Source organism: Sphingomonas crusticola (assembly GCF_003391115.1).
GTDB classification, from domain to species: Bacteria; Pseudomonadota; Alphaproteobacteria; order Sphingomonadales; family Sphingomonadaceae; genus Sphingomonas_I; species Sphingomonas_I crusticola.
The window spans coordinates 228,470-283,468 of record NZ_QTJP01000001.1 but is presented as its reverse complement, the minus strand read 5'-3'; the positions used below and the strand labels follow the sequence as shown (position 1 = coordinate 283,468).

Here is a 54,999-nt window from a genome sequence, read left to right as displayed (position 1 = left end):
GCCTTCCTGACCTGGGTGGCAGAGCAGGTCGGCGACGAAGCGCGCTTCATGCATCAGGGCATGACCTCGTCGGACGTCCTCGACAACTGCCTGTCGGTGCAGCTGGCGCGCGCGTCGGACCTGTTGCTGGCCGATCTCGATAAGCTGCTGGAGGTGCTCAAGCGCCGCGCGTTCGAGCATAAATTGACGCCGACCATCGGGCGCAGCCACGGCATTCATGCCGAGCCGGTCACGTTCGGGCTCAAGCTGGCCGAGGCCTATGCTGAGTTCAGCCGCAACAAGGCGCGGCTGCTGGCGGCGCGAGCCGATATCGCGACCTGTGCCATCTCAGGCGCGGTTGGCACCTTTGCCAATATCGATCCGCGGGTCGAGGAACATGTCGCCGCCAAGATGGGGCTGAGCATCGAGCCGGTCTCGACCCAGATCATCCCGCGCGATCGCCATGCCATGTATTTCGCGACCTTGGGCGTGATCGGCTCCTCGATCGAGCGGTTGGCGGTGGAAATACGTCACCTGCAGCGGACCGAGGTGCTGGAGGCGGAGGAATATTTCTCGCCGGGGCAGAAGGGTTCGTCGGCGATGCCGCACAAACGCAACCCGGTGCTGACCGAGAATCTGACCGGCCTGGCCCGCATGATCCGCGGCTATGTGACGCCGGCGCTGGAAAACGTCGCGCTGTGGCATGAACGCGACATCAGCCATTCGTCGGTCGAGCGTTATATCGGCCCGGATTCCACCATCACGCTCGACTTCGCGCTGGCGCGCCTGACCGGCGTGATGGACAAATTGCTGGTCTACCCGGCGCGGATGCAGAAGAATCTGGATCGCATGGGCGGGCTGGTCCACTCGCAGCGGGTGCTGCTGGCACTGACGCAGGCGGGGGTCAGTCGCGAGGACAGCTATCGGCTGGTTCAGCGCAACGCGATGAAGGTCTGGGAATCGGACGGCGAGCTGTCGCTGCTCGAGCTGCTCAAGGCCGATCCCGAGGTGACGCTTTCGGACGCCGAGCTCGAGGACAAGTTCGATCTCGGCTATCATTTCCGGCAGGTCGATACGATTTTCGAGCGGGTGTTCGGCAAAGCGTGAGCCTCCCTACCCGCGGCGTTTCCGGTCGACTGGCGCAATAACCGTCATCGCGACGCGCGGAACGCGCGTGGCGATCCAGGCCCGGAGAGGAATGGATCATCACTCGCCATGGCGGTCCAAATTCAGGTTCGTGCTCAGCCTCCCGCGACCCCGGCCTCCGCCGGGGCGGCGCAGCTTAATGGCCGGCTTGCGGACCGCGCTCCAACCCCGACAAAGCGAGCTGCTCGTCGATCTGGCCGAGCAGGCGGTCGAGCCCGGCCTGATCGCGCGCCTCGGCGCGGGCGACGAGTACGTCCTGGGTGTTTGACGCGCGCAGCAGCCACCAGCCGTCGGGCGTGTTGACGCGCGCGCCGTCGGTGCGGTTGACCTCGGCACCGGACGTTTCGAGCCGGTCGAGGATCTCGTCGATGACCGCGAATTTGCGGCTCTCATCGACCTGGAAGCGCATTTCGGGCGTGTTGACGAAGGCCGGCATCGCGCTCTTGAGCTCGGTGAGCGAACCGCCGAGCACGCGCACCGCGCCGATCAGGCGGACCGCGGCATAGAGCGCGTCGTCGAAGCCATACCATTCGTGGCGGAAGAAGATGTGGCCCGACATTTCACCGGCGAGCGGGCTGTCGGTTTCCTTCATCTTCACCTTGATCAGCGAGTGACCCGTCTTCCACATCAATGGCTTACCGCCGAGTTCTGCGATCCGATCGTATAGCGCCTGGCTCGCTTTGACATCGGCGATGATGGTCGCGCCCGGCTCGGCCCGCAGTACCGGCTCGGCCAGGATCGAGAGAATCTGATCGCCCCACACGACCCGGCCTTGCCCGTCGATCGCGCCGATGCGGTCGGCGTCGCCGTCGAAGGCGATGCCGAAATCCAGATTCTTTTCGGCAACCAGCGCCTTGAGGTCGGCGAGGTTCTTTTCCTCGGTCGGATCGGGATGGTGGTTGGGGAAGCTACCGTCGATCTCGGTATAGAGCAGATGATGCTCGCCGGGCAGTTTGGCGACCAGCTTTTCGAGGATGCGCCCGCCCGCGCCATTGCCATTGTCCCAGCCGATGCGGAATGCGCCGCCGGCATAGCCCGCCAGCAGCCGATCGACGTAGAGATCCTCGATATCGTAATCGGTGACCTCGCCCGTTCCCTCGTCCCAGTCGCCCTCCGCCGCCATCTTGCCGATCGCCTGGATCTGGTCGCCGAAGAAGGGGCCGTGCTGCAGCACCATCTTGAAGCCGTTATATTCGGCGGGATTGTGGCTGCCCGTGATCTGGACCGCGCCATCGACCTCCAGCGTCGCCTCCGCAAAGTACAGCATCGGCGTCGGGCCGATACCGACGCGCACGACATCGACGCCGCTGTCAGTGAGGCCGCGCACCAGCTCGTCGCGCAGACTCGGAGAGGAAACCCGCCCGTCCCAGCCGACCGCGACGCGGGTGCCCCCGGCGCGGCGGACATGCGAAGCGAATCCGCGGCCGATAGCGTAGGCATCCTCGGTTCCCAGCGTTTTCCCGACGATCCCGCGGATATCATATTCGCGCAGTGAGGTCGGATCGAAACGGTGGGTCATGAATGTCTCCCAGAAGGCAAAGGTTCTAGCGTCATTGTGCGGAGCGGAGCGACGAAGCAATCCAGCCGGAGGGGCATGGATGCTTCGCCCCGTTCGCGATGACGATAGGGCCGCAGCGTTACGCTTCGACTAGACGCACGAGATCGTTACGGGTTCACCGGCGGTTGCGCAGCAAGGTGTCGCGCGCAGCATTGATCTGGCTCGTCAGGTCGGCCGAGCCGCCGACATCGGGATGGAGGCGCGCCACCAGGCGGCGGTGCGCGGCGCGGATTTCGTCGGCCGTGGCATCGGCAGGTACGTCGAGCAGGCGTCGGGCCTCATCGTCGCGCATGGCACGATCGCCGGCGCCACCGCCGCCGCGCCGGAACCATACCCACCAGCCCGCGCCGCCCAGCGCGATCATCGCCAAAGGGGCGTTGCTCCTGAACAATTTAAGCGCAATCAGCCCCGCCAGCACCGCCATGACGTCGCCGATCCGGATCGCTTGTGGATCCTTGGTCTTCCACGCCCAGTAAGCGACAGCCGCGACGCCGAGCAAAGCCAGCTCGATGATCATGCCGGCTCCGCCTCGCGCGAGGGTGCAGCAGCGGCCTCGGGCAATTGCAGCCCGGCGATCAATTCCCGCAATTCGCCCCGGGCGGCGATGTGGGCCACGCCCGCATCCTGACCGATCGCCGCAAGATCGAGCAAGGTCAGCCCCTTGGGAAACAGCTCGCGGTAGATGACGCGTTCCGACAATCCCGGGATCACGCGGAAGCCGACCCGCTTGGACAATTCGTTCAACGCGGCCGCGACCCGCCGCATATTGCGCGCTTCGAGGTGCTGGAGGCGGTTGCGCATCACCACCCAATCGACCGTCCCACCATCCTGCTTGGCGCGCGCCTTGCGGGCGTCCCACACCAGTTCGGCATAGAAGCTCGGCCGCTTGATCTTGTAATTGTCGGGATCGACCTGGCCGATCAGATCGAGATCGACGAAGCTGTCATTGATCGGGGTGACGAGCGTGTCGGCGCTGGCGATCGCGGCGCGGACATGATCGTCGTCGCGGCCGGGCGTATCGACGATCAGATAATCGGCATCGGCAGCGAGCTGATCCAGGCTCTCGCCGATTTCCACACGCTGCGCAGGATCGAACGTATGATAGGCCGGCATCGCCAGATCGAGCCCGTCGCGCTTCATCAATGCGGCGCGGTTATCGAGATAACGGCCCAACGTGCGCTGGCGTGTGTCGAGATCGAGCGCGGACACCTTGTGCCCCTTCACAGCGAGCGCGACCGCGGCGTGCACCGCGCTGGTCGACTTGCCCGACCCGCCCTTTTCGTTGGCGAAGATGATACGATGCGCGGCCATTGAGCTCCCCTGTGACGGTTGCGCTTATGTCGATCCGGGCGATTCCGCGCAACGGCGTTCGGGAGCGCGCACTGCGAGACCCGGAGCATTGATCGAGGTTGTTGGAGGGATCGTTTCAGTGCCGATATAAAAGGTGGATGAAAAATTATACGTTCAAATGTATCCGCGCTGGCGGCCCGGGCCCGGCAGTGCACATGGATATCTGCGCCAATGACGACGATGCACGGCGGCGCGCGCTGGCGCTGTTCGACATTTGGCCGCTCGCCGTGAAGGTGGACGTGTCGCAGGGCGACCGTCATTTCGACGTAATCCGCCCCGCCTGAGAGAGGCTCGCGAAAGCCGCTCGCCGCCGACGCGATTTTCCGACGAGCTGGGGACGTGCAGGCCGGTGGCCGTGCTGTCACTCTTTGTCGTAGACGTACCTGTCCTTGGTGACGGCGCCGGTGGGATCGGCGGCCGTGGACAAATAGCGGAAGGTCATTTCCTTGCCGTCGCCCGATACGACCACCTCCAGCTGCGCAACAATCTTACCCTTCGCCTGGGCGGTCCAGAGCGCGGTCCTGCTGTCGGTTTTGACGACCGACAAGGCATCGAAGCCGGGGCCAGGCTGCGGGGTGAACTTGCCGTAGACGTAAGGAAGATGGGTCACCTGCTTCTCGCCATTGCCCGCCTCCATTTCCAGCGTCTCGGTGATCATCACCCCCTCGCCATTGGGCGAAAACACGAACTGCTTGGTCTTGACGCCGGGGTCGTGCGCAATGACCGACTTGGCCTTGTCGAGCCGCCAACTGCCCAGAAACGGATCATCCGCCGCATTGGCCGCAACCGGCACGAGAAGCAGTAACGAAGCAAAGCCGGCCATCCAGCGCGTCGTCTTCGTCATGCCTGTCTCCGGCCGGTGGGTTTTATCACGGCTCTGTCGTCACGATTAGCAGAATGCCGAAGCGGAGCAATCGACTGCCCACCGTGGGCGGACCGCCGTCCAGCTCGTCCGCTCGGGGGGTGCCTACAGAATGAAGCCGCCGCCTCGCAGGTGCCGCGATCGATCCGCAAGAGCAGATCAGCCCTACCGTCGCCGTCGACATCGCCGCGAAACTCAGTCTCGGCGCCGACGGTCGCGTACGACAAGGCGCCCCCCGTTCCGCCGCTGTCACCGCTCTGAGCCAGGCGGAAGGCCCGATTGCGGCCGAAGTCGCGGTTGGCGTCGCTCCCCGACGGATCGGTGCGGTCGGCGTTACCCGGCCGGAAATCGGTCACGTTCGGGATGGAGAGCGAGTTCTTCTCGGGACGCATCCTTGCGATAGGGCGCCTCCTCCTCCAACGCCTCGATATTCTCGGCGATCATGCGGCGCTCCTGCTCGAGATAGTCGGCGACCGCGCGGCGGAAACCCGGATCGGGGATGTAGTGGGCAGAGAAGGTCGGGGTAGGCAGATAGCCGCGGGCGAGCTTGTGCTCCCCTTGGGCGCCGGCTTCGACCCGCAGTAGGCCGCGTTCGATCGCGACGTCGATGGCCTGATAATAACAGAGCTCGAAGTGGAGGAAGGGCACCTCCTCGCTCGACCCCCAATAACGGCCGTAAAGCGTGTCGCTGCCGAGCAGGTTAAGCGCGCCGGCGATCGGTGTGCCGTCGCGCAGCGCCAGCATCAGCACGACCTTCTCGCCCATGCGCTGCCCGAGCAAAGTGAAGAAGCTGCGCTTGAGGTAGGGCCGGCCCCATTTGCGCGCACCGGTATCCTGATAGAAATGCCAAAAGGCGTCCCAATGGGATTCCTGTATGTCGGCGCCCGTCAGGTGCAGGAATTCGAGGCCCTCGCGCGCCGCCGCCCGCTCCTTGCGGATCGCCTTCCGCTTACGCGACGACAAGGCCTCAAGAAAGCCATTGAAGTCGTTGTAATCGTTGTTGAACCAGTGGAACTGACGATCGGCACGGATCAGCCAGCCTGCGGCCTCGAACAGCGGCAATTGCGCGCCCTCCACGAACGTGGCGTGGGCGGAAGACAAATCATTCTGCTGAACGACGGCCTCGGCCGCCGCGATCAAAGCCAGGGCCAGTGCCGGATCGCGCAGCAGCAGGCGTGGGCCGGGCACGGGCGAGAAAGGCACGGCGATCTGGAGCTTGGGATAATAAGACCGCCCTGCCCGCTCCCAGGCGTCCGCCCAGCCATGGTCGAACACATATTCGCCCTGGCTGTGGCTCTTGGCGTAAGCGGGCAGGATCGCAGCGGGCGCGCCGTCGGCTCCGTCGATCGCGATCGGCACCGCCTGCCAGCCGGTATGGGCAATGGCGCTGCCCGAATCCTCGAGCGCGCTCAGGAAAGCATGGCTGACGAAGGGATTATCGTCGCCGGCACACGCATCCCATTGCTCTGCCGAAAAGGCGGCGATGCCGTCGGCCATGCGCGCGACGACTTCAGTCACCGGATTAGCTCCGGACTTGGACGATCGCGTCGACTTCGACCACCGCATTGAGGGGCAGGACCGGCACGCCGACCGCGCTGCGAGCATGCCGGCCGGCATCGCCGAACACCTGCTGCATCAGCTCGGACGCGCCATTGGCGACCTGTGGCTGGGCGGTGAAATGCGCGCTCGACGAGACGAACACGCCCAGCTTCACGACGCGTTCGACCCGGTCGAGCGAGCCCAGCGCCTTCTTGATCTGGGCGAGCAGCATCACCGCACACCGCTCGGCCGCCCGGCGCCCATAATCCTCGTCCTCGGTTTCGCCGCAGCGGCCGGTCATCACCTTGCCGTCGAGGAACGGCAATTGCCCGGAAATGTGGAGCAGGCCATTGGCCTCGACCGCCGGCACATAGGCGGCGACCGGAGCGGCAGGTTCGGGAAGGGCGATGCCGAGTTCGGCGAGGCGGGTTTCGATGCTCATGGCCGCGCCTTCGGACGGTCGGGGGCGAGCGTCAAGCGGTTGCGGCGCGGATAAGCGCGCGATAGCGGCAGATCATGGCCGCCGACCCCGATCTGATCGCATTGTGGATCAAGGGTTGGGCGATCACGCGCGACGTCGCGCCACCCGTCCCTTACAAGAGCGGGCATTATCTTGAAGTCGGCCTGGCCGATCAGCGGGCGCGCTATCTGTTCGCGACCTTGGACACAGCAGGGATTGCCGCGCTTGGCAGGACCATTAACGAGCCTTGGATCTATCTGAAGGTCTGCGCACCGGAGGCGGATGTTCGGGCCTTGCTGCCGGCGCAATGGCAGATCCGCACGCCGCCGACATATATGATGGCGGCCGAGCTGCGCCCGACCCGCTGCCCCCTGGCAGACGAATATCGGCTGTCGTTCGTGCAAGAGGACGGGGTGCTGACGGCGTCGATCCACCGCGCTGAGGACCTGGCGGCGCGGGGACGGCTGGTAACGGTCGAGGGTGCTGCGATCTTCGATCAGATACGAACGCAGGAGGCGCACCAACGCCGCGGACTGGGGCGCGCGCTCATGGCAGCGTTGGCTAACGAGGCTTTGGATCGCAGCGCGCAAACCGGCGTGCTGGCAGCAACCGAGATGGGGCGCGGCTTGTATGAGGCAATCGGATGGCGCGTGCATTCGCCTTATACGAGCGCGTTTATCCCGGGTAGATCAGACCAGCCTGATCCGCCGGTGTAAGCGGAGCCAAGCGATCTAGGACTGGCGGAAACTCGGCGACGGAAGAAATGGTGCGATCATGAGATCGGCTCGCCTCTGAACCGCGCCAACACCCATTCCACCGCGTCGTCCCAAGCATCGATGCGGGCGTGGGCGTGTGCGGCGGGCGGGATGGTCGGCGCGATCGACGGCTCCGCAATCATATGAAGCCGGAAGACGTCGGGTGCGTGGCGGGCGACCGAGGTGTGATGCGTCTCGAGATCGTCGACGAAGACGGTGACGCTCGATCCATGCTCGGCCGCGAGCTGGGCCACCGGCCGCCCCTTGCCACCCTGATTGCACACGACGCGGTAGCGGATGCCGAGCGCGTCGAGCTGTGCCACCCGCCCGGCGTGGCACCAATCCTGGAGGTTGGTAAGGATGACGATGTCGGCGACCTGGCCGATCCGTTCCAAGGCCTCGCCCGCGCCGGGCGCCAGCGTCTGGCGGTCCATTTCGGTGCGGAAGAAACCATCGAGCAGCGGCCAGACCTGCGGGGTCGGGACGAGCGTGCCGGATTCGCGATGGGTCAAGGCGGTCTCGAAGGCGCCGCCTTCGGGTCGAAAATCGATGCCGTGGGCCTCGTCGAGCCATTCGCCGAAGTGTCGCACCATGTGCAGAAGGACTTCGTCGCAGTCGGTGATGAGCAGGGGGCGGGTCACGCTTCCAGCGCCTCGCGCGCATCGACCAGCGCCTGCGGACGAACAGCCAGCGCCTCCGCACAGGCGATCAAATCGGGCTCAAAGGCTTCTAGGAAGCCGAGCAGCGCGGCCAGTACCGCCGGCTCCATCGCGCGATCGCGCAGGTCGTCGCTATCGAGCCCGGTGAGCGCCAGCATGCGGTCGGCGCGTGCCTGATCGCTCACCGTCCAGGCAAGCGCGCGCAGGGCGATCGCCACCGGGTCGTCGACACTGTGCTTGTTGCTGGCGATCATGATGGCCTGAAGCTGGATGGCAATCCGGAGCCGTCCCGGTGGCCAATAAGGGGCGCCTTGTCGAGCAATTATGTGCCGGAAGTTGGTGATTGCGATGCCACAATCCAGCGCCGCTAAGCGGTAACGATCCAGCCGTCGGTCACCGTCACCGACCAAGCCGGTAGCACCGATCCGGCGCACGGTCCGCCGACACAGCGCCCGCTCGCGATATCGAACAAGGCGCCATGCCACGAACAGGCGATCAGGCTGCCGTCGGGCGTTAGATAGCGGTCGAGTTCCTGCGCGAGCGGCAGGCCCGCATGCGGGCAGCGGTCGCGATAGCCGAATATTCGATCGCCCTTGCGGACGATGAAGCCGTGGAAGCGGCCGGCCTTCATCTGCAGCACGAAATTGCGGGCGGTTCCGTCGGGGATATCGGCGAAGGCAGCAAGGCGAACGCCGGGCGGAGCTTCGGTCAGCCGTTCAGCGTCGGTCACGCGGGATCGGCGTCGGGCTGGCGATCGGGATGCGCGGCGGCGAATGCCGGGTGCGCGCGCGCCGTAGCGGCTGCGGCGGTCAGCTGCGGATATGGGGCCAGATCGATGCCGACACGCTCGGCATTATAGACCTGCGGCACCACGAAACAGTCGGCCATGGTCGGAAAATCGCCAAAGGCGAAGCCGTTGCCATGGCGGGCGATCATCACTTCCAGCGCGGCGAATCCCTCGTCGATCCAATGCGCAACCCAGCCGTCAATCTGCTGTTGCGGCCTTTCAAATTCGTTCTTTAAATATTTGAGAATACGAAGGTTGTTGAGAGGGTGAATGTCGGCAGCGATCGTCCCTGCCATCGCGCGGACGATCGCGCGCTGCTCGATTGCGCCGGGGAGCAAGGCCGGGCTGGGCCAACGTTCCTCCAGCCATTCGAGGATGGCAAGGCTTTGGATGAACGTTTGGCCTTCATATTCCACCGCCGGCACCAGTCCGGCAGGGGCAATGGCGCGATACGCCGGGTTTTTCTGCTCGCCGCGTCTGAGATCATGCCCGACCTGGTCATAGGCGAGCCCCTTGAGGTTGAGCGCGATCCGCACGCGATAGGCGGCGCTGGAGCGCCAATAGCCATGGAGGATCAGCTTGCTCATGGCGCAGGCAATATCACCGCGCTGCACGCACCGAAACCGATCGGCACATAGCCGTCCGCCCGGGCCGTCGCCCGTAGGATGACCTCGTCTCCATCGGCGAGGAACGTGCGCGTTTCGCCCGTGGGTAAAGTCACCGGCGCCTTCCCGCCCTGGCTGATCTCCAGCAGGCTGCCGAAACCGCCCGCCTCGGCGGCCGAGATGGTACCGGTGCCGATCAGGTCGCCCGGCTGAAGGTTGCAACCGTTGGAGGCATGGTGGGTGACGATCTGCGCCATCGTCCAATACATGTTGGTGGCAGGGCCGCGGCTGAGCACGAACGGCGCCGTGTCCTCGCGGCGCATCTGCTCACTGGCGATGCGCACCTCCAGCTCCAGGGCGAACGCGCCGTGTTGCTGGTCGTGCGTGTCGAGCAGGTAAGCCAAAGGCTGCGGGTCGCCCTCCGGCCGTGGCGGCTGGGGCAGGCGGAACGGTGCCAGCGCCTCGGCCGTCACCACCCAGGGCGAGATGGTCGAATGAAAATTCTTGGCGAGGAACGGCCCAAGCGGCTGATATTCCCACGCCTGAATGTCGCGCGCCGACCAGTCGTTGAGCAGGCAATAGCCGGCAATATGTTGCGGTGCTTCCCTGATCGGGATCGGGCGGCCGAGCTCATTGCCTTTCCCGACCCAGATGCCGAGCTCGAGCTCGTAATCCAACCGGCGCGATGGCCCGAAGCTCGGCGCATCCTCGTCCGGGCCCTTGCGCTGACCGTTGGGACGCACGACCGGCACGCCGGTCGGGCGGACCGACGAGGCGCGACCGTGATAGCCGATCGGCACATATTTGTAATTGGGCAGCAGCGGATTGTCGGGCCGGAACTGCTTGCCGACATTCATGGCATGATGAATGCCGACATAGAAATCGGTGTAATCGCCGATCGCGGCCGGCAGATGCACCACGCACTCGGCAGCCCTGTGCAGCAACGGCGTGAGCGCGTCCCGATTGGCCGGATCGGACAATAATTGCGACAAACGCCGGCGCATCGCCAAGCGATCGGCTGACGGCAGAGCGAGCAGCGGGTTGAGCGTGGTGCCGGTCAGCAAATGGCCGACCGCCTCCGGCAGCAAGGCCCCTACCCCGCTCAGCTCGAGGATCCTGTCGCCGATCGCCACGCCTGGCCGCGCGTGATGGCCGGGCGGCGAGAAGATGCCGAGCGGCAAATTCTGGATCGGGAAATCGGGGTGGCCGTTGGCGGATTCGATCCAGGACGTGCGCGCCGGATCGTGGGTTTCGTCGATCGCGCTCATGGCAGCTTGGCCTTGTCGAAGCCGGACCAGCAATCGTCATAATCGAGCTGGCAGAGCGGCGTTTCGCTCGCCCAGCGGGTCGGGCGGATCACCCAGCGGCTTTCGAACATGAAGGCCATTGTCCCTTCGATCTTGTGGGGTTTGAGCTCGGCGGCAACGGCCTTCCCATAACTCGGCTGATCGGGGCCGTGGCCCGACATCTGGTTGTGCAAGGATGCCCCGCCGGGGGCAAAGCCGCCCTCCTTTGCATCATAGGCGCCTTCGATCAGGCCCATATATTCGCTCATCACATTACGATGGAACCAGGGCGGGCGGAATGTGCCCTCGGCCACCATCCAGCGCGGCGGGAAGATCACGAAATCGCAATTAGCCGTGCCGTGGATCTCGCTTGGCGAAGTCAGCACGGTGAAGATCGACGGGTCGGGATGGTCGAAGCTGACGGTGTTGATCGTGTTGAAGCGGGTCAGGTCATAGCGGCAGGGCGCGAGATTGCCGTGCCAGGCGACGACATCGAATGGACTGTGGTCGAGCGTGGTCGCCCACAATCTGCCCTGGAATTTCTGGATGACCTCGCACGGCGTGTCGACATCCTCAAACCAGGCTACCGGCGTTTCGAAGTCACGCGAATTGGCGAGGCCGTTAGAGCCGATCGGGCCGAGGTCCGGCAGCCGGAAGGGCGCGCCATAATTTTCGCAGACGTAACCGCGCGATGGTCCGGCAAGTTCGACGCGGAACCGTATTCCGCGCGGGATGAGGACGATCTGCAGTGGTGCCACGTCGATGCGGCCAAGTTCCGTGACGATAGTCAGCGCGCCTTGTTGCGGCACGATCAGCAATTCGCCATCGGCATTCTGGAAAGCGCGGCCCGCCATCGAGGCGTTGGCGGTATAGAGGTGGATACCGATCCCCGCCCCCGTCGCGACGTCGCCATTGCCGCCATAGGAGGTCAGGCCGTCGATAAAGTCGGTCGGCACCTCAGGCAGCGGCAAAGGGTCCCAGCGCAGGCGATTGGGGGTGGGTGGCAGCTCATCGAACGGTGCGGAGCGCAGCAATGGCGCGCCGTCATAAGGCTTGTACGGCGGATGGCTTGCGGTTGGTCGCAGCCGATAGAGCCAGGAGCGCTTATTCTCGGCCCGCGGCGCGGTGAACGCGGTGCCGGACAATTGCTCGGCGTAGAGGCCGAACGGCGCTTTCTGGGGCGAGTTGCGGCCGACCGGCAGCGCGCCGGGCACGGCTTCGCTCGCGAAATGACTGCCGAAGCCGGTGAGGTAATCGGTCATGGGACGTGCCTACACAGTCCCGCCCCTCCTGAGGAGAGGCTGAGCTTGTCGAAGCCTCGTCTCGGAGGATCCCTCGAGACGGCATTTCGACAAGCTCAATACCTCCTCAGGATGAGCGGCTTTTAAGATCTATTCGTCGACGGTGATCACGCCCCGACGGATCTGGTCGAGCTCGATCGATTCGTACAGCGCCTGGAAATTGCCGTTGCCGAAGCCTTCATTGCCCTTGCGCTGAATGATTTCGAAAAAGATCGGGCCGAACATATTCTCGGTGAAAATCTGCAGCAGAAGCCCCTCGTCGCCGATGTCGCCGTCAATGAGGATGCGGTTTTTGCGGAGGCGTTCGAGATCCTCGCCATGGCCGGGGACGCGCTTGTCGACCAGCTCGTAATAGGTCTCGATCGTGTCCTGCAGGCGAACGCCGCGTGCACGCAGCCGTTCGACGGTGTCGTAAATGTCGTCGGTGGTGAGCGCGAGATGCTGGATCCCCTCGCCCTGATAATCGCGGATGAATTCCTCGATCTGGCTATGCTCGTCCTGGCTTTCGTTGAGCGGGATGCGGATTGCCTTGTCGGGCGCGATCATCGCCTGGCTGAACAGGCCGGTCGCCTTGCCCTTGATGTCGAAATATTTCTGCTCTTCGAAGCCGAACAGGGTGCGGTAGAATTCGGACCAGACGCGCATCTGGCCGCGCTTCACATTGTGCGTGAGGTGATCGAGCAGATCGAGGCCGACATTGTTGGCGGCTTCCGCCGCGCGCCAGCCGTCAAATTCGGCCCAGTCGGCGTAGAGGTCGCTGCCGTCCTTGATGAAATAGAGATAGGAACCGCCAATCCCCTCGATGACGGTGTCGTCCTCTTCGGTCGCCTTTCCGCCATTGGCGAGCGCCCATTCCAGCGCCGCCTGCGGATCGGCGACGCGGAACGCCATTGCGCTGGCAGAGGCACCGTGGGCGTTGCGGAACTCCGCCACGCGGCCGGCGGCGTCGCGGTTGAGCATCAGGTTGATGCGGCCCTGCTTGTAGCGGGTAATGTTCTTGGTCGGATGGCGGTGGCTGGGAACGAAGCCCATCTGCTCGAACTGGCGGCCCATCGCCTCCGGATCGGGCGAGGTGAACTCGACAAACTCGAAGCCGTTGAGGCCCAACGGGTTTTGCGGGTCGACGGGATTGCTGGCCATGGCCGCCTCCAAACTGGTATCAGGTGAAACTATCTTTGCCGCTTTGCGAAGATCGTGTCAAAGGTTACCAACGCGCATGGTCGCCGATCCGCTGCGCCTCGACGCATTCATCCCTTTCCGGCTCTCGGTGACGTCGAACCTCGTGAGCGAAACGATCGCCAGCACCTATCAGGCCCTGTTCGGCCTCACGATTCCGGAATGGCGATTGATCGCAGTCATCGCGGAAGACGAGGGCACGACCCAGCAGCAAGTCGGCCGGCGGACGCGAATGGACAAGGTGACGGTCAGCCGCGCGACCATCGCCCTGGTCGAGCGTGGCCTGGTCGAACGGCGGCCGCACAGCAGCGACCGCCGCTCCCAGTCGCTGCATCTGACGAAGAGCGGGCGCGATCTCTATGCAGCGATCGCGCCCAAGGCCTTGGAACTGGAGCGCCGCATCTTCGCGGATTTCGCGCCCGAAGATGTCGTGGCGTTCAGCGCGATGCTGCTACGCGTGCAGCAGGCGACGCTGGCCGTCCGCGACGAAGCTTAGATCATGCCGAAATAGTGGAGCACCGCCACGACGGCGATCAACAGCGCGACCGCGGCGATGATCCCGGCGACGTTCACGCCGGTCTTCTCTACGACAACTTCCTTATGATCGTCCGACATTGAAATCCTCCTGTTCGTTGCTGACCCGTAACGCAGCATGACAGAAGAGCGTTCCCTGATCAGGCCTTGAGCAGCGCCGCCGTGCGAGCATCGATGCGACGGTCGAGGATCGTGAGCGGCATCGCGCCGTCACGCAGCACCTTGTGGAATTCGCGCAGCTCGAACCGCGCGCCGAGCGCTTTCTCCGCCCGCGCGCGGGCCGCGGTCCAGGTCATGTGACCGACCTTGTAGCTGCACGCCTGCCCCGCCATCGTGCAATAACGTTCGACTTCGCGCTGGGAGCGTGCGCGCGCGAAGCCGGTGGTGGCGACCAGATAATCGGTGGCCTGTTCACGCGTCCATTTGCGTGCGTGGAGACCCGTATCCACCACCAGCCGCGCGGCGCGGAACAGGAAGGACTGGAGATAGCCGGCGCGCTCCAGCGGCGTCTGATAGGCATGCAGCTCGTTCGCAAGCTGCTCGGCGTAGAGCGCCCAGCCTTCGGTATAAGCGGAAAAGAAGCCCGACGCCTTGCGCAGGATCGGGATGTCCTTGGATTCCTGCGCGACGCTGATCTGAAGATGGTGACCGGGAACGCCCTCATGATAGGTCAGGGACGGCAGCCCATATTTGGGCCAGTCGCCGACATCCTTCAGATTGATGAAGTAGATCGCAGGGCGCGATCCATCGAGCGCTCCGCGCTGATAATAGCCATTGGACGCGCCGTCTTGGATCTCGACCGGGACCGCGCGGATTTCGAGCGGGGTGCGCGGCATGTCCGCAAACGCGCGTGGCAGCCGCCCATACATGTCCTTGACGCCCGCATTGAGGCTGGCGATCAACGCCAGCCGCCCCTCGGCGCTGTCGGCGTAGAGCTGGCTGGGATCGTTGTTGAGCGCGGTCAGCCGCTCGCCAACCGAGCCTTTGCTATAGCCCTGGCTCTTGAGGATCGTGTCGAGGTCGGCGCTGATCGATGCCACCTGCTCGAGGCCGAGTTTCTGCACCTCGGCAGGCGTAAGCGTGGTGGTAGTCGCCTGTTCGAGCGCGGCGGCGTAGATTTCGTCGCCATTCGGCAGCCGCCAGATGCCGGCGATGTTGCTCGCGCCGGGACGCAGCTGCCTGAGCAAGGCGATCTGGCGGTCGAGCGCAGGATAGACCTGCCGATCGACGATCGAAGCGGCTCGCGCTTGCCAATCGCCTGCGATGTTCCTTGCCTGCGCGCGTGTGACGAGCGAGCGCACCATCGCACTTTGCGCGGCGGCAGGGCCGCGCAATTTGGCCATTTGCCCGAGCGTTAGGTCGAGACTGAAATCCGGCGCGAGCAAACCGCGCGCGGCCTGCGCACGTTGCACTTCGCTGTCCTGATCGAGCGCGCGTGCGAATTGCGCGAGGCGATCGAGATAGGCCTCGCAATCTTCGGCAGTCGCGATACTGTGCGATCCGTTGAGGAAGTCTGGCACCGAGTAATAAGCGCCCCCCTGCTGGTAAATGCGATAAGGCCGCTGGGCGCTGTCGATGCCAAACTGCTCGTAGGGCAGATTGCGGCTTTTCATCGAGTAAAGGATGACATCGCGATTGAGCGCGGCCGCGTCGGACAGACCGGAAGCATCAATGGCCTCAAGGCGCGCAATCCAGGCGCGTGTGCGCGCGGCATCGCGCGCGGACTCTGCTGCCGATCGATCGGACAGCTGGTGCTTGGCTGCGGCGTGCGCGCCTTTGTCGAGACCCAGCGAGGTCGCCAGTTCGGGCGATTGCTGCAGCAGATCGGCGAAGATCGCGTCGAACAGCGCATTGAGCTGCGCATCGCCGGCCTGCGCCAGGGCGCACTCAGGGATGCCAGCCGCCGCCAGGGCCGCTGCGCTCGAAGCAAGGAAAGCACGACGGTCCATGATGCGCTCCGTGAATCAGAATTTTCAGACGCTTAGCGGGCTTCGCCAGCTCCCGTCACCTCTGCTGGCTTCATAAAGAACCCGATAACCTGCTTCAGCCGAGCCTCTTCCCCTGCCGGCCCGCCATTTCGACCACATATTGCCATGCGACGCGCCCGGAGCGGCCACCACGTTGCGTGGCCCAGGTGATGGCGTCGTGGGGATCCAGGGTCAGGCCATATTGGCGGGCATAGCCTTCCAACATGGCCACGTAGGTCGGCTGATTGATGACATGGAAGCCCAGGCTCAGCCCGAAACGGTCGGCCAGTGCGAGCTTGTCGTCGGCGACGTCGCGCGGATTGATGGCGCTGTCCTGCTCCGCCATATCGCGCGCCAGGATGTGCCGGCGATTGGCGGTGACATGCAGCCGCGCGTTGGCCGGCCGCGCCTCCGCTCCGCCCTCGAGCACCGAACGCAGCAAGCGCGGTGCCTCGCTCGGCTCGGCGAAGCCGAGATCGTCAATGAACAGTACGAAGGCGCGGGGCACATCCGCGAGCGCTGCGAACAGGCCGGGAAGCTCGGCCAGTCCGTCGCCCGCCACCTCGACCAGGGCGATCGAGCCGCCCTCGGCTTGGATCTGGCCGATTGCCGCCTTGACCAGCGCCGACTTGCCGGTCCCGCGCGCGCCCCACAACAGCACGTCATGCGCGGGCAGGCCCTGGCCGAGGCGCCGCATATTGCCGAGCACGGCTTCCTTCTGGGCATCCATGCCCTCCAGCAATGTCAGCGGCAGCGGCGCAAAGGCGCGTGCGGCCTGCAGCGCGCCGTCGCGCCAGACATAAGCGGGGTGCGCCAGCGGATCGTCACCGACGGGCGCCGGTGGAGCAATCCGTTCGAGCGCGGCCGCGATCCGCGCGAGGATGTCGTTGGTCATTGGGCCATTTTCGCTAAAGCCGGGCCGTCCAGGCGCCAGGGCTGCCATCCGCTTTGAGCCCGGCCCCCGATCGCGCGATAGAAATCCATGGCGGACGTGTTCCAGTCGAGCACCGCCCAGTCGATCCGGGCACAGCCGCGCGCCTGCGCTTCGCGTGCCAGCGCCTGGAACAGGGCCTTGCCGGCGCCGGTTCCGCGCGCTTCGTCGGCGACGAACAGGTCCTCCAGATAAATTCCGGGGCGGCCGGTCCAGGTGGAATAATTGAGAAACCAGATCGCAATTCCGGCAATATCGCCTTCAATTTCAGCTACAAAGGCGTGAACTTGAGCATCGTCAGCGAACAATGTTTCGGTCAACGACTGCTCGGTCGCGGCGACCGCGTCCGGCTCGCGCTCATAGGTCGCGAGCGCGACGATCAGCCGCAGGATGGCGGGAACGTCGGCCGGGCTGGCACGGCGCACGATCATGCGGCCGCCTCGGTCGCAGGACCCGGCGTCGCCTTGCCACGCATCGCGATCGCGCAGCCGCCGATGATCATCGCGGCACCCAATAAGGTCAGGGGCAGCACTCTCTCTCCGAACACGATCGCTCCCAAGATAGCCGCCCACACAAAGGCGGTGAACTCCACCGGCAAAAGCCGCTGCGCCTCGGCCCGGGCATAGGCCCAGGCGATCAGCAGCGACGATATGATCGCCAGGCCGGCCGCCAGGCAAATCAGCGGCGCGTATTGCAGCGGGAGCGCTATCGCCGCAACCGGCGCCCCCAGTACGAACAGGCCCGAGAAGACCAGATTGGTGAAAAAGGTGATCTCGATCGCGCCTGCCAGCAAGGCTGAACGGCGTAGCAGCACCAGATTATAGGCATAGAACAGGCTGGCGATGACGATCGCTATCGCGCCATGCAGCGCCTGCGGGCCGCCGCCCTCCCCGCTCTTGCCGATGACGATCACGATCACACCGGCGAAAGCGAGTGCACAGGCGACGATCGCGCTACGACGGATTTTCTCCCCCAGCATCGGTGCCGCGAGCAGCAGGGCAATGATCGGCGACAGGAAAGTGAGCGCGACGCCTTCGGCCATCGGCACGCGCACCAGCCCCCAAAAGAACAGGAACACCGAAATGCCCGCAGCGCCGCTGCGCTTGATGTGGAGGAGGATGCGGCCGCGCGCCGGCCATGTCTCGCGCAGGATAAGGAACGGCACCGCGCTCATCGCCAGCCCGACCAGCGAGCGCCACAGCATCGCATTATAGGCGCCGATATCGATCGACACCCGCTTCATGACCGCGTCCATGCAGGAGAAAGTCGCGATGCCGAGGCATGCAACGAGGAAAGGAACGATCGGGCGGCTTGTTGATCGAGTCACGGCCCGGCCCTCTGCCATTTCCCGACGAGAGCCGGGGCGCGGGTCACCGGCCGGTACTGGGCCCCGGCTCTCGTCGGGGAATAATGCATCGATAGTGTCGCCTCGCGAGCGATATTCACTCCGCCGCCACGGCGAGGGCCGCGTTGGCCGCTTCAATCTCGGCGGCCTTGGCCTCGACCAGTCGAACGATATGCTCGATCATATCCTCGTCCTGGACGGTGTGATCGGTCACGCCGGACAAATATACCATATGCTTGCCGTTACCGCCGCCGGTAAGACCGATATCCGTCTCGCGCGCTTCGCCCGGGCCGTTGACGACACAGCCGAGGACAGACAGCGACATCGGCGTGCGAATGTGCGTCAGCCGCGACTCCAATGCTTCCACGGTGCGGATCACGTCGAAGCCCTGGCGCGCGCAGGACGGGCAGGAAATGACGCGCACGCCGCGCTGGCGCAATCCGAGCGCCTTCAGCATCTCGAAGCCGACGCGCACTTCTTCCTCGGGCTCGGCCGAGAGCGAGACGCGGATCGTGTCGCCGATGCCGAACCACAGCAGGCTGCCCATGCCGATCGAGGATTTGACGGTGCCCCCAATCAGTCCGCCCGCCTCGGTGATACCCAGGTGCAGCGGACAATCGACGACATCGGCGAGCTGCTGATAGGCGGCAACGGCGAGGAACAGGTCCGACGCCTTCACCGCGACCTTATATTCGTGGAAGTCGAGGTCCTGCAGATATTTGATATGGTCGAGGGCGCTCTCGACCAGCGCCTCCGGGCAAGGTTCGCCATATTTTTCGAGCAAATCGCGCTCAAGGCTGCCGGCATTGACGCCGATCCGCATCGAGCAGCCATTGGCCTTGGCCGCGCGCACGACCTCGGCAACGCGGGCGGCGGAACCGATATTGCCCGGATTGATGCGCAGGCAGGCAGCGCCCGCATCCGCCGCCTCGAGCGCGCGCTTATAGTGGAAATGGATATCCGCCACGATCGGTATGCGCGACGCGCGCACGATCTGGCGCAACGCTGCGGTCGAGGCCTCGTCCGGACAGGAGACGCGGATGATGTCCGCGCCCGCTTCCTCGCAGCGGCGGATCTGGTCGACCGTGGCACGCACGTCGTCCGTCGGCGTATTGGTCATCGTCTGCACGGTGATCGGCGCGCCGCCCCCGACCGGTACGTTGCCGACCATGATCTGGCGAGACTGGCGGCGCGTGATATCGCGCCAGGGGCGTATGGAGGACATGAACCCTCTATAGGCGTTCGCGCTTACGGTTCAAAGACGCTGTTCTACACCCGCCCGATAGCGGCGGCTGCCCTTCACGCTCCGGCCGTCGGCCAGTACCACTACGAAATCGCCCGACTGGTTGGTCTCGATCCGGCGGATGGCGTCGCGATTGACGAGCCGACTGCGGTGGATGCGGACGAAGCGCCCGCCCAGCTCCGTCTCCATCGTCGCGAGGGTCGCGCGATTGAGCAGGGTCCGGCCCGCGACTTCTATCTCGACATAATTGCCTGCCGCGACGAGCTGGACGATGTCGGCGATCGGCACCTGATGCGTCACGGCGCCGTCGCTGACCGCCAGATAGCGGTCCCGTGGCAGATCGGCCGCCACGGGCGCAGTGCCGACGCGTGCGAGCAGCCATTGGCACAGTGCGGCCAGCGCCACGAACTGGAGATAGGTCGGGATATCCTTGCGAAATTCGTACAGATACGGGTTCGCGATACCGCCCTGGAAATGATAGGTCGCGCCCTCAAGCGCGTAAGCAACGTTCCGCAACGCGATCATCAAGGCGATGTGGATGCCGGAGGCGATCGGCAGGCCGGCCAGGAAGAGAATTGCGGCCACGGGCCACGAAAAACGCGGCGGCCGGATGCGCGCGACCGCCCACCAGATCAGCGCCGCCACGCTTAACCAGGCGAATATGCTCGTCGCCTGCCAGATCCAGATATGCGCCACCGTCTCGTGCACGCCGGCGGCGTCGAAATCGCTGATCATGGATTCGGCGTTGCCGACCGTGATCAGCGCCAGCACGAGCAGGAAGATGGCCGCCATGAGCATTGCGAGCTTGCGACGCGTGCCGCTCGCCCCCGCACCCCCGCCGTTCGTCCCTGCCACGTTTTCGCTCATCCCCATGGTGCCGCCGGACATCCCCTGCCTGTAGCGATCGCCCGCCCCACCGATCTAGCCCCGCTCCACCAGCAACTGCCAGCGGAGATATGGCAATGGAAACGGGCAGGCCGGCGCACCGGCATTACGGCATGGATTGGCTGCGGATCGGCGCCTTCCAGCTTCTCATCCTCTACCATGTCGGCATGGCGTTCGTGCCGTGGGCATTTTCGGTCAAGATGACCCCGCCGATCGACTGGACGGTCGTGCCGATGTTTCTCACCAACCCGTGGCGCCTTTCGCTGCTGTTCGTGGTCTCGGGTTTCGCTAGCGCGGCTCTGTTCGCGCGCAGCCCCAGCGTCGGTGCGCTCATGCGCTCCCGGCTGGCGCGGCTTGGCATCCCTTTGCTGTTCGGGATGGCGGTGATCGTGACGCCGCAGCCGTGGGTCGAACTGGTGACACAGCATGGTTATTCCCATGGCTTCGGCTATTTCCTCCTGCACGATTATTACCGGCCGCAGGCGATCGATGGCGTGATCGTGCCGACCTATATGCATCTGTGGTTCGTGGTCTATCTGCTTGCCTACACACTGCTGTGGGGTGCGTTGCTGACCTTGCCAGGGGCATGGAAAGAGCGCGCGAAGCGCGTGGCGGAGCGGTCGTTGGCGGGACCGGCGTTGCTGCCGATCGGCATTACCGCCTTCTTCTGCATCCACAATTTCGTGTCGCCCGGCTGGTCCGACACGCATTTGTTCGTCAACGACTGGAGCGCACATCTCGACTATTTCAGCGCCTTCCTGTTCGGGATCCTGTTACGCCACTCGCATCCCGTTCGCGCTGCCGTCGCTCGCTGGTGGAAGATTGCAGGCATCGCCGCACTTCTGGGTTGGGCCTATCTTGCGTGGGCGGAACTCGCTTATCCGGGCGACGCGCGATTGAGCTACGCGCTCAGCCTGCTGTACCGGATCGCGCGCTCGACCGAGGCATGGGGCGCGATCGTGGCGCTGATCGGCCTCGCCGAAACGCACTGGAACCATGACAGCAAATGGCGGCCGATGCTCGCGGAAGCGGTATTCCCCTTTTACATCGTCCACCAGACGTTGATCTTGGTCGTGGGCTATTGGTTGCTGAGCACGCCGACGACTGGGCTGGAACGCTTCCTGATCCTGGTGGTGGCGACGTTCGCGGGATGCTGGCTGTTCTATCTGATCGGCCGAAACATCGCTCCGCTGCGGCCGCTGATCGGACTGAAGCGCCAGACCGCCACCAAGCCGGTTTCCGCCGGGCACGTGCTGGTCTAGACCGGCATCATGTCAACGCCCGCGCCAACCTGGACGATCGTCATCCACGGTGGTGCGGGCAGCATGACGCGCGACAATCTGGCACCTGCCGAAGATGCCGCGGCTCGCACCGCGCTCGGCGCAGCGCTCGACGCCGGGGCGTTCCTCCTGCGTGATGGCGGAACGGCGTTGGATGCGGTGCAGGCGGCCGTACGCGTGCTGGAGGACGATCCCCACTTCAACGCCGGGCGCGGATCGGTCTTTACCGCCGAGGGCCGCATCGAATGTGACGCCGCGATCATGGACGGCGCCGCTCTTAAGGCCGGTGCGGTGGCAGGCGTGCGCTCGACCAAGAATCCGATCCTGCTGGCGCGCGAAGTGATGGATCGTTCGACCCACGTATTCCTCGCGGGCGCCGGCGCGGACGCGTTCGGCCGTGCCCACGAAGTGGAGGCGGCCGACCCGGGCTGGTTCGAGACACCCGAGCGGCGGCGGCAGCTCGATGAAATTCTCGCTAATCCCGACCTGCCGTTCGACAGCGCCATGAAATATGGGACGGTCGGCGCGGTGGCCGTCGACGGCAGCGGCCATGTCGCGGCTGCGACCTCCACCGGCGGGCTCACGGGCAAGAAATGGGGCCGCGTCGGTGATTCGCCGCTGATTGGCGCCGGCACCTATGCCGACGATCGCGCAGCGGCGGTTTCGTGCACCGGCGCGGGTGAATATTTCATCCGGCTGGGCGTAGCGCATGAGATTTGCGCGCGCGTCCGTCTGGCCGGTTGGACCATCGAGGATGCGGCCGATACACTGATCGACGAATTGGGCGACATGGACGGCAAAGGCGGCGTGATCGTGGTCTCGCCCGACGGCTCCGGCGGCTGGGCCTTCAACACCAAGGCGATGTATCGCGCCATGGCGACGCATGATTCTTTGCCCGAGATCGCGATCTACGGCGACGAATGACCTTGCGCCGTCATGCGGCTGGTCTAACCGGCCTTGCATGATCCGGTCCCTCCAGGCGCTGCTGGCAGCGTTCGCCCTGTTGCTCCTCCCCTCCCCTGCTTTTGCCTGGTGGGAATATGGGCACGAGACCACCGCCGAAGTCGCGATGAAGCTGGTGCAGCCGCGGACGAGGCAATCCATCGAGTGGCTGCTCAAGCGGCAGAAAGTGCTGGAGACCCCGACCTGTCCGGCCCGGACGATCGAGGAGGCGTCGGTCTGGCCGGATTGCATCAAGACGCTCGGCGACCGGTTCAATTATGCCTATAATTGGCACTTCCAGGACGTCGACATCTGCAAACCGTTCGACCTTAAGGAATGGTGTGCCGACGGCAATTGCGTGTCCAAGCAGATCGCGCGGGCGCAGCGCATGGTCGCCGACCGGGAATTGCCCGCCCGTGACCGCCTGATGGCGCTGGCATTCCTGGTCCATTTCACCGGCGATCTGCATCAGCCGCTGCATGGCGCGGAACATGACGGCGATCAGGGCGGCAACAAGGTCAAGGTGAGCTACGGCTTCATACCGCGCACCAACCTCCATTCCGTGTGGGACGGTCTGCTCGCCGATCGGGCAATCTCATCGCCGCCCGGCGGCGCCGATGGCATCCTGTCGCAGGTGCCGCCAGCCGATCGTGCCGTGCTGGCCCAGGGGTCGCTCGAAGATTGGAGCCGCGAGAGCTGGCAGCTGGCGAAAACCATCGTTTATGGCAGCGTGATCGCGGATCCGTGCGCATCGCCGGCGCCGGCCAAGGTGACATTCGACCAGGCCAAGATCGTGGAATTGATGCCCGCGCTGCGCCTGCAAGTCGCCAAGGGCGGCATCCGGCTGGCGCGGCTGCTGGACGAGGCGCTCGACGGCAATCACCCCGAGGTGGCTCATCCGCCGAAGCCGCCGAAGAAGGGCTGATGCGCTATTTTCTGGATACGGAGTTTAACGGCTTCGGCGGCTGCCTGATCAGCCTGGGCCTCGCATCGGAGGAGGGCGATCAGGATTATTATGTGGTCGTGCCGATGGCTGAGGAGCCGTTGCCGTGGGTCGCACAGCACGTCATCCCTTATTTGAAGAGCGTGCCGACCATGCTCTACAACCAGCTCGACCCGATCGCTGCGGCGCACGACATCGCCGCCTATCTGCGCACCGATCCTGAGCCTGAAATCGTCGCAGACTGGCCGGAGGACATCGCATTGTTCTGCCGGCTGTTACAAACCGGGGACGGCGAGATCGTCGACGTGACCAACATCCGCTTCCACTTCCTGCGGACACCGGGCTTTTCGACCGCGCGCAACAGCAAAGTCCCGCACAACGCCTTGCATGATGCACGCGCCCTGCGGGACTTCGTCCTGTCCACCGAACGATAAAGCTAGCTCCTCCCGCGAAAGGGAGGAGCCTTGCGACTATTGCGGAACGACGGTGACCGCACGGCGGTTCTGCGCCCAGCTTTCCTCGTCGGAGCCAGCCGCGACCGGGCGTTCCTTGCCGTAGCTGATCACGCTGATGCGCGCCGCGCTTATGCCGGCATTGATCAGGAAATTCTTGGCCGAATTGGCGCGACGATCGCCGAGCGCGAGGTTATATTCGCGCGTGCCGCGTTCGTCGCAATGGCCTTCCACGGTGACGCGGACATTCGGATATTTGCGCAACCACGCCGCCTGCCGGGTCAGGATGGCGGTCGCTTCGCTGTCGATATCCGAACTGTCGGTGGCGAAATGGACCGTATCGGTCCCCGCCTGCGCCAGCATATCGGCGCGCGAACCCGGGGTGACGCCGTTCGTGGCATCCGTCGTCGTGCTGCCACTGTCCTGCCCGGTCGTGGTGGTGCCGCTTGGCGGCGGCGGCGGCAGCTTGGCCGGCGGCTTCTTGGTGCAGCCGGCAACGGCGATCAGGGCTGCCGTGGTCAGCAGCATGGTCGTCTTGTTCATCGTTGCACTCCTTCGGTTATAGTTGATCAGGGTAGTAACGGTCCCCAGGCGGGGTCCGATCCATCGAGCGGCGTCGGCACGCGGCGCTCGTTGACGCCGGTCAGATCGACCGACCACAAATCGGCGCGGCCCGAGCCCTGGGCGGTGCGGAAGAACATCAGCACGCGCCCATTAGGCGCCCAGGTTGGGCCTTCGTCCTGCCAACCATTGGTGAGGTTCTTCGCGCCCGAGCCGTCAACTCCCATCGTGCCGACCGAGAAGCCGCCACCGATATGCGTGTAGGCGATGAGGTCGCCGCGCGGGCTCCAGACCGGGGTTGCGTAGCGGCCACCGCCAAAGCTGATCCGCCGTTGGCCTGAACCATCGGCGCTCATCACATAGAGCTGCTGCGTGCCGGAGCGATCGCTTTCGAACACGATCTTGCTGCCGTCGGGCGAATAGCTGCCACCGGTATCGATCCCCGGCGAGGTCGTCAGCCGGGTCGCCGCGCCGCCGCTCGACGAGACACGATAGATGTCGCAATTGCCGTTGACGATCATCGAGAACAGGATCGAGCGGCCGTCGGGCGAAAAGCGCGGCGCGAAGGTCGTATAGGGCTGGTCGACCACCAGCCGCTTGCGGCCCGAACCCACGTCGTAGACGTAGACGCGCGGCTGGTCATTCTCGAACGACATGAACACAACCGTCTGGCGCGCGGGCGCGAAGCGCGGCGTCAGGACGAGGCTCTGGCCGTTGGTGATGAAGCGATGATTGGCGCCGTCCTGGTCCATGATCGCCAGTCGCTTGGTGCGGTTTTTCTTCGGCCCGGTTTCGGAGACATAGATCACCTGGCTATCGAAATAGGGGCCCTCGCCGGTGAGGCGGGCATAGACCGTGTCGGCGCATTTATGAGCCGCGCGGCGCCATTCGGACGGCTTTACGACGAAGCCCTGCCGCGCCATCTCGTTCTTGGCGAAGACGTCGTAAAGGTAGCAACCGACGGTGAGTGTGCCATCGCCATTGGCCTGGACGAAACCCTGCACCAGCGCCTGCGCGCCCGTCGGCAGCCATGCGCCGTAATCGGGCGCCGACGCCTGCGCGAAGCTCACCGGTTGGAGCTGCCCCTTGGGCAAGGGCGAGAACAAGCCGCTATTTTTGAGATCGTTGGTTATGATCTCGGACACCTGCCCGCCGAGCGCCTCGGTCGGTCCGGCCGCGGTCGTGACCGCATTGGGCGTGGGCATTACGGGGATAGCGATCGGCATCGGCTGCGAGATTCCGCCGCTGATGTCGACCGTGAGCCGCTGACCCGGCGCCGGTCCGGCTCCGGCCGCCGGCCCGGGGCCGGGCTGGACCTCCGGCGCCTGCGCGACGGCGGCACCTGGAAGGAGCAGCAAGCCCAGCGAAACCAGGAGACGTAGCCTCTTCATCCATCCTCCAACCATATTCGTGTCCGGCGTCATTGCATTTGTCCGGGTGTGAAGCGGAAATCGAGATCGTCCCATCCGCCTTCATACAATTCGGCCGGCAGATGGACCGGCGAGCAGCGTAGCACGGCGCGGCGTGCCACTTCCGCGATCTGCTGGGCATAGGCGCGGTTGCCCGCATTAACCCCCGTCTGATCGACGAGTTGGGGGTTTCCCGCGACCGATCCATCCTTGTTGTAGCGCAAGCGCAGCGTCGTGACGATCTGCATTGCCGGCGTGCCCCCGAGCCCGCCGAGTTCGTAGCAGGGCTGGACCTGACGCTTTATGGCTGCCGCCAGCCCGTTCATCGCGGCTCCGGACACGGCCGCCCGCGGCTTTTCGCCCTTGCCGGCCGAAGCGCCAATGACGCCTTTCAACAGGCTGCCGACCTTCGCGGCAGCGGCGCGATCGGCCTTGGCCTGGGCATTGCTGCCCGCCTGCTCGTTGCGCGCCTTCGACTGCACGTCCTTGAGAATGTCGGTGAGCGGACGCGACGGCGGGGACGGCTTTGCCGTAGGCGTCGGCTGGGGCTTGGCCGGAGCAGGCTTAGCCGGCGCGGGCGCGGGCGTCGGTGGCGCCGGCTTCGGTGGCGTCGGTGTCGGTGCGAGCGTTGGCGGGGTCGCGCTGGGTGCAGGCGGCGGCGCCTCAACCGGTGCCCCGGCATCGGGCGCCTGCATTTCGCGCGGCGCCTCGGTCGCCGGTTCGGGCGCGGCCGAACGCAAGCCGACCGCGTCGACCAGTTGGACATCCATCGTCTCGACCGGCGCGTGCACCGGCGGCACGCGATGCGCGATGCCGAGCGTCAGCGCCGCGAACACTATCAGGTGGCCGACAATCGCGACCGCGAGGCCCCGGCCGTCGGTACGATCCATCACGGCTTGTCCGGGCCGCCATTAGTGACAAGCGAGATCTTGGTCAGTCCCGCGCGGCTCAGCTCACCCATCACCTGCGCCACCCGGCCCCAATCCAGGCTGCGATCGGCGCGAAGATAGATTTGCGGGGCGTCGGTGCCCGCATGCGGGATCGCCGCCAGCCGATCGGGCAAGGCGGCCATCGGCACCTCGGCATCGTCGATGAAGACCTTGCCCGACCGGTCGAGGCTGAGCTGGACCGGCTTCTGCTGCTGCTCCAGCGGCTTGGCGCGGCTGTCGGGCAGGTTCACCGGCACGCCCGCGACCAACAGCGGCGCCGTGACCATGAAGATGATCAGCAGCACCAGCATCACGTCGACCAACGGGGTGACGTTGATCTCCGCCATCGGCGCGCGCCGACGGCCATGGCCGCGTCGCGGGACACCACCCATCGCCATCAGGCTTCGCCGTCCAGCTCGCGGCTCAAGGTCGCGTGAAAGCGGTCGGCGAAGCGATTGACGCGCGCCTCGATCCGGTCGAGGCGGTACACCATGCGGTTGTAAGCGATGGTCGCCGGGATCGCCGCGAACAGGCCCAACGCGGTCGCGAACAACGCCTCTGCAATGCCCGGTGCGACCGCGCCGAAGCTGGTATTCTGGGATGCCGCAATGTCCGCGAACGAGCGCATGATGCCCCACACGGTGCCGAACAGGCCGACGAACGGGCAGACGCTGCCGATCGTGGCGAGAATGTTAAGGCCGTTGGACAAGCTCTCGACCTCGGCCGCGCTCGCCGACGCCATGGCGACGCCAAGCCGGTCGCGCGCCGCCTGCCGATCGAGGCGGCGGCTGGCGGTGGATTGCCGCCACTCGTCAATACCGGCCGCGAATATACGCGCCGCGGGCGCATCCGCCTTGCCGCGCTCCTGATAGAAACGGTCGATGTCGGGCGCCTTGGCGAAATCGCTCTCGAAGTCCGCGCTCGCCCGATCCGCACGGCGCAGCACGCTGCCGCGGCCGAAAATGATCGTCCACGTCCACAAGCTTGCCAGCAGGAGGCCAATCATCACGATCTTCACGACAATATCGGCGTGGAGAAACAGAGCGATCGGAGAAATGGCCGCCTGCGCGGTGGTAACGGTTAGGCCGTTCATGTTTTTTGTTCTGCTCCGTTGAAACCCTGAAATGCCTCGATCCACGCCGTGGGCTGGCGCTTCGGTCGCCCGTCGGTGCCGACGAAGGCGACGGTCAGCTTGCCTTCGACCAGCATCTGATCGTCGCGCATGACTCTTTGCTGAATGGTGCATGCCGCCTGCCGCACCTCAACCAGGCGGCTGAGGATGATCAGCACCTCGCCAAGGCGGGCCGGCCGCAAATATCTGAGGTCGGCGGCGGCGACGACATAGCCGCCCTCTTTCGCGTTCAGCGTGGCCGCAATGTCGGCCCCGGCCAGCGCAAGCATATCCGTGCGCGCCCGCTCGAAGAAACGCAGGAAATTGGCATGATAGACCACACCCCCGGCGTCGGTATCTTCATAATACACGCGCACCGTGAAGCGATGCTCTCCGTCGAGGAAGCGGCCCGCATAGGGCCGGTCTGACTGTGCACACTCCATTGCAGTCAGCCTTAGGGAAAGCGATCCTCAAAAAAAACCCCGCTTCCCGCGCTACGCGCCACCGCCTCCCAACGGGCCTGGCGGCGGAGGCGGGCGGACAGATCGGCGGCGGAACGCCTTTTGGTCAGCAGTCTTGGTCGGCCGTCTGCCGGAGCGCGCGGGCGGCGTAGATCAGGCTCGGGAATAATCGTGCGTCGATTGGCATGAAATGTCGTCCAAAGCGCGTTTCTAAGCCCGAATTTGAAATATTGTTCGCGCCTGCGGGAGGCGCAAGAGGCTGAACTCCTAGGCGGGCTCTGTTGCGAAAATACGACAGAACCCTGAGAAGATGCACATCCTCCCCCAGAAAAGTTTACACGGTGGGAACGAATGCGCATCGTGCGAACAGGCTTTGCGGCAATTGCATTCGCGCATGCAGCAGAGACAACCAATTCGGCCTTAGGGGACACCGGGCCGACCTTTCGGGGGCTTAATCGCTATGATTTCCACCATCTCGGCCCGACGCCTGCTTGCCGGCTCGGCCCTTCCCACTCTCGCGTCGCTCGCCTTGGCCTCGCTTGCCGCTCCGGCATTTGCCCAGGTACCGGCCGCCACCACCACGCCGACCCCGCCCGCTCCGTCCGAGGCCACTGGCCCGAACAGCCCCGCCGCCGTTGATGCCGCCACCGGCGTCCAGCAGACGGGCACGCAGGGCGACGAAATCGTCGTGACCGGCTCGCTGCTGCGCCGCACCTCCACCGAGACTCCGTCGCCCGTCACCGTGCTGACCGCGGACAGCCTCGTGAAGAGCGGCATCACCAACATCAACGATGCGATCCGCTCGGTCTCGGCCGACGGCGCCGGCTCGATCTCGACCGGCTTCCAGGGCGGCTTCTCCGCCGGCGGCGCGGCGGTTTCGCTGCGCGGTCTCGGCGTCTCCTCGACGCTGGTCCTCATCGACGGCCTGCGTTCGACCAACTTCCCGCTCAACGACGACGGCCACAATGCCTACACCGATCTCAACTCGATCCCGTTCAGCGCGGTCGAGCGGGTCGAAGTGCTGAAGGATGGTGCATCCTCGACCTATGGTGCCGACGCGATCGGCGGCGTGGTCAACATCATCATGAAGAAGAACTTCCAGGGCGTCGCCGGCACTGTCGAAGGCGGCATCAGCCAGCATGGCGACGCTGCCCGCCAGCGCGCCAACCTGACGCTGGGCTATGGCGACTATGACGCCACCGGCTGGAACTTCTACGTCAACGGCGAATACCAGCATGATGGCCGCGTCGCGGTCAAGGATCGCGGCTTCCCGTTCAACACGACCGACCTCAGCTCGATCGGCGGCAACGACGGCAACACCGCCGACAGCTCGCTTTCGACGCCGACGATCAACGCGGTTGTCCGTCGCACGACGCAGAGCGATCTGAATGATCCCTTCACGGGCGGAACCGCCGCCGTCGGGACCTACACCTCGCTCAATCTCTCCGGTTGCGGCCGGACCTACACGGTGACGGGCGCCGCCGGCGGTGTCGGTTGCGCGCACGACAACACCTATGATTATTCGCAGATCCAGCCGAAGCAGGAGCGTTATTCCGCGACCGGCCGCCTGAGCATCCGCTTGAACGACAATATCGAGGGCTACATCACCGGCACCTTCTCGCACAACGAGGTGGACATCAAGGCGATCCCGGTCGGCATCCGCCAGCGCCAGCCTTACGGCGCCGCGCCGCAGACCGCCTCGAACAACCCCGGCGTCGTGCTGCCGGTCTATGTCTGCGGAGCGGGCGTGAATTGCGCCACCGCGGCGGACCGCCGTCTCAACCCGAACAATCCCTATGCGGCGGCCTTCGCCGGCGATCCGGCCAATGGCGCGGCGCGCATCTATTACCTGTTCGGCGATATTCCGACCGGCACCCATCGTATCAACGAAGTCATTCGTGGTGCGGCCGGCCTGAAGGGCAGCTTCGGCGATGATTGGAACTGGCGCGTCGACGCGGTCGGCGCCAAGGACAATCTGACGATCAATGCCTTCGGCGTGATCAACATTGCCGGGCTCAAGCAGGCGATCAACACCGGCGCGTATAATTTCATCAACCCGTACACGAACAGCGACGCGGTTCGTCAGCAGATCGCTCCGAACCTCAGCGTCGATTCGCACACGTCGATGGCCTCGCTTGACGCGTCGATCAGCAAGGACCTGTTCGAGCTCCCCGGCGGCATGGCGCAGCTGGTCGTCGGCGGGCAGATCCGCCGCGAAGTCGAGGAGAATAACAGCCTCAACCCCGTGCTGGCCAATTATGCCAACACGGCTGCCGCCTTCGGTAAGCACACCGTGTCGGCAGGCTATTTCGAATTGGGCGTGCCGGTTCTCCAGTCCCTCGGCGTCGACATTTCGGGCCGTTACGATCATTATTCGGAGGGCTTCAGCCACTTCTCGCCGAAGATCGGCGCAAAGTGGAACCCGATCAAGGAGATCGCGCTGCGCGGCACCTTCTCGAAGGGCTTCCGTGCACCGACGTTCGCGGAAAGCAATCCGCGCTCGAGCTTCCCGGGCTTCGTGACCTACTCGCCGCCTTGCAGCTTCGTGCTGGCACATGGCGGTACCGGGACGACCACGAGCTGCAGCACCACCAATCCTTACGCGCTGCCATTCAGCGTCGGTGGCGGTTTCGCGGGCAACCCGGATCTGAAGCCTGAAAAGTCGACCAGCTTCACCGCTGGTGTGGTGGCTCAGCCGGTGCGCTGGCTCAGCCTCACGGCCGATTATTATAACGTGAAGAAGACCAACGTGATCGTTGCCGGTCCCGACGCGGGCAAGGCACGTGCGGCCTACTTCAGCCAGACCACGGAAGCTGCCGCACGTGCGGCGGTCGCGGCAATCCCCGGCTATTCGGTCTCCGCGGTCGACGCGATCGATCCGCTGTTCCCGAATGCCCTGCCCCGTGTGCTGGTCATCAACGGACCCTATGTTAACGCGGGTTACTTCAAGACCCAGGGTCTCGACTTCTCGGCTACCGCCAACATCCCGCTGGGCGACGGTGTTCGCTTCACCAGCCGGGCGGACGTGACCTACATCCTGAAGTACAACGTCAATTTCGGCGACGGCATCGTCCGCAAATATGTCGGCACCCTCGGACCGTACGAGCTTTCGTCCGGTGCGGGCACGCCGCGCGTTCGCGGCAACTGGATGAACTCGCTCGATGTCGGCAAGTTCTCGATCGCGGCGACGACCTACTATGTCTCGCGCATCAAGTCGGTTGGCGCCGACGAATATGATGCCGATCCTGCCACCGGCAAGATCGATCTCAGCTGCGCCAATAATCTCTACTCGACCGGCAACACGGATAACTTCTGCTACATCAAGAAGTTCATCTACGCCGACCTTCATGCCTCGTATGAAGTGAACGACAAGTTCACCTTCTACGTCGATGTTGGTAACTTCACGAACGAGAAGGCTCCGATCGCTCCGGCGTCCTACTCGGGCATCAACTATCTGCCGACCTGGCATTATGCCGGCGTCATCGGCCGGACCTTCCGCGCCGGCGCGAGCTTCAAGTTCTGATCTTCAGAAACCTGAACGAGCAAAAAGAGAGGGGCGGCTCGCAAGAGCCGCCCCTTTTCTTATGCGTCGGGCCAACGCGTTGGCCGCAACGATGACAGCCCGGGCCCCGGCTTTAGCCGGGGAGCAGCGACTAGATGACGTTCAACGCAAGCTTGCCATCGGCGTCGTCAACCTCGACCGTGGCTCCATCGGGCACATCACCCCGCAAGATCGCCTCGGCGAGCGGGTCCTGCAGATATTTCTGCACCGCGCGCTTCAACGGCCGTGCGCCGTAGACCGGATCATAGCCGACCCGGCCAAGCCATTCGCGGGCACCGTCGGAGAGCCGCAGCGTCACCTTACGGTCGGTCAGCAATTTCTGGACGCGGCCGACCTGGATGTCGACGATCGGGCCCATATGCGCCTGTCCGAGCCGGTGGAACAGGATGATCTCGTCCAGCCGGTTGAGGAATTCCGGGCGGAAATGCGCGCGCACGACCTCCATCACCTGCGGCTCGACCACCTCGGTCGACGCATCCTCCGGCAGGTTGGCCAGGAATTGCGAGCCGAGGTTCGAGGTCAGGATGATGAGCGTGTTGGTGAAATCCACCGTCCGCCCCTGCCCGTCCGTCAGCCGGCCGTCGTCGAGCACCTGCAACAGGATGTTGAACACGTCGCCGTGGGCCTTTTCGACCTCGTCGAACAGGACAACCTGATAGGGCCGGCGCCGCACCGCCTCGGTCAGCACGCCGCCTTCCTCATAGCCGACATAGCCCGGAGGCGCGCCGATCAGGCGGGCGACGCTATGCTTCTCCATGAACTCGCTCATGTCGATACGGACCATCGCGCTATCGTCGTCGAACAGATAGCCGGCGAGCGCCTTGGTAAGCTCGGTCTTGCCGACGCCGGTCGGCCCCAGGAAGAGGAATGAGCCGAGCGGCCGGTTGGGATCCTGCAGGCCGGCGCGCGCGCGACGGACGGCACGCGAGACGGCGGCGACCGCATCGGCCTGGCCGATCACGCGAGCGCCGATCACCTCTTCCATCCGCAGCAACTTCTCGCGCTCGCCCTGCAGCATCCGCTCGACCGGAATGCCGGTCCAGCGTGCCACCACACCGGCAATATCCTCGGCCGTAACCTCCTCGCGCACCATTGCGCCCTTGGCCGCACCCTCGGCTTCGGCAAGCTGGCGCTCTAGTGCCGGGATCGTGCCGTAGGAAAGCTCGCCCGCCTTGGCGAGATCGCCGGAGCGCTGGGCCTGATCGAGCGCGGTGCGCGCCTGATCCAGCTGCTCCTTGATCTTGGTCTCGGCGTTGATCTTCTCTTTCTCAGCCTGCCACCGCGCGGTCAGCTCGGCCGACTGCTGCTCAAGCTCAGCGAGATCTCGCTCCAGCGTGGTGAGGCGATCCTTGGACGCTTGATCGCTTTCCTTCGACAGCGCCTCGCGCTCGATCTTGAGGCGGATGATGCGGCGATCGAGGCTTTCGATCTCCTCGGGCTTGCTTTCCACCTCCATCCGCAGGCGCGACGCGGCCTCGTCCATCAGGTCGATCGCCTTGTCCGGCAGGAAGCGGTCGGTGATGTAGCGGTTGGACAGGGTCGCCGCCGCGACCAGAGCCCCGTCGGCGATGCGCACGCCATGGTGCAGCTCGTACTTTTCCTTCAGGCCGCGCAGGATCGAGATCGTATCCTCGACCGTCGGCTCGCCGACGAACACCGGCTGGAAGCGCCGCTGCAGGGCGGGGTCCTTCTCGACATATTTGCGATATTCGTCGAGCGTCGTCGCGCCGATGCAATGCAGCTCGCCCCGGGCAAGCGCCGGCTTGAGCAGATTGCCCGCGTCCATCGCGCCTTCGGATTTGCCAGCGCCGACCAGCGTGTGCATCTCGTCGATGAACAGGATGATGTGCCCTTCGGCGCCCTTCACCTCGTCCAGCACACCCTTAAGCCGCTCCTCGAATTCACCGCGATATTTTGCACCCGCGATCAGGCTGCCCATGTCGAGCGCCATCAATTTGCGGTCCTTCAGGCCATCGGGCACATCGCCATTGGCGATACGCAGCGCGAGACCTTCGGCGATCGCGGTCTTGCCGGTGCCGGGCTCGCCGATCAGGACGGGGTTGTTCTTCGTGCGCCGCGCCAGGATCTGGATGGTGCGGCGGATCTCTTCGTCGCGGCCGATCACCGGATCGAGCTTACCCTCACGTGCAGCCTCGGTGAGGTCGCGCGCGAACTTGCGCAGCGCATCGTAACGATCTTCGGCCGAAGCGGTATCCGCGGTGCGTCCGCCGCGCAGCTCGTTGATCGCGCTGTTGAGCGCCTCGGGCTTTACGCCTGCATCGGCGAGCGCCTTGCCCGCCGCCGACGTCTTTGCCAGCGCCAGCGCCAGCAACATCCGCTCGACTGTAACGTAGGAATCGCCGGATTTCTGCGCGATCTGCTCGGCCTGATCGAGGATGCGGACGAGATCGTTATCGATACCGGGTGTCTGCTGGGCGCCGCCGCCCGAAACGACCGGGATCCTCGCCAGCGCCGCGTCTGTAGCACTTAGCGCGATTGCGGGATCGCCGCCGGCAGCGCGAATGAGCCCTGATGCCATGCCTTGCTCATCTTCCAGCAGCGCCTTCAGCAGGTGCTCGGGCGAAATCCGCTGGTGGCTCATGCGAATGGAAACGGTCTGCGCCGCCTGTAGGAATCCCTTGGCGCGCTCAGTAAACTTTTCGAGGTTCAATTCAGCCTCCCTTTCCGCCGCGATATGGTGTGGTAATTCAGCAACACAAGGCGCCGCTTGATCTTTTTCCCGTCACCCGCAAAAGCCGCCGCGTGTATCGCGTCGCGTATCAGGAGATTGGCATGGCCGAAGTTGACGGCAAGTGGAACTGCACGGTTGAAAGCCCGATGGGCGCCCAGGAATTCCTGCTGACGGTAGTCAGCGCCGGCGACAGCTTCTCCGGGTCGGCCGAAGGCGAGATTGGTCGCAAGGAGATCGACGACGGCCTGGTGGACGGCGACACATTGTCCTGGACGATGCACGTCTCCAAACCGATGCCGGTGACGCTCTCCTGCAAGGCGACGATTACGGGCGATACGCTCGATGGGAAGGTCAAGGCGGGCATCTTCGGCAGCTTCCCGATTACCGGCGCCCGCGTCGCCTAGACAGGCTTTCTCCCCCGGTCGATAACAGCGCGTCGACTGGGGGAATCGCATGATCCGCGCGGTGTTTTTGGTAGTTATCGCTTCTATGGCGGCCGTCGCGAGCGCCGCCCCGCCCCCGCCCTACAATGAGACGCCCGCCAATATCATTCCAGCGACCGAAAGCTGGGATCATGAGCGGCGTGCGGTCGACATTCCGATGCGCGACGGCGTCAAACTCCATGCCGTCATTCTCATTCCCAAGGGCGCGCACGACGCACCCATTCTGCTGACCCGCACGCCTTATGATGCCGAGGCGCTGACCAGCAACGTCACCAGCGGCCGGCTGCTCGCAACGCTCGACGGCTATGACAATGCCGCCGACGTCATCGTCGCCGGTGGCTATATCCGCGTGATCGAGGATGTCCGCGGCAAATATCACTCGGGCGGCACCTATGTCATGAACCGGCCGCTGGCGGGCGGCGGGCTCAACCCGACCAGGATCGACGAGGCCACCGACACCTGGGATACGATCGACTGGCTGGTGAAGCATCTGCCCGAATCCAATGGCAAGGTCGGCACGCTCGGCATTTCCTATGACGGGTTCGAGCCGCTGATGGCGCTGATCAATCCGCACCCGGCGCTCAAGGTTTCGGTTCCGATGAACCCAATGGTGGACGGCTGGCGCGGCGACGACTGGTTCCACAACGGCGCCTTCCGCCAGATGAATATCGACTATATTTGGGAGCAGGTCGCGACCCGCGACAATAGCAGCAAATTCTGGTGGAACAGCGCCGACATCTACGACGAATTCATGCGTGCGGGATCGGCCGGGGAGCTGGGGCGCATTCACAATATGGACCAGGTCGGCTTCTGGAAGAAGCTGACCGAGCATCCGGCCTATGATCAATTCTGGCAGAGCCAGGCGATGGACCGGATCGTCGCCGGCCAGCCGCTCAAGGTGCCGGTGATGCTGGTCCATTCGCTGTGGGACCAGGAGGATATTTACGGCGCCACTGCGGTCTACAAGATGCTCAAGCCCAAGGATACGGCCAACGACATGGTCTTCCTGTCGCTCGGCCCCTGGTATCATGGGCAGGAGATCGGTGACGGAAACCATACGGGCAACATCAAATGGGATCAGGACGCCGCCAAATGGTGGCGCTGGAACATATTGGCGCCCTTCTGGCGCATTATCTGAAAGGCACGCCAATGGACGTGGCGCCGGTGACGGCGTTCCAGTCCGGCACCAACCAATGGCAGCGCCTGCAATCCTGGCCGGCGGCGCCCGCGACCGCCAAACTCTATCTCAAGCCCGGGATGCGCGCAGGCTTCGAGCCCGCGACCGGCGCCGCCGCCACCGCCGATTATGTGTCGGACCCTGCCCACCCCGTCACGTTCGTACCGCGCCCAATCCAGCCGGTCGGCTATGCGGACGACCATTGGGTGGCGTGGCTGACGACCGATCAGCGCCACGCGGCTTCGCGGCCGGACGTGCTGACCTTCACCTCCGACGTCCTTACCACTCCGGTGACGATCGCGGGCCAGCCGGTAGTGCATCTCAATGCCTCGACCAGCGGCACCGATAGCGACTGGGTGGTCAAATTGATCGATGTCTATCCCGATCAGGTGCCGATCGATCGGGCGATGGGCGGCTATCAGTTCGCGGTCGGCATGGATATCTTCCGTGGCCGGTATCGAGAAGGGCTGGACCAGGCCAGGCCGGTCGCCGCCAACGTCCCGCTCGGCTACAATTTCGCGCTACCGCCCGCCAATCACATATTCCTGCCCGGCCATCGCATCATGGTGCAGATCCAGTCGAGCTGGTTTCCGCTCTACGACCGGAACCCGCAGACGTTCGTACCCAACATCTTTTTCGCCAAGCCGGCGGATTATGTGGCGGCGACGCAGAAGGTCACCGTGGCCGGGCCCGACGAGAGCTTTATCGAATTGCCAATCGTCAACTGACCCTGGTGACGTGGCCCATCTTGCGGCCGGGCTTGGTACCGGTCTTGCCGTAAAGATGCAGATGCGCGGTCGGGTCGGTCAGGATCTGCGGCCATTCGTCGATCGCATGTCCGATCAGATTGCGCATCTCCGCCCCATTGCCGGTCAGTGCGGTCGAACCCAACGGCAAACCGCAGATCGCGCGGATGTGGTTTTCAAACTGTGACGTTACCGATCCCTCGATCGTCCAATGTCCTGAGTTGTGAACGCGCGGCGCCATCTCGTTGAAGACCGGCCCTTCCGGACTGGCGAAAAATTCGCAGGCGAGTACGCCGATATAGCCCAACGCGTTGGCGATGCGCTCGGCCAGCGCCGCCGCCTCGCTTGCCTGTTCGGCGACGATGCCGGCGGGCGGCACGGTCGACGTATCGAGAATGCCGTCCTTATGCCGATTGGTGACCGCATCCCAATGCACGATCGAGCCATCCTGCCCCCGCGCCAGCAGGATCGAGAATTCCGCGTCGAAGCCGATCATCTTCTCCAGCACCGCCGGCTGCTTGCCGATCAGGCCCCAGGCGCCTTCTGCCCGACTGATGTCCGGTATGCGCGCCTGGCCCTTGCCGTCATAGCCGAAGCGCCGTGTCTTGAGGATCGCCGGAGCGGCGAGTTCTTTGACCGCGCTCTTGAGGTCGCCCAGGCTGCCGACAGGCCAGAATGGCGCCGGGCGCCCTCCGACCGCCTCGACGAAGCTTTTCTCCGCGACACGATCTTGCGCCACTTCCAGCGCTTTCACCGACGGCCGCACGCCGGGCAGTCCCGAGAGCGCGGCGACATCGACATTCTCGAATTCGTAGGTGACGACGTCGACCTGCGTGGCGAATGCCGCGACGCAGGCGGCGTCGTCGTAAGCGCCATGCGTCCAGCGCGACGATACTTCGCTTGCCGGCCCGCTCATTCCCGGCGCGTAAACGTGCGTCCGGTAGCCGAGATTGGCGGCCGCGATCGCCAGCATCCGGCCGAGCTGGCCGCCGCCCAATATGCCGATCGTCGAGCCTGGCGGGACGGTCATTCGGGCGCTTCGTCCACCGCCTCGGTCTGGCTCGCGCGCCATGCGGCGACACGCGCCGCCAGCGCCGGATCCGCCAGCGCGAGTATCTGCGCGGCGAACAGCCCGGCGTTGATCGCGCCGGGCTTGCCGATCGCCAGCGTCCCGACCGGCACGCCACCGGGCATCTGCACGATCGACAGCAGGCTATCGAGGCCGGACAGGGCTTCCGAACGCACCGGCACGCCCAGCACCGGCAGCGCCGTCATCGATGCCGCCATTCCCGGCAGGTGCGCCGCACCCCCTGCCCCGGCGATCAGGACCTTGAGGCCCTTGCCGGCCGCGCCTCGGGCATAATCGTAGAGGCGCTGCGGCGTGCGGTGGGCCGAGACGACCTTGCTCTCATGCTCGACGCCCAGGGCGTCCAGCACTTCGGCGGCATGGCGCATCGTCGCCCAGTCGGAGCGGCTGCCCATGATGATGCCGACGAGGGGCTGCACCATGCTCAGCGCTCGCTCAGATAATAGCGGTCGAGCGCCGTCAGCTGGTCGTCGAGCTCATAGACGATCGGCTGTCCGGTCGGGATTTCGAGACTGGCGATCTCATCGTCGGAAATATGCGACAAATGCTTGACCAGCGCCCGCAGCGAATTGCCATGCGCGGAGATGACGATGCGCTTGCCTGCCTTGAGCTCGGGCACGATCCGGCTTTCCCAATAAGGGAGGACACGTGCGATCGTGTCCTTGAGGCTTTCGGTGCTGGGAATGTCGATGCCGGCGTAACGGCGATCGGAAGACAGATCATATTCACTGCCTTTTTCCTGCGCCGGCGGCGGAATATCGAACGAACGGCGCCAGATCTTGACCTGATCGTCGCCGTGCAATGCGGCGGTCTCCGCCTTGTTGAGCCCGGTCAGACCGCCATAATGGCGTTCGTTGAGGCGCCAGTCCTTCTCGACCGGCAACCACAGCCGACCCATCGCCTCAAGCGCCAGGTTCAGCGTCTTGATTGCGCGGGTCTGCAGGCTGGTGAAGCAGAGGTCGAAGTCGAGGCCTTTGGCGGCCATCAGTTCACCCGCGGCGCGCGCCTCTTCGATGCCGAGCTCGGTCAGGTTGACGTCCCACCAGCCGGTGAAGCGGTTTTCGAGGTTCCAGGCCGATTGGCCGTGGCGAATGAGGACGAGCGTCGGCATGCGGGTCGAGGCTTCCTTAGGCGATGATCCGCCAGCCGTGTAGCGGGCCGAAACGCCAGCGTCACCCCATCGTCGAACATCGGTGCGATCCTTCTTAACCAGTTGCAAGCCGCTCCCGGCTGACGCACTCCTCGCCCTTCGACCAAGGGGAATATGATGCGGATTTCGAGCAGGATGCTGGCGGGCGTCGCCGCCCTGGGCTTGGCTATCGGGGCGGGTGCCAAGCCGCTTGACCAGAGCGGGGTTGAGGCCGCGTTCGATAGCGGGGTCAGTTCGGCCGATCAGCTCGAATGGCTCAAGACGATGGCGGCGGCACCCAATCATGTCGGCGCCCCGCACAATAAGGCCAATGCCGATTATATGCTGGGCCTGTTCAAGTCGTGGGGCTGGGACGCGCATATCGAGACGTTCCAGGTGCTCTACCCGACGCCGATCTCGACCGCGGTCGAGCTTATCGCACCGGAGCATATCGTGCTCGGGGGACAAGAACCCCCCGTCGCCGGCGACGACACGTCCGGCGTGGCCGGCGCCCTGCCGCCTTACGTGGCCTATCAGGGCGACGGCGACGTCACCGCCGACCTCGTCTATGTAAATTTCGGCATGCCCGATGATTACAAGGCGCTGGCGCGGCGCGGTATCGACGTGAAGGGCAAGATCGTGATCGCCCGCTACGGCGTCGGCTGGCGCGGACTGAAGCCGCTGCTCGCGCAATGGCATGGCGCCGCCGGCTGCATCATCTATTCGGACCCGGCGCAGGACGGTTACGGCCAGGACGACGTATACCCGAAGGGTGGGATGCGGCCCCCGTTCGCGGTGCAGCGCGGCTCGGTGATGGATATGCCGATCGCACCGGGCGACCCGCTTACGCCCGGCATCGGTGCCACCGCCGGTGCCAAGCGGCTAACGCGCGCCGAGGCACCGACAATCTTGAAAATCCCGGCCTTGCCGATGTCCTATGCGGATGCGTCCAAATTGCTGGCGCGGCTGGGCGGACCCAGCGTTCCCAATGGCTGGCAGGGCGGCCTTCCGTTCGCCTATCACACGGGCGGTGACGGCGGCACCAAAGTGCGCCTCGCGGTGAAGTCCGATTGGTCGTTGAAGCCCGTTTATAACGTGATCGCTACCATCAAGGGTGCGACCCTGCCCGACCAATGGGTGATGCGCGGCAATCATCATGACGGCTGGGTGATGGGGGCCGCCGATCCCCTGTCCGGCAATGTCGCGATGATGTCGGAGATGAAGGCAATTGGCGGCCTGCTCAAGCAGGGTTGGCGGCCGGCGCGGACGATCGTCTATGCCAGCTGGGACGGCGAGGAACCCGCGCTGCTGGGCTCGACCGAATGGGCCGAGCAGCATGCCGACGAGCTGAAGCGCAAGGCGGTCATCTATATCAATTCCGACGGCAACGGCCGCGGCTTCCTCAATGCGGGCGGCAGCCACGACTTTCAGCACCTCATCAATCAGGTGATGGCGGACGTGACCGATCCGGAGACGGGCGCCACCGTCGCCGCGCGCGCCCGCGCCGCGATCCGGGTGGGCGCCTACGAAGGCGACAAGACCGACGCGCGGCTATTGGCCGCAGCCGAGAGCGGCGGCGACCTGCCGATCGATGCGCTGGGGTCGGGCTCGGACTTCTCCGCCTATCTGCAGCATCTCGGGCTGCCGGTGCTCGATCTCGGCTTCGGCGGAGAGGGTCAGAGCGGCGGCGTCTACCATTCGCTCTATGACAGCTTCCACCATTTCACGACGTTCGACGATCCGGGCCTCAAATATGGCGCGGCCTTGTCGAAGGTGGCGGGCCGGGTGGTGCTGCGCATTGCCGATGCCGATACGCCGACGATGCGCTTCGGCGATTTCGCCGACACGGTCGGGGTCTATCTCGACGAGCTCGGCAAGCTGGCCGACCAGCGGCGCGAGCGGGATCGCAAGGTCGAGGCACTGGGCAAAGATGACGCCTTCCGCCTTGCCGCGGATCCGCTCAAGCCGGTCGGCGCGCCAATAGCTGAGGCGGCGACGCCACATATCGAACTGGCAGCGCTGGCGGACGCAGTCGACCATCTCAAGAAGGCGGCGCACGCTTACTATACGGCCTATGCTGACAAGAACGCGACGCTCGATCCAGCCCGCCGCGCCCGGCTCAATGGATTGTTGCGCGATATCGATCAGTTGCTGTTGGACGATCGCGGCCTTCCCGGTCGGCCATGGTACAAGCATTTGGTCTACGCACCCGGCCGCCTGACCGGCTACGGTGCCAAGACGCTACCGGGAGTGCGCGAGGCGATCGAGGACCGGCGGTTCGCCGATGCCAATCTTTATGCGGGGCGAACGGCAAAAGTTCTGGAAAACTATGCCGACCGGCTTGACCAGGCGCGTGCCGTCGTGGAGGGGCGTTGAGCCATGAAGACGCGCATTTACGTGACGCTCAAGAGTGGCGTTCTCGATCCCCAGGGCAAAGCCATCCACCACGCGCTGGAGGGCCTCGGCTTCTCCGGCGTCGAGGACGTGCGGCAGGGCAAATATATCGAGCTGGAGCATGGCGAGGGCGTCAGCGACGCCGATCTCGATGCGATGTGCCGCAAGCTGCTGGCCAATACGGTGATCGAGAATTACCGGATCGAACGGGGATGATCACCTCCCCGCTCAGCCTGAGTAGCCACTGAGCCTGGCGAAGTGGTGTATCGAGGGATCCTTCGAGACGAGGCTTCGACAAGCTCAGCCTCTCTTCAGGATGAGCGGATGGGTCGTACGGGAGACAAGTCATGAAGTCGGCGGTGATCGTATTCCCGGGCTCCAATTGCGACCGGGATCTGGCGGTGGCGATCGAGGAGGTCACCGGGCGTGCCCCGACGATGCTGTGGCACCGCGAGACGGAGCTGCCGGACGGCGTGGATCTCGTCGCCGTGCCGGGTGGCTTCTCCTATGGCGACTATCTTCGCTCCGGCGCGATGGCGGCGCGCTCGCCGGTAATGAACGCGGTCGTTCGGGCGGCCGAGCGCGGAGTGCCGATCCTGGGCGTGTGCAACGGCTTCCAGATATTGACCGAGGCCGGCCTGCTGCCTGGCGCGCTGATGCGCAATGCCGGTCTGTCGTTCGTCTGCCGGCCAGTGGCGCTGACCGTCGAGAACAGTCAGTCGATCTTCACCAATCGCTATGATGCCGGCGAGGCGATCACGATTCCCGTCGCGCACCATGACGGCAATTATACCGCCGACGCCGAGACGCTCGACCGGCTGGAAGGCGAAGGCCGCGTCGCCTTCCGCTATGCGGAACAGGTGAATGGTTCGGCGCGCGGCATCGCAGGCATCGTCAATGGCGCGGGCAATGTGCTCGGTATGATGCCCCATCCGGAGCGGATGATCGGCCCGGAGCATGGCGGCAGCGACGGGCGGCGTCTGTTCGAGGGGCTGCTGGAAGCCGTCGCGTGAGGCCGGGCCGCGGCCCTTTACTTTTAGGGAATTGTTCGCTATCTGTGCCGTCCGGCACGCTATGCGCGGGCCGATGCCATCAAGTTCGTTTCTGGTGTTTTTTTTATTTTGACGCGCCAACGGGCTGGAAGATCGATCGGGCGTTTTAGCGATTAAATGTTGATTTCCAATTAGTTGGTCGGGCGAGCTGACAGGCGTTCGTAATTGTGGCGCGAGCCGGTCAGACGCGCGTGCGGAAAGGCGAGAAGTCCGTATTCTCGTCGAATATATCCACGCCTTCGCGGCGCTTGAGGAAGCCCACCACGACGTAGGTGGCGGGCGTCAGGATCACCTCCCACGCCACCTTGAGCGCCCATTGGGTGAGCAACACGATCAATACCTGATGCGCGGTCCAGCCGACGGCGCCAAGGAAGGCGAGCGGGTAGAAGATCAGGCTGTCGACGCCCTCTCCGACGATGGTCGAGCCGATCGTGCGGGTCCACAGCCAACGGCCGCGCGTCATGATCTTCATCTTGGCGAGCACGAAGCTGTTGGCGAACTCGCCCGCCCAGAAGGCGCAGAGCGAGGCGAGCGCGATCCGCCAGGCCTGGCCGAACACGGCCTCGTAGGCCGCCTGCCCGGTCCAGCCGGCATCCGGCGGCAGCGCGACCACGACGATGCTCATCACGACCATGAACAGCAAGGCGGCGAAGCCGGCCCAGACGCAACGGCGTGCCCGGCCATAGCCATAGACCTCGGTCAGCACGTCGCCGATGACGTAGGAGATGGGAAAGAAAAGGATGCCTGCGCCGAACGGCCAAGGCCCGATCAACGGCAGGTCGATCACCGAACGCTTACCCGCGCCGATGATGTTGGACAGCAACAGGATGGTGACGAACGCCGCCATCACGAAATCGAAATAACGGAAGGCACGCCCGCCGAGCGCCCCCGCCTCGACCGCGAGCGGCCGTCCGTCCCCTGCCCCGTTCATTCTGCAAGACTATCGTGGTTCCGCGCCGGTGCAAACCGCGCTAACGACCCGAGCGGGCGCCCGTAGCTCAGCTGGATAGAGCACATGCCTTCTAAGCCTGTGGTCGCAGGTTCGAATCCTGCCGGGCGCGCCACCCCACACCCATTGAAGCCGCGTGCCGACGCCGCTGCCCGATGGCACAGGCGCGAACGCCGCGGTCAGCATCGCTGGTTAATGCGCATCCGCGGCATTGTCCGGGAGGCGCGACGTCATGCCGCTCGCCTCCGCGTCATCCTGCATCTGCGCCTCCTTCGACGGTGGCTCGGCCGGCGGCGGCTTCTGCGGCGTCTCCTCGCCGGCGAGGTTGGCCTGCGGGACTGGATCGGGAACCGCCTCGGGCACGGCGGGCGGCGGGGCGGCGGGCTCTTGCTCCACGCTTGGCTGTTGCTCGGGCGGCTTGCGATCGGAACAACCACTCACCCCCAGCAGCGCCGCCAGGAGTAACCCGCGCGCGATCGCCCTCTGCGTCCTGTCCATCGTCAGCGCACTCCCTTCAACACATCGGCCACGAACTCCTTGCGCCCGCGGCCGTCGATCTTGTCCATCAGCATGCCATCCCAGCCATAAGGATCGCCGCGGAAGCTGATCTGACCATTAGCGCCCGCAAAGGCGGTCCAATAGAGGAGATACACTGCCACCGGGGTCTGCAACCGTGCGCGCACGGTGTCGCCCTTGGCCACGGCCGCCGCAATCGCGTCCGACGACCAGTCCGGCGCATCCTTCAGCAACAGCACGGCAAGCTCGCCCGGTCTCTCGAGGCGGACGCAGCCGTGGCTCGCAAGCCGGCTGTAGCGCGAGAAGGTCGCCTGGGTCGGCGTGTCGTGGAGATAGACCGAATAGGGATTGTCGAAATCGAACTTGTAGCGGCCAAGTGCGCTCTTCGTCCCGGCTTGCTGCTGCAGTCTGGTGCCGCCATCCGCTAGCGCGATGACCTTGAAGCCATTGCGCTTCAGATAGCCGGGATGCGCCTGCTCCTTGGGCAGTAATTCCTTGGTGGCGATCGACGTCGGCACGTTCCAGGGCGGGTTGAGGACGATGCTGGTGATCGTCGATTGCAGCATCGGCGTCTCGTCGCCCGGCCGCCCCGTCACCGCCCGCATCGAGGTGACGGGTGCATCGCCGTCGAACAGCGTCAGGACCGCGGCGGCGATATTTACCTGGATGCGATTGCGGGCGAGGTCCTGCGGCAGCCAGCGCCACCGCTCCATATTCGCCACGATCTGGCGCACGCGGGCGGCCACCGGCACGTTGAGCGCGGCCAGGGTTTGCGTCGAGACGATTCCGGTCGGCTCCAGCCCATAGCGGCGCTGCGCCCGGCGAACCGCATCGAGGAGATCGGCGTCGAACGCCGATCCGCCCGCGGGAAGTAGCTTGTCCTCGACCGCAAGCCGCGTGCGCAAGGCCAGCACCCGCGCCCCCTGCACGCCCGGGCCGATATCGGGACCGGGCGCCAGGCGCGCCCAGCCGCCGTCAGCCTCAATACGGCGATAGGCCGCCAGACCGCGCCGAAGGCCGTCATAGCCCGCGTAAGGCGGCGGCAGCGCAGCCGCCCACGCGCGGATCTGGTTGCGGGCGACGGCATCGGCGAATGACGGTCGCGGATCATAAGGCGCGGGCCGCAAGCCCCACTCACGCAGGAAATCGCCCGCGCTAAGCTGGCCCGCGTGCACCGCGCGAGCATAATCCAGGATGGCGGTAACGAGAGGATCGTCTCCGGATGGCGCCACCTCGCGCGTTTGCGTCTCGTCCCGATCGGCCAGCCCGTGGCCGCTGGCCTGACCGAGCACGGCCCGAATTTCGCCGATCTGTGCCTGGGTCAACGCCGGGATCGGGAGCGGGGGTCTCGTTATCGTCGACGGTATTGTCGGCAATGGCACGGCCTGCGCGAGGCATGGCCCGACCTGAAGCGACACCATGAGAAGCCCCCCCACCCGAACCGGCAGGCGCCGCCGCCATCGTAACTCGCCAATGCCCATCACCGGATCGAAACTCCACGCGGGCCAAATCGCCCGATGCGAGAGCATCTAGCTTGCCGCGCCTGCTTGCAACCTGAACCCCTCACCGTCCGCACGATTACCGCGGCTCGCCGGATGATATTTTTCCGGTGCGGGATCGGCGCGGTGCGGGATTCTCGGCACGGCGGCGTCTGCGGGATGTGAGGGCATGTTTTCTCTTCAACCACGATCAGGTGCATCAGGTTGCGCATAGCCTCCCGATCGCCCTGGCGCTGGCGGATTGGGCGCCCGGCATTGAGGTCATCCTCGCTACGACCAATCCCCGCATCCAGGCCGAGGTAACCCGCCTCGCCGGCAGCCGGATCGGGCGCAGTGTCACAATCCATCCCCTGGGGCTCACACGCCGCCGGTCGCAATGGGCGGCGGCGCTGACCGAGCCGTTCGCGCCAGCGGCCAAAATCCTGCTTTACGGCGACAATCTCGATTTCTTTCGCTCGATCGATATGCTGGTCGTGGCCGAAAAGACGTCTCTGATCCTGAAGACGCGTTACGGTCTGGACCATCTCAAGATCGTCCACACGCGCCATGGCGCGGGCGACCGAGCAATCGGCTTTAATCCGGCGAGCGCGCGCTTCGATCACATTCTCGTTTCGGGTGACAAGATCAAGCGGCGGTTGATCGCCGATGCGGGCGTCGATCCCGACAGGATCAGCATCGTCGGCTATCCCAAATTCGATCTGCATGCCGCCACCCGCACGCATGCTCTGCTCGACGACGGGCGACCGGTGGTGCTCTACAACCCGCACGTCTCGCCGCACCTTTCGTCCTGGTACAGGATGGGGCGGCAGGTGCTCGACTGGTTCGTCGAGCATGACGAATATCAGTTGATCTTCGCTCCGCACGTGATGCTGTTCGAACGGTCGTTTGCACTTACGATCGATAAATTGCGGATCGACCGGCCAGGGCGGATCGAGGACCGTTACCTGCGCGCACCCAATATCCATATCGATCTGGGCAGCCGCGCCTCCAGCACCATGACCTATACCAATCGCGCCGATATTTATTTGGGGGACGTCTCGAGCCAGGTCTACGAATTCCTGCTCACGCCGCGTCCGTGCGTTTTCCTCGACGCGCACGATACGAGATGGGCGAACGACCCCAATTACTTGCATTGGCAGGCCGGACCGGTCATCAGCCAGCCCCGCCAATTGGGCCAGGCATTCGAACTGGCGCGGCGCGATCCGAACGCGCGCTTCGCCAGCGCGCAACGCGCCTTGTTCGACGCGAGTTTCGATCTGACGGACACCCCCTCTTCCATCAGGGCCGCCGAGGTCATTGCGCGGGAGATGGGCCAGGAGCTGGCGAAACCCGCGGGCGCGGATGAGCGCTTGTTCGCCCATGCCTGACACTCCCGGGCACGGGCTCGTGGGACGCATTTACGGCAATCTTCTGCAGTTGCTGGGAGGCAAGGCCGCCTCGGCAGTGTTGGGGCTCGGTTACATGCTGGTCGCGACGCGCGCGCTTGGCCCGAGCGATTACGGCGTCCTGGTGCTGGTCCACGCCTTCGCTATGACGGTCGGCGGGATCGTCGAATTTCCCGGCTGGCACGCGATCGTCCGCTACGGCGCGCAGGCCCTTGCGGAGGACGATCATCCCCGCCTTATGCGGCTGCTGCGCTTCGTCGCAATCGTCGAGGGAATTGGCGGCATTGCGTCGGTGGCGGTCGCGGCGACGTTGGCACCCGTCATCGGCCCCCGGCTAGGATGGTCGCCGACCGCGATCGCCTTCGCGCTGCCCTACAGCTTCGCCGTCCTCGCCACGATCCGGGCAACGCCGGCCGGCTATTTGCAACTGCTCGGCCGCTTCGACTGGCTGGGACTGCATAACATCGTCGCGCCCAGCGTCCGGCTGATTGGCGCCTTGCTGGTCATATGGGCCGGCTGGGGCTTGAAGGGTTTTCTGGTCGCATGGCTCGTCGCCGCGCTCGCCGAATGGGCGGCGATGTGGTTGCTTGGCATCGTCGCGATGCGACGGACCATGCGTAACCCGCGATTGCTGGGAAATGCCCGCGGCGCGCTGCGGGAAAATCCCGGTCTGTGGCGTTTCATGCTGGCGGCCAACGCCGACGTCACACTGACCGAGCTCGCCTCCCGGATCCCGCCTCTGTTCGTCGGCTGGACGCTGGGACCCGCCGCCGCCGGCCTCTACGCGGTCGCGCAGCGCGCGGCCGTCGTGATCCAGCAACCCGCGCAAATGATTGGCCAGGCCGCTTATGCCGAACTTGCGCGGCTCGTCGCGAACCACGGCAGTGGTGCGGCACTTCGAGCGGCCCTGCTGCGATGTGCCGGCGTGGCGCTGGCAATCGCGGCGCCAGTGGTGCTGCTCCTTGCCTTCGCGGAGCGGCTGGTCGCAGTCGTGCTGGGCGGGCCGTCTTTCGCCGATGCGGCCGGGTTGATCCTGCTGCTCGCCATCGGCCGCGCGGCGTGGCTGGTCGCGCCTCCGGCCAGCGCGGCCCTCACCGCACTCGGCCGCCCCTCGTTGTCGGTCGCCGCCAACCTTCTCGTCAATCTGGGGCTCCTGCCGCTGCTGCCGCTGATGATGACTGTATTCGGGCTGGCGGGCGCGGGCTGGCATTCGATCCTGCAAGGCGTCGGCGCTTCGCTCCTGCTGTTGGCGATGGTTTTGCACCAGACGCGAATACCGGCGGGTCGTCCGGTAGCTGCCTGATGCAGATCGCTTATGTCATCAACTCCCTGGAAGGCGGCGGCGCGTCGGCGCCGGTGCCGGCGGTGGTGCGGCTGCTCCAAGCGCAGGGGCATCGCGTAGAGATACTGGCGCTGACGCCACGAGACCTGCGCGGTCTGCCCGCAATCCTTGAGGCAGGTCTGAAGGTTGCCGTGCGCGAAGGCGGGCAACGCGACCATCTCGCCGCCTTGCGATGGCTCGATCAGCAGATCCTGCACATTCAACCGGACGTGATCTGGACTTCCCTCACCCGCGCCACGCTGATCGGTCAGATCGTCGGGCAGATGCATGGCATCGACGTGGTGAGCTGGCAGCATGCGGCTTATCTCAAACCGGCCAATCGCTGGCTGCTCAAGGCACGGCAGGGAAGATCCTTGCTGTGGCTGGCGGACTCCAACAACGTCGCCGAACTGACGCACCGCCGGCTGGGCGTTGCACTCGACCGGATCGCCGTATGGCCACTGTTCGCCGCCGATGAGAATGCGCCGCGCGCTGTTCCCTGGCGCCCCGGTCAACCGATCCGCATCGGCTCGCTTGGCAGGCTTCACCCGGTCAAAGGCTATGATGTGCTCATCGCCGCACTGGCGCGGCTGCGCGATGGAGGTTTCGAGCCTCCCGCCCCGATCGAGGTCCGCATCGCCGGCGAGGGCGATCAGTATGCGCGGCTGGCGGCTCAAGCTGCGCAGGCCCGTCTGCCGAATCTCGGCTTCGCGGGCTTCGTGGAGCCGCATGCCTTTCTCGCGGACCTGCACCTCTATGTGCAGCCGTCGCGATCCGAGGGATTGTGCATCGCCGCGCATGAAGCGATGCAGGCCGGGCTACCGGTGCTGGCCTCCGCCGTGGGCGAACTGCCCTACACTATTGTCAACGGCATCACCGGTCACACCGTGCCGCCGGCAGATCCCGAGACACTGGCCAAGTCGCTCGCGCAGATGCTCCGTGCGCCCGACCAATTGGCGGTAATGGGAAATGCGGGGCGCATGCGCGTGCTGGACCTGTTCGGTGGTGCGGCGTTCGCCGGGGCGGGAATCAAGGTTTCGGATCGCGTCCGGGAAGTACGGAGGCGGCGAATGCGCGCTGCAGATCGATCAACCAGCCCCGTCCGGAACGGTCGACCCGCTTGACGTCGATCAGCGTGACCGGCCCGCAGCCGGACAGGGTGTGAAAGCCGTCACGATAGTCAGTGCCGGCCGGCGGCGGCAGGGGCGGTCCCGCTATGGTTTCAACCCGTTCAGGGGTTAGCCTCGGAAAGCGCAGGATACGGATGGCGCCGCCATAAGTGTGGCTGCAATCCTGCACCGGCAAAGCCAGCATATTTTCGGTCACGAATGGCGTGCCGCCCGGCCGCGCGCCGGCAATGTCGCAGCGGATGGGATTTCGCGGATGTGGGTGCCAGGGCCGTTCGAGCCGATCCGCCCAAGCGCAATGGAGCGCGCCCATGCGCGATGCTCGATCCGGGCCGCCGCTATAGAATAGCCACCAGCGTCCGTCATGAAACACCGGCGTCGCATCGATCGGCACGACATCCAGTGCGATGCGCGCCGCGGCTTCCCAGCGATGGGGGAAGTCGGCAGCGCGATATAGCGTCAGCCCACCGGATTTATGCGCTTCGGGCAGCATCCAGGTCGCGCCTTCGGCCTCGAAAACATAGGGATAGGACAGGTGCCACGGCGCCTTCAGCGCCGTCTCGCGCCCGATCGCCTGCATATTGGCATCGAGCGTGATCACCTCGATCACGCCGTGACGGGTGCGATAGTCATAAGCCTCTGCGAACAGATAGAGCCGATCGTCGCGCCAGAGGCCGAACGGATCGGCAAGAAACCGGAATGGCCCTTCCTCGGCAAGCCAAGTAATGGCGGCCGGGTCGACACCTCCTCGTGCCGCGATCGCCTCGATCGGTGCGCGCACGACGCCAACGCGCCATATGTCGCAGCGGCGCGGCATCAGTCCAAGACGGGACTAGAAATGAACATCGACGCCGATCCGGATCGTGCGCGGGCGTGGCGGCACGCTCTGCCGCCCGGCGGCGACGTCGAACGGGTTGCCGAGCGCGAACATCGTGCCGCGGCTGTTGAGGAGGTTGTCGCCATCCAAGGATAAGCCCCAGCGGCCATTGCTCAGGCGCAAGGATGCGCCAGTCAGGAAGTAATTGCCTTGGAGCAGGTCGAGCTCGGAACCGACGCCGAGCCGGCTATGCCCGACATAGTAAGCATGGGCATCGCTCTCGACCCGCCAGTCGCCTGCCAGCGCCTGGCTGAAAACGACGCGCCCGGACGCGCCGAAATGCGCGATATTGGGCAGCTCGTATCTGCGCTCGGAAGAAAGGGCTGCGACCGGGTTGCTGAGCCGGCTATCGTTAGCGAACGCTGCGGCGCTGACCGCCACACCCGTGAACGGCCGCCACCCGAACGAAATCTCGGCGCCGTGAATCCGCCCAGACCCGATATTCTGCGTGAAGGGGAGGCCCGCCATATCGACGAGGTCCGCCTGGATATTGCTCCAATGGCCATGGCTCAACGTAAAGGTCGTGTCGAAGCGGCGGGCGCCCGCCGGCCTCCACTTCACGCCAAACTCCGCCGATGAGAGATTGTCGCTATGGTAACGTTGGATCACGGGCGGGCCAGAACCGGGCGTTACCGACAAGCCGCCGGGACGAAAGCCTTCCTGATAGCGGCCATAGAGCAATAGCGATGGTGACGGCCGCCACGACAGGGACAAGGATGGCACGAAGGTCTTTTCGTTACGTCTGGGGTCGCCAACGTCTGCGCGGCGGTCGAGCGCGCGGCCTCTCAGGTGATCATATTCGAACCGTCCGCCGACCGTAGCGATCACCCCAGCCGCCAATCCGAATCCTGCCTCACCGAATATGGCGCCCTCGGTGACGCTATTATCGACGCCGAGGATTCGGCGCGGCGAGGCCGGGTCGCCTAAAGCCCGGGTAAGCCGTTCATCATCCTGGATGATACTCGCGCCGATCACCCAACCGCGCCCCTCGGCATCGCGTCGCGACAGACGTGTCTCGTTCGTGAACAAGTCGATGCGGTTATGCTGATCGAAAATGCGGGGAGATAGCGCCCCCGGTGCGGTGAAATCATAACGGGAATCGGTGTCCTGCCCGACGACCGCGCTGGTCGAGACGAGAGACATTGCGCCCCAATCACGCGAAACGCTGACGCTGCCGAGCAGATAATCATTGTCGAACGGCTGCGCGATACGGCTGGAACGCGTCAGTTGCGGGAGGCCGGTGTCGGCATATTGGCCGTCCCGGGTGGAGATATTCTGCACCACCGCACCCAGGTCCACGCGCCAATCGCCTATGTCGACGCGTAAAGCAGCGCGGCCGCCGCCCTTGTGCGTGCGGTTGACGTTGGCGATCTTGCGGCCTTGATCGTCGATATAGCCACCTTCGGACGCGCTGAATGCGACGATGCGGCCGCCGACATGAGCACTGAGCGGCAGGTTGAGCATGGCCACCACATCATAGCCGACGGCCCCATGTGCGGTCACGGACCCGCCGACACCAAGGCTGCCCTGGGCCGATCCCATCACTACCGGTCGGGGAATGATGCGCAAAACACCGGCGAGCGAACCCGCCCCATAGAGCGCGCCTTGCGGACCTTCGATAACCTCAACCGCTTCCACGTCGTAGAGGCTGATATCGGGATCGGGCGCATTATAGCTCAGCCGCACATCGCCCAAATATTGACCGACCAGCGCCTGCGACGGCCCGTTGAAACTCGAATCGGCGATGCCGCGAATGAACAATTTGTTGCGGCCCGACCCCAGATGGGTCGAGTTGAGCGAGGGCAGCCGCTCGATCAGCGCTTCGGATCCCCGCCCCTGCTGCGCGAGATTGAGATCCGCGCCCGACACCAGGGACGCCGTACCCGCATAGCGTGACAGCCGCGTGCCGGTCTTGCTCGCGGTTATGACGATCTCATCCTCGGCCACGATCATGGCCGGCGGGGGGCTGAGCGGAATCCGGAGCCGCCCGGGCGGAGCAGGAGCCAGGATGATACGCCAGGTCGCGTCGTCAATTCGGTCGGCACGGGCGGGTTGCCCGCGCAGCAGACGGCGCAAGGCGGTTGCGACCCCCATCCTTCCGCGAAGGGAATGCACGCGCAAACGCGCCACGGCCGGATCGGTGGAGCCGATCGTCGCGCCGGTTTGCTCGGCCAGCTTGATGAGGGCATTGCCGAGGGTGCCCGCGGGCAAGTCGACCGCGACACGCGCCGGAGCGGACGCCACGGCAGCGGTCCCCACCAGCGTCAGCACCATCATCGCCAGATTTTCAGCGCCCCGCACGCGCCTTCAGATAATATCCTTTGGGCCCGCTGGCGATGTCGACGTCCAGCACCAACCCGAGCCGATCGAGAAACCGGCGGCGATCGCGGGTGGGTACGACAATCACGCCGGTGAAGGCACGTCCCGCCAGATCCGGGGCAACCTCCATCTGTTCGCCCGTAAGCCGGCGCAGGTCCTCGGCCACGCGCTCCAGCGTCGCACCGCGATAGACGAGGCGACCGGTCCGCCACGTGCCGACCGATCCGGGCGCGACATCGGACACTTCGACCAGGTTGCTGCTGTCGCTCTTGCGCAACATGCGGCCCGCCCCAAGCCGGACGGCGGCACCTTCGGGATCGTACAATACCATACCCTGCGCCACCGCGATTTCGGTCGTCTGATTATTGCGGCGGACGTCGAAGCGCGTACCGAGGTCGACCAGCCGCCCGCCGCCCGCGTCGACGGTAAAAGGCCTGTTCTCGTCATGAACGACGCTGAACATCGCCTCGCCCCGCTCCAACTTGGCGGTGCGGCTATCCCTGCCGTCGAGCACGAGCCGCGAGCCGCCGTTGAGCGCGATCCGCGTCCCGTCGGCCAGGGCGATCATGCGCTGCTCGCCGGCCCTGGTTTCCGCCACCATCAAAGCCGGGCCCGTGCGCGGCATGACCAGCGCGAAGACCGCAGCGGCAGCCGCAGCAATGCCAACGCCTCCTCCCGCCCACCAGGCAATGTGGTGCGCGCGGACGGGTGGCTGCCCCACCGCCGCCGCCACGGGCAGATCGGCTTCTGCCGTCAGGTCGTGCGCCGCAAATGCCGCTTCATAGGCGAGGTTGTGGGCGGGATCTGTCTCGAGCCAATCCGTCAGACTGTCCCAATCGTCGAAGCGGGGATCGCGCGCGCGCGCCATCCACAAGGCGGCCTCGTCGCGAATACGAGCGTCACTCATGGCGCCCGCCTGCCAGGGAGGTGATGGCCTCATCATCCTCGTCGACCAGAGTGGCGACGATACGATAGGCGCGCTGGAGGTGTTTCTCGACGGCGCTGAGGCTGATCCCTTCTTCCTGAGCGATCCTGCTTTGCGAAACGCCATCGATACGGAAGCGTCGGAAGATCGCCTGCGACCGTTCGCCCAGCGTCGCCAGTGCGAGTTCGACCCTCCGCAACCGCTGGCGGGCCGCGAGCGCCCGCTCGGCCGAAGGTGCGTCGTCCAGCCCGCTGATATCGTAGCCGGTTTCACCCCATGCATGTTCACGACTGGTGCGACGCATCGCCGCGCGCACGCGATCATGCATGAGGTTGTCGGCCATGCGGAACAGATAAGCGCGTGGATCGGCGATCGGGCCTTCCGCTTCCAGCCGTTCAACCTTGAGCCACAGGTCCTGCATCACGTCCTCGGCATCGTCCCCTGCGCCGCGTGCCCGCAGGAAGCGCAGTAACGGGCCACGGTTGGCGAGTAGCACCGCGCTGAGTCCGCTAGCGACCATGTCGAGCCCCATGCGCTGCTTAGCGAGGCGTTCATAGCCGTTGCTCGGCAAAGCAACAATGTTCGGCGGTGGTCGGTCGGCTTGTCGCATGACCGAGGAAGACGCCGCCCGGGACCGGAAACCGCAGGATAGCCGAAGGCGTCGTCACAATCTTGGCGCGAAGCGATGCGGCTTTGCAACAGTGGCGCCGTCTTTGCCGGATGTTCGAGGGGCAAATGCGCGACCGGTTCGCGGAGGCAAGGAGTGAACTGGCAGTCGCGCAGCCGGTGCCGCCTGCTGCGCGCATATTGATCGTGCTTCACGACTTTGCGGGTGGCGGTACTGAACGAGTCGCGATCCGGCTGGCCAATCAATGGGCAAAAACCGGACGGACGGTGCGCATCTTCTGCGGCAACGAAACCGGGCCGGTCCGCGCCATGGTTGAAGACGAGGTTGCGGTCGAACCGGCAAGTCGGACGTTACCGAGGAGCGCGGTGTCGCGCGTCCGCCTCGGCTTCGCGCTGGCGCGGGCGGCCAAACGCTTCGCTCCCGACGTCATATTCGCCCCCGGCAATTTCCATTTTCTGGTGCTCGCCGCCTTCTCGCTGCGCGATAGAGGGCGCACTGCGACCTGCTGCAAAATCAGCAACCCGTTGGTACGAACGGATCGCCGGGGGCCGGGCGGATGGCTTCGACGGCTGACTCTAAAGGCGTTGACCGCACGGATCGATATCCTGATCGCGATGAGCCCGGCATTGCGTGCCGAAGCGGTGGCGTTGGTGGGTGAGGAGCGCGTGTCGGCGCAATGGGAGCCGATCTTCGCCGACATCCACCAACCGGCCAT

Annotated in this window: 56 protein-coding genes and 1 tRNA gene (2 of these 57 only partly in view); 20 read left to right on the top strand and 37 right to left on the bottom strand. The window is 65.0% G+C overall.

The window, feature by feature from the left end:
* Positions 1 to 1,086 carry the 3' portion of an adenylosuccinate lyase gene (purB, locus tag DX905_RS01315; protein ID WP_116089724.1) on the top strand. It extends 225 nt beyond the left edge of the window, so only the last 1,086 of its 1,311 coding nucleotides appear in the window; its start codon lies beyond the left edge, outside the window; it ends in the stop codon at positions 1,084 to 1,086.
* A gap of 175 nt (positions 1,087 to 1,261) precedes the next feature.
* On the opposite strand, the gene pgmG is transcribed toward purB, so the two are convergent.
* The 3 genes from pgmG to DX905_RS01300 all read right to left on the bottom strand — a co-directional run bounded on the left by pgmG (position 1,262) and on the right by DX905_RS01300 (position 3,994).
* Positions 1,262 to 2,644, bottom strand: a complete 1,383-nt coding sequence (pgmG, locus tag DX905_RS01310) for a phosphoglucomutase/phosphomannomutase PgmG (protein WP_116089723.1) — start codon at positions 2,642 to 2,644, stop codon at positions 1,262 to 1,264.
* Between the two features lie 154 nt (positions 2,645 to 2,798).
* Complete coding sequence (locus tag DX905_RS01305) at positions 2,799 to 3,200, bottom strand: J domain-containing protein (RefSeq protein ID WP_240320675.1); 402 nt, start codon at positions 3,198 to 3,200, stop codon at positions 2,799 to 2,801.
* Positions 3,197 to 3,994, bottom strand: coding sequence for a division plane positioning ATPase MipZ (locus DX905_RS01300; RefSeq protein WP_116089722.1), 798 nt, complete (start codon positions 3,992 to 3,994; stop codon positions 3,197 to 3,199). The genes DX905_RS01305 and DX905_RS01300 overlap by 4 nt, the downstream gene beginning before the upstream one ends.
* A gap of 137 nt (positions 3,995 to 4,131) precedes the next feature.
* Between DX905_RS01300 and DX905_RS01295 the strand changes: the two genes are divergently transcribed.
* Positions 4,132 to 4,317, top strand: coding sequence for a hypothetical protein (locus DX905_RS01295; RefSeq protein WP_116089721.1), 186 nt, complete (start codon positions 4,132 to 4,134; stop codon positions 4,315 to 4,317).
* 77 nt (positions 4,318 to 4,394) lie between these two features.
* On the opposite strand, the gene DX905_RS01290 is transcribed toward DX905_RS01295, so the two are convergent.
* From DX905_RS01290 to DX905_RS01280, 3 genes are all read right to left on the bottom strand, one after another.
* Complete coding sequence (locus DX905_RS01290; protein WP_116089720.1) at positions 4,395 to 4,877, bottom strand: hypothetical protein; 483 nt, start codon at positions 4,875 to 4,877, stop codon at positions 4,395 to 4,397.
* A gap of 351 nt (positions 4,878 to 5,228) precedes the next feature.
* Positions 5,229 to 6,392 (bottom strand): GNAT family N-acetyltransferase, encoded by a 1,164-nt coding sequence (locus DX905_RS01285; RefSeq protein WP_240320912.1) that lies wholly within the window; start codon positions 6,390 to 6,392, stop codon positions 5,229 to 5,231.
* Between the two features lie 25 nt (positions 6,393 to 6,417).
* A complete protein-coding gene (locus DX905_RS01280) occupies positions 6,418 to 6,876 on the bottom strand; it encodes a RidA family protein (protein ID WP_116089718.1) in 459 nt (152 codons plus the stop codon).
* Positions 6,877 to 6,950: 74 nt separating this feature from the next.
* On the opposite strand from DX905_RS01280, the gene DX905_RS01275 reads away from it, so the two are divergent.
* On the top strand, positions 6,951 to 7,610 hold the full coding sequence (locus DX905_RS01275) for a GNAT family N-acetyltransferase (RefSeq protein ID WP_116089717.1): 660 nt from the start codon (positions 6,951 to 6,953) through the stop codon (positions 7,608 to 7,610).
* A gap of 56 nt (positions 7,611 to 7,666) precedes the next feature.
* Here DX905_RS01275 and DX905_RS01270 read toward each other — a convergent pair whose 3' ends face one another.
* The 7 genes from DX905_RS01270 to hppD all read right to left on the bottom strand — a co-directional run bounded on the left by DX905_RS01270 (position 7,667) and on the right by hppD (position 13,427).
* The gene (locus DX905_RS01270) at positions 7,667 to 8,290 is read right to left on the bottom strand and encodes an HAD family hydrolase (protein WP_240320674.1); all 624 of its coding nucleotides are present in this window, start codon (positions 8,288 to 8,290) and stop codon (positions 7,667 to 7,669) included.
* A complete protein-coding gene (locus DX905_RS01265; RefSeq protein WP_116089716.1) occupies positions 8,287 to 8,562 on the bottom strand; it encodes a DUF3572 family protein in 276 nt (91 codons plus the stop codon). The genes DX905_RS01270 and DX905_RS01265 overlap by 4 nt, the downstream gene beginning before the upstream one ends.
* Before the next feature lie 113 nt (positions 8,563 to 8,675).
* A complete protein-coding gene (locus DX905_RS01260) occupies positions 8,676 to 9,038 on the bottom strand; it encodes a Rieske (2Fe-2S) protein (RefSeq protein ID WP_116089715.1) in 363 nt (120 codons plus the stop codon).
* Positions 9,035 to 9,682 carry a maleylacetoacetate isomerase gene (maiA, locus tag DX905_RS01255; RefSeq protein WP_116089714.1) on the bottom strand — a complete coding sequence of 216 codons (648 nt, stop codon included), beginning with the start codon at positions 9,680 to 9,682 and terminating at the stop codon, positions 9,035 to 9,037. Before maiA ends, DX905_RS01260 begins: the two co-directional genes overlap by 4 nt.
* Positions 9,679 to 10,968, bottom strand: a complete 1,290-nt coding sequence (gene fahA, locus DX905_RS01250; RefSeq protein WP_116089713.1) for a fumarylacetoacetase — start codon at positions 10,966 to 10,968, stop codon at positions 9,679 to 9,681. The genes maiA and fahA overlap by 4 nt, the downstream gene beginning before the upstream one ends.
* On the bottom strand, positions 10,965 to 12,248 hold the full coding sequence (gene hmgA, locus DX905_RS01245) for a homogentisate 1,2-dioxygenase (protein WP_116089712.1): 1,284 nt from the start codon (positions 12,246 to 12,248) through the stop codon (positions 10,965 to 10,967). Before hmgA ends, fahA begins: the two co-directional genes overlap by 4 nt.
* Before the next feature lie 129 nt (positions 12,249 to 12,377).
* Entirely contained in the window at positions 12,378 to 13,427 is a 1,050-nt protein-coding gene (gene hppD / locus DX905_RS01240) for a 4-hydroxyphenylpyruvate dioxygenase (protein WP_116089711.1), read from the bottom strand.
* Between the two features lie 76 nt (positions 13,428 to 13,503).
* On the opposite strand from hppD, the gene DX905_RS01235 reads away from it, so the two are divergent.
* The gene (locus tag DX905_RS01235; protein ID WP_116089710.1) at positions 13,504 to 13,959 is read left to right on the top strand and encodes a MarR family winged helix-turn-helix transcriptional regulator; all 456 of its coding nucleotides are present in this window, start codon (positions 13,504 to 13,506) and stop codon (positions 13,957 to 13,959) included.
* Here DX905_RS01235 and DX905_RS16355 read toward each other — a convergent pair.
* The 7 genes from DX905_RS16355 to DX905_RS01205 all read right to left on the bottom strand — a co-directional run bounded on the left by DX905_RS16355 (position 13,956) and on the right by DX905_RS01205 (position 20,338).
* A complete protein-coding gene (locus DX905_RS16355; protein ID WP_275896055.1) occupies positions 13,956 to 14,078 on the bottom strand; it encodes a hypothetical protein in 123 nt (40 codons plus the stop codon). The genes DX905_RS01235 and DX905_RS16355 overlap by 4 nt on opposite strands.
* Before the next feature lie 59 nt (positions 14,079 to 14,137).
* Entirely contained in the window at positions 14,138 to 15,946 is a 1,809-nt protein-coding gene (locus tag DX905_RS01230; protein ID WP_116089709.1) for a DUF885 domain-containing protein, read from the bottom strand.
* A 94-nt stretch (positions 15,947 to 16,040) separates the two neighbouring features.
* Entirely contained in the window at positions 16,041 to 16,859 is an 819-nt protein-coding gene (locus DX905_RS01225) for an ATP-binding protein (RefSeq protein ID WP_116089708.1), read from the bottom strand.
* Entirely contained in the window at positions 16,856 to 17,326 is a 471-nt protein-coding gene (locus DX905_RS01220) for a GNAT family N-acetyltransferase (protein WP_116089707.1), read from the bottom strand. The genes DX905_RS01225 and DX905_RS01220 overlap by 4 nt, the downstream gene beginning before the upstream one ends.
* Entirely contained in the window at positions 17,323 to 18,240 is a 918-nt protein-coding gene (locus tag DX905_RS01215; protein WP_205412172.1) for a DMT family transporter, read from the bottom strand. The genes DX905_RS01220 and DX905_RS01215 overlap by 4 nt, the downstream gene beginning before the upstream one ends.
* 97 nt (positions 18,241 to 18,337) lie before the next feature.
* On the bottom strand, positions 18,338 to 19,465 hold the full coding sequence (gene ispG, locus DX905_RS01210; protein WP_116089706.1) for a flavodoxin-dependent (E)-4-hydroxy-3-methylbut-2-enyl-diphosphate synthase: 1,128 nt from the start codon (positions 19,463 to 19,465) through the stop codon (positions 18,338 to 18,340).
* 30 nt (positions 19,466 to 19,495) lie between these two features.
* Positions 19,496 to 20,338, bottom strand: coding sequence for a LytTR family DNA-binding domain-containing protein (locus tag DX905_RS01205; RefSeq protein WP_162875405.1), 843 nt, complete (start codon positions 20,336 to 20,338; stop codon positions 19,496 to 19,498).
* 107 nt (positions 20,339 to 20,445) lie between these two features.
* On the opposite strand from DX905_RS01205, the gene DX905_RS01200 reads away from it, so the two are divergent.
* Genes DX905_RS01200 through DX905_RS01185 form a run of 4 tightly spaced genes read left to right on the top strand, consistent with a single transcriptional unit; the run spans position 20,446 to position 23,967 of the window.
* Positions 20,446 to 21,630 (top strand): acyltransferase family protein, encoded by a 1,185-nt coding sequence (locus tag DX905_RS01200; RefSeq protein ID WP_116092231.1) that lies wholly within the window; start codon positions 20,446 to 20,448, stop codon positions 21,628 to 21,630.
* 9 nt (positions 21,631 to 21,639) lie between these two features.
* Positions 21,640 to 22,572, top strand: a complete 933-nt coding sequence (locus DX905_RS01195) for an isoaspartyl peptidase/L-asparaginase family protein (RefSeq protein ID WP_116089704.1) — start codon at positions 21,640 to 21,642, stop codon at positions 22,570 to 22,572.
* A gap of 37 nt (positions 22,573 to 22,609) precedes the next feature.
* Positions 22,610 to 23,515 carry a S1/P1 nuclease gene (locus DX905_RS01190; RefSeq protein WP_116089703.1) on the top strand — a complete coding sequence of 302 codons (906 nt, stop codon included), beginning with the start codon at positions 22,610 to 22,612 and terminating at the stop codon, positions 23,513 to 23,515.
* The gene (locus DX905_RS01185; protein ID WP_116089702.1) at positions 23,515 to 23,967 is read left to right on the top strand and encodes a hypothetical protein; all 453 of its coding nucleotides are present in this window, start codon (positions 23,515 to 23,517) and stop codon (positions 23,965 to 23,967) included. Before DX905_RS01190 ends, DX905_RS01185 begins: the two co-directional genes overlap by 1 nt.
* A gap of 36 nt (positions 23,968 to 24,003) precedes the next feature.
* Here DX905_RS01185 and pal read toward each other — a convergent pair whose 3' ends face one another.
* Genes pal through DX905_RS01155 form a run of 6 tightly spaced genes read right to left on the bottom strand, consistent with a single transcriptional unit; the run spans position 24,004 to position 28,438 of the window.
* Positions 24,004 to 24,528: a peptidoglycan-associated lipoprotein Pal gene (pal, locus tag DX905_RS01180; protein ID WP_116089701.1), complete on the bottom strand. Its 525-nt coding sequence runs from the start codon at positions 24,526 to 24,528 to the stop codon at positions 24,004 to 24,006.
* 26 nt (positions 24,529 to 24,554) lie between these two features.
* Entirely contained in the window at positions 24,555 to 25,937 is a 1,383-nt protein-coding gene (gene tolB / locus DX905_RS01175; protein WP_116092230.1) for a Tol-Pal system beta propeller repeat protein TolB, read from the bottom strand.
* 29 nt (positions 25,938 to 25,966) lie between these two features.
* Positions 25,967 to 26,845, bottom strand: a complete 879-nt coding sequence (locus DX905_RS01170; RefSeq protein WP_240320911.1) for a hypothetical protein — start codon at positions 26,843 to 26,845, stop codon at positions 25,967 to 25,969.
* Positions 26,845 to 27,282, bottom strand: a complete 438-nt coding sequence (locus DX905_RS01165; protein ID WP_116089699.1) for an ExbD/TolR family protein — start codon at positions 27,280 to 27,282, stop codon at positions 26,845 to 26,847. The genes DX905_RS01170 and DX905_RS01165 overlap by 1 nt, the downstream gene beginning before the upstream one ends.
* Positions 27,282 to 27,977, bottom strand: a complete 696-nt coding sequence (tolQ, locus tag DX905_RS01160; RefSeq protein ID WP_116089698.1) for a protein TolQ — start codon at positions 27,975 to 27,977, stop codon at positions 27,282 to 27,284. The genes DX905_RS01165 and tolQ overlap by 1 nt, the downstream gene beginning before the upstream one ends.
* Complete coding sequence (locus DX905_RS01155) at positions 27,974 to 28,438, bottom strand: YbgC/FadM family acyl-CoA thioesterase (protein ID WP_116089697.1); 465 nt, start codon at positions 28,436 to 28,438, stop codon at positions 27,974 to 27,976. Before DX905_RS01155 ends, tolQ begins: the two co-directional genes overlap by 4 nt.
* Positions 28,439 to 28,916: 478 nt before the next feature.
* On the opposite strand from DX905_RS01155, the gene DX905_RS01150 reads away from it, so the two are divergent.
* Positions 28,917 to 31,979 carry a TonB-dependent receptor plug domain-containing protein gene (locus DX905_RS01150; protein WP_116089696.1) on the top strand — a complete coding sequence of 1,021 codons (3,063 nt, stop codon included), beginning with the start codon at positions 28,917 to 28,919 and terminating at the stop codon, positions 31,977 to 31,979.
* Between the two features lie 130 nt (positions 31,980 to 32,109).
* Here DX905_RS01150 and clpB read toward each other — a convergent pair whose 3' ends face one another.
* Positions 32,110 to 34,689: an ATP-dependent chaperone ClpB gene (clpB, locus tag DX905_RS01145; protein WP_116089695.1), complete on the bottom strand. Its 2,580-nt coding sequence runs from the start codon at positions 34,687 to 34,689 to the stop codon at positions 32,110 to 32,112.
* A 122-nt stretch (positions 34,690 to 34,811) separates the two neighbouring features.
* On the opposite strand from clpB, the gene DX905_RS01140 reads away from it, so the two are divergent.
* The 3 genes from DX905_RS01140 to DX905_RS16345 are packed head-to-tail and all read left to right on the top strand — an operon-like array spanning position 34,812 to position 37,058.
* Positions 34,812 to 35,114, top strand: coding sequence for a hypothetical protein (locus tag DX905_RS01140; RefSeq protein ID WP_116092229.1), 303 nt, complete (start codon positions 34,812 to 34,814; stop codon positions 35,112 to 35,114).
* A 49-nt stretch (positions 35,115 to 35,163) separates the two neighbouring features.
* Complete coding sequence (locus DX905_RS16350) at positions 35,164 to 36,291, top strand: CocE/NonD family hydrolase (protein WP_275896054.1); 1,128 nt, start codon at positions 35,164 to 35,166, stop codon at positions 36,289 to 36,291.
* Positions 36,246 to 37,058 (top strand): CocE/NonD family hydrolase, encoded by an 813-nt coding sequence (locus DX905_RS16345; RefSeq protein WP_275896053.1) that lies wholly within the window; start codon positions 36,246 to 36,248, stop codon positions 37,056 to 37,058. The genes DX905_RS16350 and DX905_RS16345 overlap by 46 nt, the downstream gene beginning before the upstream one ends.
* Here DX905_RS16345 and DX905_RS01130 read toward each other — a convergent pair.
* From DX905_RS01130 to gpmA, 3 genes are read right to left on the bottom strand one after another with little or no spacing between them, the layout of a single operon-like run.
* Positions 37,051 to 38,106, bottom strand: coding sequence for a 5-(carboxyamino)imidazole ribonucleotide synthase (locus DX905_RS01130; RefSeq protein ID WP_116089694.1), 1,056 nt, complete (start codon positions 38,104 to 38,106; stop codon positions 37,051 to 37,053). The genes DX905_RS16345 and DX905_RS01130 overlap by 8 nt on opposite strands.
* On the bottom strand, positions 38,103 to 38,585 hold the full coding sequence (purE, locus tag DX905_RS01125) for a 5-(carboxyamino)imidazole ribonucleotide mutase (protein WP_116089693.1): 483 nt from the start codon (positions 38,583 to 38,585) through the stop codon (positions 38,103 to 38,105). Before purE ends, DX905_RS01130 begins: the two co-directional genes overlap by 4 nt.
* A 2-nt stretch (positions 38,586 to 38,587) precedes the next feature.
* The gene (gene gpmA / locus DX905_RS01120) at positions 38,588 to 39,274 is read right to left on the bottom strand and encodes a 2,3-diphosphoglycerate-dependent phosphoglycerate mutase (RefSeq protein WP_116089692.1); all 687 of its coding nucleotides are present in this window, start codon (positions 39,272 to 39,274) and stop codon (positions 38,588 to 38,590) included.
* A 156-nt stretch (positions 39,275 to 39,430) separates the two neighbouring features.
* Here gpmA and DX905_RS01115 point away from each other — a divergent pair, with 156 nt between their 5' ends.
* From DX905_RS01115 to purQ, 3 genes are all read left to right on the top strand, one after another.
* Positions 39,431 to 41,668, top strand: a complete 2,238-nt coding sequence (locus DX905_RS01115) for a transferrin receptor-like dimerization domain-containing protein (protein WP_240320672.1) — start codon at positions 39,431 to 39,433, stop codon at positions 41,666 to 41,668.
* Between the two features lie 3 nt (positions 41,669 to 41,671).
* Positions 41,672 to 41,902 carry a phosphoribosylformylglycinamidine synthase subunit PurS gene (gene purS, locus DX905_RS01110; RefSeq protein WP_116089690.1) on the top strand — a complete coding sequence of 77 codons (231 nt, stop codon included), beginning with the start codon at positions 41,672 to 41,674 and terminating at the stop codon, positions 41,900 to 41,902.
* A gap of 131 nt (positions 41,903 to 42,033) precedes the next feature.
* Entirely contained in the window at positions 42,034 to 42,699 is a 666-nt protein-coding gene (purQ, locus tag DX905_RS01105) for a phosphoribosylformylglycinamidine synthase subunit PurQ (protein WP_116089689.1), read from the top strand.
* A gap of 220 nt (positions 42,700 to 42,919) precedes the next feature.
* On the opposite strand, the gene DX905_RS01100 is transcribed toward purQ, so the two are convergent.
* Positions 42,920 to 43,669, bottom strand: coding sequence for a queuosine precursor transporter (locus DX905_RS01100; protein WP_116089688.1), 750 nt, complete (start codon positions 43,667 to 43,669; stop codon positions 42,920 to 42,922).
* Positions 43,670 to 43,725: 56 nt separating this feature from the next.
* Between DX905_RS01100 and DX905_RS01095 the strand changes: the two genes are divergently transcribed.
* Positions 43,726 to 43,802: transfer RNA gene (locus DX905_RS01095), tRNA-Arg, on the top strand.
* A gap of 77 nt (positions 43,803 to 43,879) precedes the next feature.
* Here DX905_RS01095 and DX905_RS01090 read toward each other — a convergent pair.
* Both DX905_RS01090 and DX905_RS01085 read right to left on the bottom strand, forming a co-directional pair.
* Positions 43,880 to 44,185, bottom strand: coding sequence for a hypothetical protein (locus DX905_RS01090; protein WP_116089687.1), 306 nt, complete (start codon positions 44,183 to 44,185; stop codon positions 43,880 to 43,882).
* Between the two features lie 2 nt (positions 44,186 to 44,187).
* The gene (locus DX905_RS01085; RefSeq protein WP_420822127.1) at positions 44,188 to 45,528 is read right to left on the bottom strand and encodes a L,D-transpeptidase family protein; all 1,341 of its coding nucleotides are present in this window, start codon (positions 45,526 to 45,528) and stop codon (positions 44,188 to 44,190) included.
* A 335-nt stretch (positions 45,529 to 45,863) separates the two neighbouring features.
* Between DX905_RS01085 and DX905_RS01080 the strand changes: the two genes are divergently transcribed.
* Genes DX905_RS01080 through DX905_RS01070 form a run of 3 tightly spaced genes read left to right on the top strand, consistent with a single transcriptional unit; the run spans position 45,864 to position 49,532 of the window.
* Complete coding sequence (locus tag DX905_RS01080) at positions 45,864 to 47,069, top strand: hypothetical protein (RefSeq protein ID WP_116089685.1); 1,206 nt, start codon at positions 45,864 to 45,866, stop codon at positions 47,067 to 47,069.
* The gene (locus DX905_RS01075) at positions 47,062 to 48,390 is read left to right on the top strand and encodes a lipopolysaccharide biosynthesis protein (protein ID WP_116089684.1); all 1,329 of its coding nucleotides are present in this window, start codon (positions 47,062 to 47,064) and stop codon (positions 48,388 to 48,390) included. Before DX905_RS01080 ends, DX905_RS01075 begins: the two co-directional genes overlap by 8 nt.
* On the top strand, positions 48,390 to 49,532 hold the full coding sequence (locus tag DX905_RS01070) for a glycosyltransferase family 4 protein (RefSeq protein WP_116089683.1): 1,143 nt from the start codon (positions 48,390 to 48,392) through the stop codon (positions 49,530 to 49,532). Before DX905_RS01075 ends, DX905_RS01070 begins: the two co-directional genes overlap by 1 nt.
* Here the strand turns inward: DX905_RS01070 and DX905_RS01065 are convergent.
* From DX905_RS01065 to DX905_RS01050, 4 genes are read right to left on the bottom strand one after another with little or no spacing between them, the layout of a single operon-like run.
* The gene (locus DX905_RS01065) at positions 49,438 to 50,316 is read right to left on the bottom strand and encodes a glucosamine inositolphosphorylceramide transferase family protein (RefSeq protein WP_240320671.1); all 879 of its coding nucleotides are present in this window, start codon (positions 50,314 to 50,316) and stop codon (positions 49,438 to 49,440) included. The two genes, DX905_RS01070 and DX905_RS01065, sit on opposite strands and share 95 nt — an antisense overlap.
* A 51-nt stretch (positions 50,317 to 50,367) precedes the next feature.
* A complete protein-coding gene (locus DX905_RS01060) occupies positions 50,368 to 52,713 on the bottom strand; it encodes a TonB-dependent receptor (RefSeq protein ID WP_116089682.1) in 2,346 nt (781 codons plus the stop codon).
* Positions 52,700 to 53,638 carry a FecR family protein gene (locus tag DX905_RS01055; RefSeq protein WP_162875404.1) on the bottom strand — a complete coding sequence of 313 codons (939 nt, stop codon included), beginning with the start codon at positions 53,636 to 53,638 and terminating at the stop codon, positions 52,700 to 52,702. The genes DX905_RS01060 and DX905_RS01055 overlap by 14 nt, the downstream gene beginning before the upstream one ends.
* The gene (locus DX905_RS01050) at positions 53,631 to 54,176 is read right to left on the bottom strand and encodes an RNA polymerase sigma factor (protein WP_116092227.1); all 546 of its coding nucleotides are present in this window, start codon (positions 54,174 to 54,176) and stop codon (positions 53,631 to 53,633) included. The genes DX905_RS01055 and DX905_RS01050 overlap by 8 nt, the downstream gene beginning before the upstream one ends.
* 215 nt (positions 54,177 to 54,391) lie before the next feature.
* Here DX905_RS01050 and DX905_RS01045 point away from each other — a divergent pair, with 215 nt between their 5' ends.
* A protein-coding gene (locus DX905_RS01045) for a glycosyltransferase (protein ID WP_162875403.1) crosses the window boundary here: on the top strand, positions 54,392 to 54,999 show its 5' portion. Its footprint extends 553 nt past the window's final position; the window shows 608 of its 1,161 coding nt (coding positions 1–608); the start codon lies at positions 54,392 to 54,394; the stop codon falls past the right edge of the window.

Bases quoted from the DNA above. Each gene is read 5' to 3' on its own strand.
- DX905_RS01195 (WP_116089704.1), top strand. From the start codon at position 21,640: ATGTCAACGCCCGCGCCAACCTGGACGATCGTCATCCACGGTGGTGCG.
- DX905_RS01230 (WP_116089709.1), bottom strand. From the start codon at position 15,946: ATGGACCGTCGTGCTTTCCTTGCTTCGAGCGCAGCGGCCCTGGCGGCG.
- DX905_RS01155 (WP_116089697.1), bottom strand. From the start codon at position 28,438: ATGGAGTGTGCACAGTCAGACCGGCCCTATGCGGGCCGCTTCCTCGAC.
- fahA (WP_116089713.1), bottom strand. From the start codon at position 10,968: ATGAGCGCGATCGACGAAACCCACGATCCGGCGCGCACGTCCTGGATC.
- DX905_RS01290 (WP_116089720.1), bottom strand. From the start codon at position 4,877: ATGACGAAGACGACGCGCTGGATGGCCGGCTTTGCTTCGTTACTGCTT.
- DX905_RS01300 (WP_116089722.1), bottom strand. From the start codon at position 3,994: ATGGCCGCGCATCGTATCATCTTCGCCAACGAAAAGGGCGGGTCGGGC.
- DX905_RS01055 (WP_162875404.1), bottom strand. From the start codon at position 53,638: ATGAGTGACGCTCGTATTCGCGACGAGGCCGCCTTGTGGATGGCGCGC.
- pgmG (WP_116089723.1), bottom strand. From the start codon at position 2,644: ATGACCCACCGTTTCGATCCGACCTCACTGCGCGAATATGATATCCGC.
- DX905_RS16350 (WP_275896054.1), top strand. From the start codon at position 35,164: ATGATCCGCGCGGTGTTTTTGGTAGTTATCGCTTCTATGGCGGCCGTC.
- DX905_RS01115 (WP_240320672.1), top strand. From the start codon at position 39,431: ATGCGGATTTCGAGCAGGATGCTGGCGGGCGTCGCCGCCCTGGGCTTG.
- DX905_RS01185 (WP_116089702.1), top strand. From the start codon at position 23,515: ATGCGCTATTTTCTGGATACGGAGTTTAACGGCTTCGGCGGCTGCCTG.
- DX905_RS01235 (WP_116089710.1), top strand. From the start codon at position 13,504: ATGGTCGCCGATCCGCTGCGCCTCGACGCATTCATCCCTTTCCGGCTC.
- tolB (WP_116092230.1), bottom strand. From the start codon at position 25,937: ATGAAGAGGCTACGTCTCCTGGTTTCGCTGGGCTTGCTGCTCCTTCCA.
- DX905_RS01070 (WP_116089683.1), top strand. From the start codon at position 48,390: ATGCAGATCGCTTATGTCATCAACTCCCTGGAAGGCGGCGGCGCGTCG.
- DX905_RS01165 (WP_116089699.1), bottom strand. From the start codon at position 27,282: ATGGCGATGGGTGGTGTCCCGCGACGCGGCCATGGCCGTCGGCGCGCG.
- DX905_RS01305 (WP_240320675.1), bottom strand. From the start codon at position 3,200: ATGATCATCGAGCTGGCTTTGCTCGGCGTCGCGGCTGTCGCTTACTGG.
- purE (WP_116089693.1), bottom strand. From the start codon at position 38,585: ATGGTGCAGCCCCTCGTCGGCATCATCATGGGCAGCCGCTCCGACTGG.
- purS (WP_116089690.1), top strand. From the start codon at position 41,672: ATGAAGACGCGCATTTACGTGACGCTCAAGAGTGGCGTTCTCGATCCC.
- DX905_RS01170 (WP_240320911.1), bottom strand. From the start codon at position 26,845: ATGGATCGTACCGACGGCCGGGGCCTCGCGGTCGCGATTGTCGGCCAC.
- DX905_RS01265 (WP_116089716.1), bottom strand. From the start codon at position 8,562: ATGATCGCCAGCAACAAGCACAGTGTCGACGACCCGGTGGCGATCGCC.
- pal (WP_116089701.1), bottom strand. From the start codon at position 24,528: ATGAACAAGACGACCATGCTGCTGACCACGGCAGCCCTGATCGCCGTT.
- DX905_RS01090 (WP_116089687.1), bottom strand. From the start codon at position 44,185: ATGGACAGGACGCAGAGGGCGATCGCGCGCGGGTTACTCCTGGCGGCG.
- DX905_RS01130 (WP_116089694.1), bottom strand. From the start codon at position 38,106: ATGACCGTCCCGCCAGGCTCGACGATCGGCATATTGGGCGGCGGCCAG.
- DX905_RS01295 (WP_116089721.1), top strand. From the start codon at position 4,132: ATGAAAAATTATACGTTCAAATGTATCCGCGCTGGCGGCCCGGGCCCG.
- hmgA (WP_116089712.1), bottom strand. From the start codon at position 12,248: ATGACCGATTACCTCACCGGCTTCGGCAGTCATTTCGCGAGCGAAGCC.
- DX905_RS16355 (WP_275896055.1), bottom strand. From the start codon at position 14,078: ATGTCGGACGATCATAAGGAAGTTGTCGTAGAGAAGACCGGCGTGAAC.
- DX905_RS01050 (WP_116092227.1), bottom strand. From the start codon at position 54,176: ATGGTCGCTAGCGGACTCAGCGCGGTGCTACTCGCCAACCGTGGCCCG.
- DX905_RS01225 (WP_116089708.1), bottom strand. From the start codon at position 16,859: ATGACCAACGACATCCTCGCGCGGATCGCGGCCGCGCTCGAACGGATT.
- maiA (WP_116089714.1), bottom strand. From the start codon at position 9,682: ATGAGCAAGCTGATCCTCCATGGCTATTGGCGCTCCAGCGCCGCCTAT.
- DX905_RS01275 (WP_116089717.1), top strand. From the start codon at position 6,951: ATGGCCGCCGACCCCGATCTGATCGCATTGTGGATCAAGGGTTGGGCG.
- DX905_RS01220 (WP_116089707.1), bottom strand. From the start codon at position 17,326: ATGATCGTGCGCCGTGCCAGCCCGGCCGACGTTCCCGCCATCCTGCGG.
- purQ (WP_116089689.1), top strand. From the start codon at position 42,034: ATGAAGTCGGCGGTGATCGTATTCCCGGGCTCCAATTGCGACCGGGAT.
- tolQ (WP_116089698.1), bottom strand. From the start codon at position 27,977: ATGAACGGCCTAACCGTTACCACCGCGCAGGCGGCCATTTCTCCGATC.
- DX905_RS01100 (WP_116089688.1), bottom strand. From the start codon at position 43,669: ATGAACGGGGCAGGGGACGGACGGCCGCTCGCGGTCGAGGCGGGGGCG.
- DX905_RS01140 (WP_116092229.1), top strand. From the start codon at position 34,812: ATGGCCGAAGTTGACGGCAAGTGGAACTGCACGGTTGAAAGCCCGATG.
- DX905_RS01215 (WP_205412172.1), bottom strand. From the start codon at position 18,240: ATGGCAGAGGGCCGGGCCGTGACTCGATCAACAAGCCGCCCGATCGTT.
- DX905_RS01150 (WP_116089696.1), top strand. From the start codon at position 28,917: ATGATTTCCACCATCTCGGCCCGACGCCTGCTTGCCGGCTCGGCCCTT.
- DX905_RS16345 (WP_275896053.1), top strand. From the start codon at position 36,246: ATGGTGGCGCTGGAACATATTGGCGCCCTTCTGGCGCATTATCTGAAA.
- DX905_RS01200 (WP_116092231.1), top strand. From the start codon at position 20,446: ATGGAAACGGGCAGGCCGGCGCACCGGCATTACGGCATGGATTGGCTG.
- DX905_RS01285 (WP_240320912.1), bottom strand. From the start codon at position 6,392: ATGGCCGACGGCATCGCCGCCTTTTCGGCAGAGCAATGGGATGCGTGT.
- DX905_RS01280 (WP_116089718.1), bottom strand. From the start codon at position 6,876: ATGAGCATCGAAACCCGCCTCGCCGAACTCGGCATCGCCCTTCCCGAA.
- DX905_RS01190 (WP_116089703.1), top strand. From the start codon at position 22,610: ATGATCCGGTCCCTCCAGGCGCTGCTGGCAGCGTTCGCCCTGTTGCTC.
- gpmA (WP_116089692.1), bottom strand. From the start codon at position 39,274: ATGCCGACGCTCGTCCTCATTCGCCACGGCCAATCGGCCTGGAACCTC.
- DX905_RS01075 (WP_116089684.1), top strand. From the start codon at position 47,062: ATGCCTGACACTCCCGGGCACGGGCTCGTGGGACGCATTTACGGCAAT.
- ispG (WP_116089706.1), bottom strand. From the start codon at position 19,465: ATGTCCTCCATACGCCCCTGGCGCGATATCACGCGCCGCCAGTCTCGC.
- hppD (WP_116089711.1), bottom strand. From the start codon at position 13,427: ATGGCCAGCAATCCCGTCGACCCGCAAAACCCGTTGGGCCTCAACGGC.